Source organism: Nostoc cf. commune SO-36 (assembly GCF_023734775.1).
Taxonomy (GTDB): Bacteria; Cyanobacteriota; Cyanobacteriia; order Cyanobacteriales; family Nostocaceae; genus Nostoc; species Nostoc commune_A.
Genome location: NZ_AP025732.1, coordinates 6,536,598 through 6,594,268, shown reverse-complemented (window position 1 = coordinate 6,594,268; position 57,671 = coordinate 6,536,598). Strand labels below are relative to the sequence as shown.

At 40.9% G+C, this 57,671-nt stretch carries 47 protein-coding genes and 8 pseudogenes (2 of these 55 cut by a window edge); 28 read left to right on the top strand and 27 right to left on the bottom strand.

Annotation, left to right across the window (positions count from 1 at the left end; genetic code table 11):
* Positions 1-602, top strand: the 3' portion of a protein-coding gene (locus ANSO36C_RS29685) for a response regulator (protein ID WP_251957677.1). The gene continues 3,019 nt to the left of window position 1, outside the view; 602 of the gene's 3,621 nt are visible here — the last part of the coding sequence; its start codon lies beyond the left edge, outside the window; it ends in the stop codon at positions 600-602.
* Between the two features lie 327 nt (positions 603-929).
* On the opposite strand, the gene ANSO36C_RS29680 is transcribed toward ANSO36C_RS29685, so the two are convergent.
* The gene (locus tag ANSO36C_RS29680) at positions 930-1,946 is read right to left on the bottom strand and encodes a ribose-phosphate pyrophosphokinase (protein ID WP_251957676.1); all 1,017 of its coding nucleotides are present in this window, start codon (positions 1,944-1,946) and stop codon (positions 930-932) included.
* A 929-nt stretch (positions 1,947-2,875) separates the two neighbouring features.
* On the opposite strand from ANSO36C_RS29680, the pseudogene ANSO36C_RS29675 reads away from it, so the two are divergent.
* The 4 genes and pseudogenes from ANSO36C_RS29675 (at position 2,876) to ANSO36C_RS29660 (ending at position 9,034) form a co-directional block, all read left to right on the top strand.
* Positions 2,876-4,625, top strand: a pseudogene (locus ANSO36C_RS29675) (protein kinase domain-containing protein).
* Positions 4,625-5,314 carry a dethiobiotin synthase gene (bioD, locus tag ANSO36C_RS29670; RefSeq protein ID WP_251957675.1) on the top strand — a complete coding sequence of 230 codons (690 nt, stop codon included), beginning with the start codon at positions 4,625-4,627 and terminating at the stop codon, positions 5,312-5,314. The pseudogene ANSO36C_RS29675 and the gene bioD overlap by 1 nt, the downstream one beginning before the upstream one ends.
* Positions 5,315-6,013: 699 nt before the next feature.
* A complete protein-coding gene (locus ANSO36C_RS29665; RefSeq protein ID WP_251957674.1) occupies positions 6,014-6,586 on the top strand; it encodes a type IV pilin-like G/H family protein in 573 nt (190 codons plus the stop codon).
* 234 nt (positions 6,587-6,820) lie between these two features.
* Complete coding sequence (locus ANSO36C_RS29660; protein WP_251957673.1) at positions 6,821-9,034, top strand: O-linked N-acetylglucosamine transferase, SPINDLY family protein; 2,214 nt, start codon at positions 6,821-6,823, stop codon at positions 9,032-9,034.
* Between the two features lie 218 nt (positions 9,035-9,252).
* Here the strand turns inward: ANSO36C_RS29660 and ANSO36C_RS29655 are convergent, their stop codons facing one another.
* Both ANSO36C_RS29655 and ANSO36C_RS29650 read right to left on the bottom strand, forming a co-directional pair.
* On the bottom strand, positions 9,253-9,579 hold the full coding sequence (locus tag ANSO36C_RS29655) for a helix-turn-helix domain-containing protein (RefSeq protein WP_251957672.1): 327 nt from the start codon (positions 9,577-9,579) through the stop codon (positions 9,253-9,255).
* Positions 9,557-9,844, bottom strand: a complete 288-nt coding sequence (locus tag ANSO36C_RS29650; protein WP_251957671.1) for a hypothetical protein — start codon at positions 9,842-9,844, stop codon at positions 9,557-9,559. The genes ANSO36C_RS29655 and ANSO36C_RS29650 overlap by 23 nt, the downstream gene beginning before the upstream one ends.
* Before the next feature lie 391 nt (positions 9,845-10,235).
* Here ANSO36C_RS29650 and ANSO36C_RS29645 point away from each other — a divergent pair, with 391 nt between their 5' ends.
* A complete protein-coding gene (locus ANSO36C_RS29645) occupies positions 10,236-10,454 on the top strand; it encodes a DUF4327 family protein (RefSeq protein ID WP_251957670.1) in 219 nt (72 codons plus the stop codon).
* A gap of 72 nt (positions 10,455-10,526) precedes the next feature.
* On the opposite strand, the gene ANSO36C_RS29640 is transcribed toward ANSO36C_RS29645, so the two are convergent.
* From ANSO36C_RS29640 to ANSO36C_RS29630, 3 genes are all read right to left on the bottom strand, one after another.
* Complete coding sequence (locus ANSO36C_RS29640) at positions 10,527-11,810, bottom strand: protein kinase domain-containing protein (protein ID WP_251960476.1); 1,284 nt, start codon at positions 11,808-11,810, stop codon at positions 10,527-10,529.
* Between the two features lie 194 nt (positions 11,811-12,004).
* Positions 12,005-13,978, bottom strand: a complete 1,974-nt coding sequence (locus tag ANSO36C_RS29635) for a serine/threonine phosphatase (RefSeq protein WP_251957669.1) — start codon at positions 13,976-13,978, stop codon at positions 12,005-12,007.
* Between the two features lie 288 nt (positions 13,979-14,266).
* Positions 14,267-15,058: a basic amino acid ABC transporter substrate-binding protein gene (locus tag ANSO36C_RS29630; protein ID WP_323374535.1), complete on the bottom strand. Its 792-nt coding sequence runs from the start codon at positions 15,056-15,058 to the stop codon at positions 14,267-14,269.
* A gap of 134 nt (positions 15,059-15,192) precedes the next feature.
* On the opposite strand from ANSO36C_RS29630, the gene ANSO36C_RS29625 reads away from it, so the two are divergent.
* A complete protein-coding gene (locus ANSO36C_RS29625) occupies positions 15,193-16,392 on the top strand; it encodes an aminotransferase-like domain-containing protein (RefSeq protein ID WP_251957668.1) in 1,200 nt (399 codons plus the stop codon).
* A 147-nt stretch (positions 16,393-16,539) separates the two neighbouring features.
* Here ANSO36C_RS29625 and ANSO36C_RS29620 read toward each other — a convergent pair whose 3' ends face one another.
* The 3 genes from ANSO36C_RS29620 to ANSO36C_RS29610 form a co-directional block, all read right to left on the bottom strand.
* Positions 16,540-17,163: a J domain-containing protein gene (locus ANSO36C_RS29620; protein ID WP_251957667.1), complete on the bottom strand. Its 624-nt coding sequence runs from the start codon at positions 17,161-17,163 to the stop codon at positions 16,540-16,542.
* A gap of 263 nt (positions 17,164-17,426) precedes the next feature.
* A complete protein-coding gene (locus ANSO36C_RS29615) occupies positions 17,427-18,038 on the bottom strand; it encodes an ATP-dependent Clp protease proteolytic subunit (protein WP_251957666.1) in 612 nt (203 codons plus the stop codon).
* A gap of 106 nt (positions 18,039-18,144) precedes the next feature.
* Positions 18,145-18,807 carry an ATP-dependent Clp protease proteolytic subunit gene (locus ANSO36C_RS29610; protein WP_251957665.1) on the bottom strand — a complete coding sequence of 221 codons (663 nt, stop codon included), beginning with the start codon at positions 18,805-18,807 and terminating at the stop codon, positions 18,145-18,147.
* A 237-nt stretch (positions 18,808-19,044) separates the two neighbouring features.
* Here ANSO36C_RS29610 and ANSO36C_RS29605 point away from each other — a divergent pair, with 237 nt between their 5' ends.
* The 6 genes and pseudogenes from ANSO36C_RS29605 to ANSO36C_RS29585 form a co-directional block, all read left to right on the top strand.
* On the top strand, positions 19,045-20,301 hold the full coding sequence (locus tag ANSO36C_RS29605; RefSeq protein WP_251957664.1) for a vWA domain-containing protein: 1,257 nt from the start codon (positions 19,045-19,047) through the stop codon (positions 20,299-20,301).
* Positions 20,298-21,599: a vWA domain-containing protein gene (locus ANSO36C_RS29600; protein WP_251957663.1), complete on the top strand. Its 1,302-nt coding sequence runs from the start codon at positions 20,298-20,300 to the stop codon at positions 21,597-21,599. Before ANSO36C_RS29605 ends, ANSO36C_RS29600 begins: the two co-directional genes overlap by 4 nt.
* A gap of 169 nt (positions 21,600-21,768) precedes the next feature.
* Positions 21,769-21,993 carry a hypothetical protein gene (locus tag ANSO36C_RS29595; protein WP_251957662.1) on the top strand — a complete coding sequence of 75 codons (225 nt, stop codon included), beginning with the start codon at positions 21,769-21,771 and terminating at the stop codon, positions 21,991-21,993.
* Positions 21,990-22,289 (top strand): type II toxin-antitoxin system VapC family toxin, encoded by a 300-nt coding sequence (locus ANSO36C_RS29590; RefSeq protein WP_251957661.1) that lies wholly within the window; start codon positions 21,990-21,992, stop codon positions 22,287-22,289. Before ANSO36C_RS29595 ends, ANSO36C_RS29590 begins: the two co-directional genes overlap by 4 nt.
* On the top strand, positions 22,208-22,390 hold the full coding sequence (locus ANSO36C_RS34585) for a PIN domain-containing protein (protein WP_323374624.1): 183 nt from the start codon (positions 22,208-22,210) through the stop codon (positions 22,388-22,390). The genes ANSO36C_RS29590 and ANSO36C_RS34585 overlap by 82 nt, the downstream gene beginning before the upstream one ends.
* Positions 22,381-22,641, top strand: a pseudogene (locus tag ANSO36C_RS29585) (hypothetical protein); the annotation flags it as partial. The gene ANSO36C_RS34585 and the pseudogene ANSO36C_RS29585, both read left to right, overlap by 10 nt.
* A gap of 610 nt (positions 22,642-23,251) precedes the next feature.
* Here ANSO36C_RS29585 and ANSO36C_RS29580 read toward each other — a convergent pair.
* Positions 23,252-23,875: a chemotaxis protein CheB gene (locus tag ANSO36C_RS29580; RefSeq protein WP_251957660.1), complete on the bottom strand. Its 624-nt coding sequence runs from the start codon at positions 23,873-23,875 to the stop codon at positions 23,252-23,254.
* A gap of 433 nt (positions 23,876-24,308) precedes the next feature.
* Here ANSO36C_RS29580 and ANSO36C_RS29575 point away from each other — a divergent pair, with 433 nt between their 5' ends.
* From ANSO36C_RS29575 to ANSO36C_RS29565, 3 genes are all read left to right on the top strand, one after another.
* Positions 24,309-24,998, top strand: coding sequence for a Crp/Fnr family transcriptional regulator (locus ANSO36C_RS29575; protein WP_251957659.1), 690 nt, complete (start codon positions 24,309-24,311; stop codon positions 24,996-24,998).
* 360 nt (positions 24,999-25,358) lie between these two features.
* Positions 25,359-25,745 (top strand): SMU1112c/YaeR family gloxylase I-like metalloprotein, encoded by a 387-nt coding sequence (gene gloA2 / locus ANSO36C_RS29570; protein ID WP_251957658.1) that lies wholly within the window; start codon positions 25,359-25,361, stop codon positions 25,743-25,745.
* A gap of 8 nt (positions 25,746-25,753) precedes the next feature.
* Complete coding sequence (locus tag ANSO36C_RS29565) at positions 25,754-26,215, top strand: GNAT family N-acetyltransferase (protein ID WP_251957657.1); 462 nt, start codon at positions 25,754-25,756, stop codon at positions 26,213-26,215.
* Positions 26,216-26,661: 446 nt separating this feature from the next.
* On the opposite strand, the pseudogene ANSO36C_RS29560 reads toward ANSO36C_RS29565, so the two are convergent.
* The 3 genes and pseudogenes from ANSO36C_RS29560 to ANSO36C_RS29550 form a co-directional block, all read right to left on the bottom strand.
* A pseudogene (locus tag ANSO36C_RS29560) lies at positions 26,662-27,633 on the bottom strand (diguanylate cyclase domain-containing protein).
* Positions 27,630-31,889: a PAS domain-containing hybrid sensor histidine kinase/response regulator gene (locus ANSO36C_RS29555; RefSeq protein WP_251957656.1), complete on the bottom strand. Its 4,260-nt coding sequence runs from the start codon at positions 31,887-31,889 to the stop codon at positions 27,630-27,632. Before ANSO36C_RS29555 ends, ANSO36C_RS29560 begins: the two are co-directional and overlap by 4 nt.
* 1,193 nt (positions 31,890-33,082) lie before the next feature.
* Positions 33,083-33,321: pseudogene (locus ANSO36C_RS29550) on the bottom strand (hypothetical protein).
* A gap of 643 nt (positions 33,322-33,964) precedes the next feature.
* Here ANSO36C_RS29550 and ANSO36C_RS29545 point away from each other — a divergent pair.
* Positions 33,965-34,975 (top strand): annotated as a pseudogene (locus ANSO36C_RS29545) (cyanophycin synthetase).
* Between the two features lie 340 nt (positions 34,976-35,315).
* On the opposite strand, the gene ANSO36C_RS29540 reads toward ANSO36C_RS29545, so the two are convergent.
* The 3 genes and pseudogenes from ANSO36C_RS29540 to ANSO36C_RS29530 all read right to left on the bottom strand — a co-directional run bounded on the left by ANSO36C_RS29540 (position 35,316) and on the right by ANSO36C_RS29530 (position 37,961).
* The gene (locus ANSO36C_RS29540; RefSeq protein WP_251960475.1) at positions 35,316-35,621 is read right to left on the bottom strand and encodes a hypothetical protein; all 306 of its coding nucleotides are present in this window, start codon (positions 35,619-35,621) and stop codon (positions 35,316-35,318) included.
* A 132-nt stretch (positions 35,622-35,753) separates the two neighbouring features.
* Complete coding sequence (folE, locus tag ANSO36C_RS29535; RefSeq protein WP_251957655.1) at positions 35,754-36,404, bottom strand: GTP cyclohydrolase I FolE; 651 nt, start codon at positions 36,402-36,404, stop codon at positions 35,754-35,756.
* Between the two features lie 234 nt (positions 36,405-36,638).
* Positions 36,639-37,961, bottom strand: a pseudogene (locus ANSO36C_RS29530) (TrpB-like pyridoxal phosphate-dependent enzyme).
* Between the two features lie 118 nt (positions 37,962-38,079).
* Here ANSO36C_RS29530 and ANSO36C_RS29525 point away from each other — a divergent pair.
* A pseudogene (locus tag ANSO36C_RS29525) lies at positions 38,080-38,187 on the top strand (DUF3370 family protein); the annotation flags it as partial.
* 302 nt (positions 38,188-38,489) lie between these two features.
* On the opposite strand, the gene cobJ reads toward ANSO36C_RS29525, so the two are convergent.
* Entirely contained in the window at positions 38,490-40,217 is a 1,728-nt protein-coding gene (cobJ, locus tag ANSO36C_RS29520) for a precorrin-3B C(17)-methyltransferase (protein WP_251957654.1), read from the bottom strand.
* Positions 40,218-40,502: 285 nt separating this feature from the next.
* Between cobJ and ANSO36C_RS29515 the strand changes: the two genes are divergently transcribed.
* Together ANSO36C_RS29515 and ANSO36C_RS29510 are read left to right on the top strand one after the other, a co-directional pair.
* Complete coding sequence (locus ANSO36C_RS29515; RefSeq protein WP_251957653.1) at positions 40,503-40,754, top strand: helix-turn-helix domain-containing protein; 252 nt, start codon at positions 40,503-40,505, stop codon at positions 40,752-40,754.
* On the top strand, positions 40,733-41,422 hold the full coding sequence (locus ANSO36C_RS29510; protein WP_323374623.1) for a BglII/BstYI family type II restriction endonuclease: 690 nt from the start codon (positions 40,733-40,735) through the stop codon (positions 41,420-41,422). Before ANSO36C_RS29515 ends, ANSO36C_RS29510 begins: the two co-directional genes overlap by 22 nt.
* An 11-nt stretch (positions 41,423-41,433) precedes the next feature.
* Here ANSO36C_RS29510 and ANSO36C_RS29505 read toward each other — a convergent pair whose 3' ends face one another.
* From ANSO36C_RS29505 to ANSO36C_RS29485, 5 genes and pseudogenes are all read right to left on the bottom strand, one after another.
* Positions 41,434-42,543 (bottom strand): DNA-methyltransferase, encoded by a 1,110-nt coding sequence (locus ANSO36C_RS29505; protein WP_251957651.1) that lies wholly within the window; start codon positions 42,541-42,543, stop codon positions 41,434-41,436.
* Between the two features lie 231 nt (positions 42,544-42,774).
* Positions 42,775-43,164 carry a hypothetical protein gene (locus ANSO36C_RS29500; RefSeq protein ID WP_251957650.1) on the bottom strand — a complete coding sequence of 130 codons (390 nt, stop codon included), beginning with the start codon at positions 43,162-43,164 and terminating at the stop codon, positions 42,775-42,777.
* A gap of 143 nt (positions 43,165-43,307) precedes the next feature.
* Positions 43,308-43,745, bottom strand: coding sequence for a hypothetical protein (locus tag ANSO36C_RS29495; RefSeq protein ID WP_251957649.1), 438 nt, complete (start codon positions 43,743-43,745; stop codon positions 43,308-43,310).
* An 84-nt stretch (positions 43,746-43,829) separates the two neighbouring features.
* Positions 43,830-44,089: pseudogene (locus ANSO36C_RS29490) on the bottom strand (IS701 family transposase); the annotation flags it as partial.
* A 137-nt stretch (positions 44,090-44,226) separates the two neighbouring features.
* Positions 44,227-44,598 carry a hypothetical protein gene (locus ANSO36C_RS29485; RefSeq protein ID WP_251957648.1) on the bottom strand — a complete coding sequence of 124 codons (372 nt, stop codon included), beginning with the start codon at positions 44,596-44,598 and terminating at the stop codon, positions 44,227-44,229.
* Between the two features lie 215 nt (positions 44,599-44,813).
* On the opposite strand from ANSO36C_RS29485, the gene ANSO36C_RS29480 reads away from it, so the two are divergent.
* The 3 genes from ANSO36C_RS29480 to ANSO36C_RS29470 are packed head-to-tail and all read left to right on the top strand — an operon-like array spanning position 44,814 to position 45,496.
* Entirely contained in the window at positions 44,814-45,041 is a 228-nt protein-coding gene (locus tag ANSO36C_RS29480; RefSeq protein ID WP_251957647.1) for a hypothetical protein, read from the top strand.
* Complete coding sequence (locus tag ANSO36C_RS29475) at positions 45,016-45,354, top strand: hypothetical protein (RefSeq protein WP_251957646.1); 339 nt, start codon at positions 45,016-45,018, stop codon at positions 45,352-45,354. The genes ANSO36C_RS29480 and ANSO36C_RS29475 overlap by 26 nt, the downstream gene beginning before the upstream one ends.
* Positions 45,335-45,496: a hypothetical protein gene (locus ANSO36C_RS29470; RefSeq protein ID WP_251957645.1), complete on the top strand. Its 162-nt coding sequence runs from the start codon at positions 45,335-45,337 to the stop codon at positions 45,494-45,496. Before ANSO36C_RS29475 ends, ANSO36C_RS29470 begins: the two co-directional genes overlap by 20 nt.
* A 1,261-nt stretch (positions 45,497-46,757) precedes the next feature.
* Here the strand turns inward: ANSO36C_RS29470 and ANSO36C_RS29465 are convergent.
* Together ANSO36C_RS29465 and ANSO36C_RS29460 are read right to left on the bottom strand one after the other, a co-directional pair.
* Entirely contained in the window at positions 46,758-47,894 is a 1,137-nt protein-coding gene (locus ANSO36C_RS29465; RefSeq protein ID WP_190941908.1) for a cob(I)yrinic acid a,c-diamide adenosyltransferase, read from the bottom strand.
* Between the two features lie 201 nt (positions 47,895-48,095).
* Entirely contained in the window at positions 48,096-49,538 is a 1,443-nt protein-coding gene (locus ANSO36C_RS29460; RefSeq protein WP_251957644.1) for an RNA-guided endonuclease InsQ/TnpB family protein, read from the bottom strand.
* Between the two features lie 92 nt (positions 49,539-49,630).
* On the opposite strand from ANSO36C_RS29460, the gene tnpA reads away from it, so the two are divergent.
* The 4 genes from tnpA to ANSO36C_RS29440 all read left to right on the top strand — a co-directional run bounded on the left by tnpA (position 49,631) and on the right by ANSO36C_RS29440 (position 52,752).
* Positions 49,631-50,035, top strand: coding sequence for an IS200/IS605 family transposase (gene tnpA / locus ANSO36C_RS29455; RefSeq protein WP_251957643.1), 405 nt, complete (start codon positions 49,631-49,633; stop codon positions 50,033-50,035).
* Positions 50,036-50,283: 248 nt separating this feature from the next.
* On the top strand, positions 50,284-50,823 hold the full coding sequence (gene fraC / locus ANSO36C_RS29450; protein WP_251957642.1) for a filament integrity protein FraC: 540 nt from the start codon (positions 50,284-50,286) through the stop codon (positions 50,821-50,823).
* 64 nt (positions 50,824-50,887) lie between these two features.
* On the top strand, positions 50,888-51,919 hold the full coding sequence (gene fraD / locus ANSO36C_RS29445) for a septal junction protein FraD (RefSeq protein ID WP_251957641.1): 1,032 nt from the start codon (positions 50,888-50,890) through the stop codon (positions 51,917-51,919).
* A 53-nt stretch (positions 51,920-51,972) separates the two neighbouring features.
* A complete protein-coding gene (locus tag ANSO36C_RS29440; RefSeq protein WP_251957640.1) occupies positions 51,973-52,752 on the top strand; it encodes an ABC transporter permease in 780 nt (259 codons plus the stop codon).
* 77 nt (positions 52,753-52,829) lie between these two features.
* On the opposite strand, the gene ANSO36C_RS29435 is transcribed toward ANSO36C_RS29440, so the two are convergent.
* From ANSO36C_RS29435 to ANSO36C_RS29425, 3 genes are all read right to left on the bottom strand, one after another.
* Complete coding sequence (locus tag ANSO36C_RS29435) at positions 52,830-53,486, bottom strand: pentapeptide repeat-containing protein (RefSeq protein ID WP_251957639.1); 657 nt, start codon at positions 53,484-53,486, stop codon at positions 52,830-52,832.
* Between the two features lie 276 nt (positions 53,487-53,762).
* Entirely contained in the window at positions 53,763-55,580 is a 1,818-nt protein-coding gene (locus tag ANSO36C_RS29430; protein WP_251957638.1) for an asparagine synthetase B family protein, read from the bottom strand.
* 86 nt (positions 55,581-55,666) lie between these two features.
* Positions 55,667-56,398, bottom strand: coding sequence for a hypothetical protein (locus ANSO36C_RS29425; protein WP_251957637.1), 732 nt, complete (start codon positions 56,396-56,398; stop codon positions 55,667-55,669).
* Positions 56,399-57,226: 828 nt separating this feature from the next.
* Here ANSO36C_RS29425 and ANSO36C_RS29420 point away from each other — a divergent pair.
* Positions 57,227-57,671 carry the beginning of a beta strand repeat-containing protein gene (locus tag ANSO36C_RS29420; protein WP_251957636.1) on the top strand. The gene runs 2,225 nt beyond the window's last position, so only the first 445 of its 2,670 coding nucleotides appear in the window; its start codon is at positions 57,227-57,229; its stop codon lies off the right edge, out of view.

Sequence of the window (57,671 nt, the reverse complement as noted above, 5' to 3'; positions counted from 1 at the left end):
TTGAACCCAGACTTTTAAAATTGCCGATCATCGTTTACACCGGCAAAGAACTCAGCCGCCAAGAAGAAACCCAACTGCGGGGACTAGCAGAAACAATTATCATTAAAAATGTGCGATCGCCAGAGCGGTTATTAGACGAAACTGCCCTGTTTTTACATCGGGTACAAGCAAACTTGCCCCCACCAAAGCGCCAAATGCTTGAGCAACTACATCAAACTGATCCGGTACTAGCTAATCGGAAAATTTTGATTGTAGATGATGATCTCCGCAATATTTTTGCCATTACCAGCTTTTTAGAAAGCTATCAAATGCAAGTGCTATTTGCCGAAAATGGCAGAGATGGCATAGAGAAGTTGCAAACTCATCCTGAGATTAATATAGTTTTGATGGATATCATGATGCCGGAAATGGACGGTTACGAAACCACCCGCGCCATCCGCCAACAGCAACAGTTTCGCTCACTACCAATCATTGCTTTAACCGCCAAAGCCATGCCAGGTGACAAGGAAAAGTGCATCGAAGCTGGAGCCTCTGACTACATCACCAAACCTGTAGATACTGAACAACTGCTTTCACTACTCCGGGTTTGGCTGTATCGGTGAGGGAGGGGGAGCAGGGGAGGCAGGGGAGGCTGTGGGCAAAATCTCTCTTGTGTCATTGCGAGCTTTGCGAAGCAATCGCAAAATCTCTGGGATTGCTTCGCAAAGCTCGTAATGACTACACATATTTTGCATGATTTGTTAACTTCTAAAAAGGCACAGAGTCAACACCCTAGAGGCAGGGGGAGAAAACCAGCTTGGAAGATCGAACTGTTTGTGTTGTAATCTCAGGCAGATAAATTTTAGGGCAACTAAAAACCCACACTTTGCCCAATCAAGGGTCAGTGTGGGTAATTTAAATCTATAAGACGAATGATAGTCTTGTATTGACTAGCGGAACATACTACTTACTGAAGTATCTTCATGAATCCGCCAGATAGTTTCTCCTAACAGATTAGCTACTGACAGCACCACTAGTTGGGGAAAACGGTTGTTTTCTGGTATGGGAATGGTATTTGTAACAATGACTTCTTCAAACAAGCCACTAGACAATCGCTCCATTGCAGGTGGAGAGAACACAGCATGAGTTGCACAGGCGTATACCTGACGCGCTCCTTCTTCACGCAGTAATCGCGCTCCTTCGGCGATTGTGCCCCCGGTGTCGATCATGTCATCCACTAATACTGCCGTTTTGCCTTTAACATCGCCGATGATATTTAACACCTCTGCAACATTATGGGCGTGACGACGTTTGTCGATAATCGCCAGTGGAGCATCACCCAGTTTTTTCGCAAATGCCCTCGCTCTTGCTACACCACCAACGTCGGGGGAAACAACCACAAGATCGGGCAGTTGTTTGCTTGCTAGATAATCTAGTAATACTGGTGAACCGTAAACATGGTCAAAGGGTATATCGAAATAGCCTTGAATCTGAGCCGAGTGTAAATCCATTGCTAGAACGCGATTGGCCCCAGCTTCAGTAATCAAGTTAGCAACCAGCTTGGCGGTTATTGACTCTCGTCCTGCCGTTTTGCGATCGGCGCGGGCATAACCATAGTAAGGAATTACTGCCGTTACCTGTCGTGCAGAAGCCCGACGACAAGCGTCAACCATAATCAATAATTCCATTAAATGGTCATTGACGGGTTGACAGCATGGCTGGATTAAATAGACATCGCAACCCCGAATTGATTCTTGGATTTGAACATAAAGTTCTCCATCCGCAAATCTTTTGCGAATCATTGGCCCTAAGTCCATGCCCACATAACGAGCGACTTCTTGAGACAGTTGTATGTTGGCAGAGCCAGAAAACAGCCGCAGACGATGATTATCGGTCAGTCCCGTTGCAGATGTTTGCACTTTGAAAGTTGCAGAACTGAGCACAGCAGATCCTCTATGTGCATTCATAGCAATATTATCATTAGAGATTTGATAGATTTAACCGAGAAATCGCCTAAAAAAACATTTGTGAGTTTTATTGAAGCTTCCATACAAAATTTAAACATTTTCCTATAAAATTATCATTCGCTAACTGTCTAATTTTTTTTGATAGGCAAACTATTGATAGCTTAACGGACATTAAGCCCGTACACTAGGTCTACAGTTCAATTTTTTTGAGATGAGGTAAATAACTCCAATCGCTCAAAGATTGGTGTGATAGATTGCTTTTTCTAACTACCTCATTTATGACTGACAGTAAAGCATTGACCACTTAAGTAATATTGAAGTTTATTTTTAGACAGGAGAACACTTGTGGCTAAGTGTTAAGGGGGTATCTAATTATATTCTATGATACTAGCAGGAAATAAATAAACTGGCAGATTTAATTTTTAAACCACATCTATCTTGAAACCTGTAGTTCTTCTCTGATGAAAAGGATTTGCCCTCATCCCCCAATCCCTTCTCCCATATCTGGGAGAAGGGGAGCTAGAATTTCAAAGTCCCTCTCCCAGATATGGGAGAGGGATTTAGGGTGAGGGCGAAAATTATGGTTCTCAACTTAGATGAGGTTTAGTTTTAATTAATATAATAAATTCCTACATCAAATCACTGGTTAACAAACTCTCTATTTGTATGGGTTCTGATGCAGGGCTGATAGCAGTTACACCTGTTTTTTACCTCTTTGTTGATGTGCCGCGCCCCACGCAGCCAAGATTACTGTGGACAGTTAAGAGAGTTGCATAAGATGCTGGAAGCCTAACTTTGCGTATACTCCTAACTGGGGGTATACCCATTAGGTAAGGTAAAATATCGCTGCATATAACTGTGTTGCCTCTTGGACTTAATCTTTGTGGGTGACTTCCTCCTCAGTTGCTAATACACTCAATTAATCGATGATGCAACCACCCATTACAGTTGGCACTGTCTTGCAAAACCGTTACCGTATAATTCAAATTCTCGGAGAAGGAGGATTTGGTAGAACCTATTTGGCAGAAGACCAGAGGCGGTTTAACGAACTTTGCGCGATCAAGGAACTGATTTCAACAGCAAGTTCGCCTTTGGCTTGGGAGAAAGCACAAGAGCTTTTTCACCGAGAAGCTGCCATTTTGTATCAAATTGAACACTCACAAGTGCCTAAATTCCGGGAAAGATTTGAGCAAGACCAACGCTTATTTTTGGTGGAGGACTACGTTGCGGGTCAAACGTACCGAACTCTGTTGGCTGAACGTCAAGCTTTGGGTCAAACTTTCACAGAGGCTGAAGTATTGCGGCTAATACAGTTGTTGCTGCCTGTTTTAGAGCATATTCACAGTCGAGGGATTATTCACCGAGATATCTCACCAGAAAATATTATTTTGCGAGATAGTGATGCTAAACCTGTGTTGATTGACTTTGGGGTGGTAAAGGAACTGGCGACGCGTTTACGATCGCCAGAGAGTACAATGCCAGAAACCACTGTGGGAAAATTAGGTTATTCTCCCAGTGAACAAATGCAAGCAGGGGGAGCTTACCCTAGCAGTGATTTGTATGCGTTAGCAGTAAGTGCAATTGTTTTGCTGACTGGTAAAGAACCAAGGGATCTATTTGATGAAAACCAGCTAACTTGGAATTGGCAACGATGGGCAAAAGTGAGTCCGCGATTTGCTATGGTGTTGAATCGAATGTTGAATCATATACCGAGCGATCGCTATCAAAGTGCTGCTAGTGTGTCTCAAGCACTACAAGTTTCAGAGCAAGTCAGTCTTCCGCCCTTGAATACGTCTAACTTGCAGACAATAGCTGTTGGCCGCCGTCCTGACTCAGTACCACCAGCAGCCGCTTCGCCCAAGAAGAAACAACCCGATCCCGTGATTCCCCCAGAACCCACTAGTTCACTCTTAGATAATCCCTTAGCGATCGCAGCAATTGGTATTGCTGTCGTGATCGTCGCGGGATTCGGTTCTTGGGCACTAGTCAGTTCTATCCGCAGCCAGTCAAAAACACCAAATGAAACACTTCCGCAAAATTTCCCTTCCCCAGTAATTTCTGGTGGAACTACATTTACATCCACGCCCACACCCACCAGCGATCAACCTGTTGTATCTAGTAAAGCGCCTCGATCTGGGAGCAAATAACACAGCCACAGTTAAAGATACTCTCAAAACAAATCAAATAATCCGGTACACTTTTTTAGGGGAGGAAGGTGACAAGTTAACTGCGTTTATTGACCCAGGAAGCAGCGTTTTGCTAACAATTTTAACTCCTCCTAATCAACAACCAATTGATAATAAAAGTCAACAAGTAACATCATACCAAGATACGTTGCTGGTTACTGGTAGATATACTATTGAGTTAACCCTGGTTTCAGAAGTTGCCGAAAGCGATTACAACCTCAATGTTGCATTAGAAAAACCAGTCAAACCAACACCGACAGAGACGCCCTTACCAATTCCGACAGAAACACCTATCCCAATTCCCACAGAGACACCTATTCCAATTCCCACAGAAACACCTATCCCAATTCCAACAGAGACGCCCCTTCCAATACCGACAGAGACACCCCTACCAATTCCGACAGAGACACCTAGCCCACTTCCGACTACTGGTGAAACGCCAACTTTTCCGCCAGTTGATGAAACACAACCATTTTCTGGTCAGAGAAATTAATGTTAAATACACTACTGATTACTGGAACTGATACCGAAGCTGGTAAAACTGTTTTAACAACAGCATTAGCGGCCTATTGGCAAAAATATTACCCGCAGCGTAGCTGGGGAATCATGAAACCGATTCAATCAGGGATTGGCGATCGCGAGTGGTATCAAAACCTATTTGCGCTAGAACAATCTGCTGAAGAGATTACGCCTTTGTATTTTCAAGCACCTTTAGCGCCTCCCATCGCCGCAGCAAAAGAAAATCGCCAAGTAGATTTAGCTCTTGTGTGGCAAGCTTTATCTAAATTGCGATCGCAACGTGATTTTGTGCTTGTAGAAGCTTTGGGCGGGTTAGGTTCGCCAATAACCGAAGAATTGACGGTAGCTGATTTAGCAGGAGAATGGCGATTACCAACAGTATTGGTAGTGCCAGTGAGATTAGGAGCGATCGCTCAAGCAGTGGCAAATGTAGCATTAGCTAGACAATCGCGCGTGAATCTCAAAGGCATTGTTTTAAACTGCGTTCAACCCCGCACCGATGCAGAAATAGCCGATTGGACACCATATCAATTGATTCAATCACTTACTAACACGCCAGTTTTAGGCTGCTTACCTTATTTAGATAACCTGACTGACTTAGATAAATTTGCTCAAATAGCATCAGATTTAGATTGGGAAACCCTAATATTTCGGAACGATTAAACTAGCATTTCTTCGATGCCCTTTTTAGATCAATACGGTTCAGTTAAGGCTAAAAAATAAAACTGGTGTAGGTTGGGTTGAGGAACGAAACCCAACATTATCAAGGCTTTGTTGGGTTTTATACCAATTTATGAAAATCCTGATACATATAGATTTCTTGTAGGGGCATGGCATTGCCATGCCCTTACCAGCATATTTGTATGATTATTAAAGTGAAATGGTATAAAAGGATGTTTGAAAAGTCCTATTGTCGGTATCAAAAGTTTTAGATCCCCCTAAATCCCCCTTAAAAAGGGGGACTTTGAGAGCTTTTGCTTTTTGCCCCCCTTTTTAAGGGGGGTTGGGGGGATCAAAAGGCTCTGGCTGCAACTCTAGAAGACTTGTGTATACCCGTAGCCTTTTTAAGGAGAGCCAGCGCGGATCTAAAAGTGCGTAAAGTCACAGCAAAACACTTTTCAAACAACCTTTAAGGAAGCAATCTCAGTCTCTTGGCGAAAAACTACAGTTATCAAGGTAGACGAGATTTAGTTGTTTTCAATTATGTGGAATATAGGGATTTGGTAGGGGCGCATTACATCCAAAACAGAAACGCTATATTTTTTAGTCAAAAATTTTTTGGTGGGGTGATATCAAACCAAACGCAAGAGGGTAAGTTACATCTAGAACACACAACCACTTCCTACACCAGGGAAAACACTTATGAAAACCGAATTGAAAGCAAAGTTTCTCCAACACATTCTTAACAAAAAGAAAAACGAAGAAGGTTTCACCTTAATCGAATTGTTGGTTGTTATTATCATCATTGGTATTCTGTCAGCTATTGCTCTACCTTCTTTCTTGAACCAAGCTAATAAAGCGAAACAAGTTGAAGCAAAAACAACTATCGGTGCAATGAACAGAGCGCAACAAGCTTACTATTTAGAAAATAATAAGTTTGCTACACAAGATGATTTTGGTAAGTTAGGTCTTGGAGTCAAAACACAAACTGAAAATTATGAGTACGGTATTAGGGACGCTAGCTCGACTATAGTGACCAATTTCGCACAGCTTAAAACAGCTTTAAGTCCTCTCAAAGTTTACCTTGGTGGCGTAGGGGTGACAACTGTTGAATCTACAAGCGAAGCAACAACTGTAGCTTTATTATGTGAATCTGAACTCCCTGGAAATAATACAGCCGCAAAAACAGGGTCTGAATCATATACTGCCACTGAGATTCCAGTAGATGGTACTGCTACAAAATGTCACGATGGATATACGTCTTTAGCTAAGTAAATAGTTTATGCACTCATCAAGTAACTACTCAACGCTTCAATCAATTTCTTCAGTTGAGTTAGGTACTAGGCATAAGTGGATAGAATTATCTGTCCACTTTTATTTATTGAGATAATCGTCAAATACTCCCTGAACTCCATAATATTACCCATTTTATTACTTTGCTTATTAAATGGGTATTATTAATTGAGACAGGGAGTATTTCTATTTTATCCCCCACTTACTTAACTACTCATGATTACTAATATCACGAATTTCCAGGCTGAAGCTTATCAACATTTAATTGCAGGTGAATATGCTCAAGCAGCATATCTATATGAAAAAGCAATTACTGCTGAACCTGAAATAATCTCCAATTACTGGCATTTGGGGCTAACCCTACTGTTGCAAGGGCAAGAAACAGAAGCACAAATGACTTGGATGCTAGTAATAGCAGAAATTGAAGAAGAAAAAATTCAACTTCACACAACAGAATTAATTAAAGTTTTACAAGTAGAGGCAGAACGACGAGAATATCTCGAAGAATTTTCTATATCCTGGCTAATCCGTCAGCATATCCGAGAAATTAATCCCTCTGATATCAATAATTTGTTAGAGATTATTCAACTGTCTATCAAACTAGATAATTTTGATGGCACACAATTAAATGAGTCTGGAATTATCCTATTATTAAACTCTAGAGAAATTTTAGATTTAAATTCAGAATTATTAAACCAAGTCTTACAAAAAGTTCTTGAAACTCAACCTTTACATCCATCATATCTAGACTTAGTAGAAGCTTGTTTATTTTACTTTGCCAATCCACAGCAAGGCTTCAACATACTTCTACCTGCGGCAATTAAAATTGGTCATACATTCAAGCAGCCTAAAGTAGCAGCGCAGATTTTAGAGTTATATTTGCGCTTAGATCCAGAAGAACTAGAAACCTTACGACATTTAGCTATTTTTTATCAAGATTCTAAAAACTATGCATTGGGAATAGAAAAAGCTAAATTGTGTTATTCTCTATCAAAAAAACTAGCTGATAAAATTTTTGCTATTCATTTGGTGTTACGTGGGTTGATGACTGCTGGCGGATATTGGCAAGAAATATGCTCAACTAGCCAAGAGTTAGAATGTGTGCTGCAAGAATTTATCAAAGCACAGCCACTTGCAGTAGATGAAGTGAGAACTCTACGTCTACTTACCCCATCCTTTGCATTACCACATATTAAAGACAGTCCAGCCGAGTTTAGAAAAATTCATAATCAAATAGCGCAGATATTCCAGAATAATATTCAAGCTATAGCTCGTGAAGAAACAGCGCGTTACTCACAGCGAATTATAAATAATCAAAGATCAGGAATTTCTACCAAACCCTTAAAAATCGGATATGTATCTTATGCCTTAAGAAGACATTCTGTAGGCTGGCTAGCTCGCTGGCTAATACAGCATCATAATCGAGATAAATTTGAAATTTATAACTACTCAGTTAGCTATAAACTAGTAGATGATTTTTTACAAGAATGGTATGTAGATCAATCCTATAAGGCTCGAAAGTTAGGAATTAATGCCTTTGAAATTGCTGAACAAATATATGAAGATGAAATAGATATTTTAGTAGACCTAGATAGCATCACCTTAGATATTAGCAGTGAAGTGATGGCACTCAAGCCAGCACCAATTCAAGTAACTTGGCTGGGTTGGGATGCATCAGGTATACCTGCAATTGATTACTTCATCGCTGATCCTTATGTATTACCAGATTCAGCCCAGGATTATTATACAGAGAAAATTTGGCGATTACCCCATACTTATATAGCTGTTGATGGCTTTGAAGTAGGTGTACCTACACTACGTCGAGACGAGTTAGATATTCCTAGCGATGCTGTAATCTATCTCAGCGCTCAACGAGGATATAAACGTCATCCTGAAACCACAAAATGGCAAATGAAAATAATCAAAGAAGTCCCAAATAGCTACTTCTTGATTAAAGGTGACGCAGAAGAAGAAGCAATTAAAGAGTTTTTCTACAAAATAGCTGAAGAAGAGGGTGTAGAGTGTTCCAGACTGCGATTTTTGCCTCAAGATCCCTCTGAAACTGTCCACAGAGCAAATTTAACCATTGCTGATGTTGTATTAGATACATATCCCTACAACGGAGCTACTACAACCTTAGAAACCCTTTGGATGGGTATTCCCTTAGTAACTAGAGTTGGAGAGCAATTTGCCGCTCGTAATAGTTACACCATGATGATGAATGCAGGAATTACAGAAGGCATCGCCTGGACTGATGAAGAGTATATCCAGTGGGGTATCCGCTTGGGTAAAGATGCTGTATTAAGGCAGCAAATTGCTTGGAAACTGCGACAGTCAAGGCAAACATCACCTCTGTGGAATGGTAAGAAATTTGCCCGTGAAATGGAGAATGCCTATCAACAGATGTGGCAGAAATATAGCGGTTCTTAATCACATGGAATGTAGACCTAACCCCCAGCCCCTTCCCTACAAGGGAAGGGGAGTAAGATTCAAAGCCTCTTTCGTTTTAAAATAGAGGTTTGGAGAGAGGTTAGAGCGTATTGCATCCAAATGAGAAGCGATATGTAATTTACTACTACACAAGCAAAGTCCACCTTTGTGGACTGAGGAAAAAGCAAAATTTTTAACTTGTATAGGCAGGTTTTGCCCTATAGCGATATCACAGTTTCAGCAGATTGGCCCGACGCATGACGAGGGCGAAGATGCAAGGTGATTTCCGTATCGAGTCGCTTGAGGAAAATGAGGAGTTTGCCTTCGCTGAACCGTTGAAACTCTCCTTTCATCAAAAGAGATACTTCTGGTTGAGGAATGCCAAGAAGTTCGCTAATTTCGCGCTGTTTCAAGTTGCGTTGAGAGAGGAGGCGGAGTACCTCAATCCCTATTTTGCCCCGCGTAAAAAGTTCTGAAGCATTCGACAAACCCAGGTCAGCGAATACGTTGCCACTGCTTTCTTCAAAAACTGGTTCCTGTGTCATTATTGTTTTTCCGTTGCCACTGCGTCCTTAAACTTAAGCTACAGCACTTCCGGCAGCTATGAGGTACATCCTCAAAGCTAAAAGCTATGTTAGGAGAGAGGCAATAAGAAAAACTGTATTGCATAATAGCGGGAAGCGCTGTATCTACATGGCAGGATGGAAGAGCTTCTGCTTTGGCTTGTGCGATCGCTAGCTGTATATAAGATTCTTCACTGCCCGTAATTAGATCGCTTACCTGAAGTTCTCGCAAAAGTGCTGATCCCATCAAAGAACGGAATGAGTTTCCATTTCTTATGACGATTGGTAAACCAACTTCTAACGGGTCAATAAGATGTTATTTACTAAGCAAAATATTAAGATTATATAAAGATTTACGATGAATCTACCTAATGCCAGATGTTTGCGATATCCTAAATAACGTTTATAATGAACAACAGCAGACATTTCTACTCTGCTTAGTAAAATTGGGGTTTTGTGGTAGTAATTACCGTACAAAACCGAATTTAGTACTAACTTAGTAGAGTTTGTTATGGTATGGTTAGAAAGTTGAGACTAGCTTTACCAAATTACCCCACTCTACGACCCGTCAACAATTGCAGAATGGGAAGCAGTTTTAATCAAGTATTTACCAACAAAATCAGAATTCAATCGAGGTTATGACTCAAAAAGTGATTCACCCGATGGTGAAATTGCAGCGCAACGTGCAATCACTCATAGAATCGAACATTATCAAGCCAAGCGATAGCATCTGGAAAATCGCTTTGCTCTACGGTAATGAATGGCAGCACTGGAAACAGGAACTGCAAGACTTTGGCTTTAGTATGCAAGACCCAGTTAGTGAATTGCTAGCTGTAGAAACTTGGGATGAGGAATAGGGAATAGGGAATAGGGAGTAGGGAATAGGGAATAGGAATTTTTAATATTCACCACTCCCCACTCCCCACTCCCTAAACTTGGCAACCAGCTAACGCCGCAGCTAATTCCTTTGCAGTTTGATAGCGATCGCGTGGCAATGGTTCTGTAACGTGGTCAATCACATCTCTTAATTGGGAACTAATGGTGGGAACTTTTGCCACATCAAACCTGAAGTTTCGCCCCCGTTGGCGGTAATACTTGAAAGGGTTTTCGCCTGTGAGCAAAAAAATCAATGTTGGCCCAATTGCATATAAATCAGATTGAGTCAAAGGTTGTCCTCGTTCTTGTTCGGGGGCGCAGTAACCTTCTGCACCAATTCTAGTACCGGGCGCTGTACCAATCTCTTTAACAGCGCCAAAATCAAGTACTACTATGCGATTTAGTGAACTTCGCACCATTAAGTTGGCGGGTTTAATATCGCGGTGAATTAGTGGAGGCTCTTGGCTATGAAGATATTCTAAAATATCACAAATTTGAATCATCCAAGCGATCGCCTGGCTTGGTGTCACTGGGCCAGTGGTATAGACACGTTTCTCTAAATCTTGTCCCTGGATTAATTCCATTGCCAAGTATTTCTTGCCATCTTCTACAAAGAAATCGTAATACTTGGGAATTCCCGGATGGTTAAGGGATTTGAGAGTATGCGCCTCCCGCTCAAATAACTCTTGAGCTTTGGCAATTTTTGCCATATCGGCATTCATTTCCTTCAATACCAGCACTTTGGGCATACCCACAATCTGACCAGCTGCATCCCAAGCGAGATAGGTAGTACCCATCCCTCCTTGTCCAAGAGTTCGCAACACCTGATAATGTCGAATCTTCTGTTGCACTGAGAGAGGTTGACCGCAGTGGATGCAGAATAAATTATTTGGCGAGTTACCTTCATGCGTGCAAGTGTAAGATGAATTTGCCAGATATTTTGCTGAGTAGAATGTCTCAACAGCATTTTCTTCTGTCCCCGGCATTTGTGGCGATCGCACACTAGTTTCCAGTACTGTTACATCCTGAATTTGGAATTGCAGTATTGGGCCTCCCTGCGCCAGTTGCAACAGAGAATTATCTGGCAACGGACTCTGAATTACAAGAATACCGTTGAGAAAAGTCCCATTTGTACCCTGACTAATCAGCTGCCAAGTACCGCCATTGCTAGCAGAACCGACTTGTCGAAGTTCTAGATGATGCCGCGAAACTAAACTATCAGTTAAAACAACGTGATTATCTGCCGCTCGACCAATCCGAATTATGGAGGAGTTCTCAAAGCACCACTGCTGGAGGGGCGTTTTCTGTTGCGGTTCTAACAGGGTCAGACTAACCACAATACAACCTACAAGGTAAATGATCTGGGATTGGGCATTGGGCATTGGGCATTGGGCATTAAACTTATCCGTAAATTAGGTTTTGACCCATGATTTATAAAGCTTTGAGGTTAATTTGCGGATTTGTCAATTGGGAATTAGAGATTGTTCTTTCTTCTTATTACCCATGCTCTATGCCCCATGCCCATTTCTTTTCAACTTTCCAAATTTGGGCGTACTTTTGCCCGAATTAGTATACCAGTAATGTTGTCATGACCATTGTGTTGATTGGCTAACTCAATTAAATCTGTAACGCCCCGTTCTAAGTTAGCACCAGAACTAAGTAAGGGTTCTAAGTGAGTCTGCCAATGGGTTTCTATTAAATCATTATCTGATAGACCGTCCGATACCAACAGCAAAAGAGTATCTTCATTGATCTCGAAAAAGCCGACATCGGGATTAATCGCGTTGTCATCACGAGGCCCTAAAGCTTGGGTTAGTTGGTAGGCGTCTGGGCGGGCATAAGCGATGCTTGCTTCCACTCCTCGCATAATTTCCCGTTGCCCAACTTCGTGATCTACTGTGACTTGTTCTAGCCCCTGCTTGCGCGTCAAACGATAGAGACGGCTATCTCCTACATGAGCAAATGCTGCTTGAGTATCTTGAATTAACAGCATTACCAGAGTTGTACCCATACGCCCTACTCCAGAACGGGCATCTTGTTGGTTAAGTTTGTAAATCGCCTCATTAGCTAAATACACTGCTTCACGAATACTATCTTCTGTTGGCAGTTGGTTTGTAATCCAGTGTTCTTGAAAGTATTGCCGTAGGGTGTTAACTGCCAACTCACTGGCTATCTCGCCGCCAGCGTGTCCACCCATACCATCACAGAGAATATACAAACCATGCCCTTGCAGAACTCGACTTTTGGGAAATTCCAGTTTATTACTTTTGGTTTCAATGCCAAAGTAGTCTTCGTTATGATGACGTTGACGACCCACATCTGTGCGTCCCGCATCTTCCAAACTACTTAACTGCATCGCTAGCACAACAGTTGGCATATCATCAGCTTTGCTAATGATATCTTCTGGCTCATCTGATTGCGGGATAGTGGACACAGCAGTATTTTCCTCCTTTACTGGGGGCAAAGTTGCGGTTGCTAACGCTTCCAGTTCAATAGAGATTTCCTCTAAACGCGATCGCAAATGTGCGATCGTCTCAATCTTACCTACCTCTAAATCCCCCAACATTTGGACTACAGAGCCAAATTGAGTGCGTTGAGACTGCCGAAATAGCGCTTGCCAAACCCGCCCCAAAGCTTGGATAGTTAATGCTTCCTCTGGAATGGCAGATGTTTCGGCTTGGGCATCTTCTGGCAACTCAGTGGCAACCTGAGAATTCGATGATTCTACATACAACCTTTGTAGCGCTAGTGTTTGATCCTCATCCAATCGCAAATTCGACAAATCTAAAAGGCTTTGACGACAATTTACTGGTTCCAACACTGCCCAAAGTTGGGCCATTTCATAACACCAGTGTAAAATTTTTAACGAACTCGTTGTTTCTTCTTGCCATAGGTCGACTAAATGCTGCCAATCCGAGCGATCTTCGATGATGACTACCTGTATATCACCCTGTTGCCATGCATCGTGAATCGGCGGTATACCCCGCTCACCTTGGGATTGTAAGGCAATATAAAGTTTAGCAAGGTGAGGAATTCCCCTTGCTTCCACTGATGGGGTTAGCAAATCTGATTCCTGACTTGCTAGCACTGCCTCAATGGGTGATATTTGATATGGCTGGCAGTCTAAAACTCTCACACCCACATCAGTAATGGTGGCAGTTTCCGTTTGGGTAGGTAGCGGATCTAACAATTGATAGCGCTCTTGGGAGTCTAAATAGGAGCCTAATAGAATCTGAGTTGGGGATAGAGGAGATGAGGAAGATATTGCTTCCTTATCTCCCAAATCTTCTTGATCTCCTAAAGCTTCCCCAGTTGTTTCTTTAGTAATAATTGCCCAAAACACTGTTCCACATTCCGTGCCACAGTTATAACAACTTAGTGCATTCACAGGGACATCATCAGTACTGCATTCAGGACAGACCTTGTGAGTCAGGGATGTGCCACAGCTTTGACAGAATTTATTGCTATTGGGGTTTTCAAATTTACACTGAGGGCAAATCAGCATAGTGGAAGTTCCTCTATTCCCGTTCCAAGGTGCTTCTAGCCACTATAAGATCCAAGGTCGCCACAATTGGCTATCCCTGACTAAAGTAGACCTACATAGAAATTGTAGTTTATCAATTAATTTTGGTGGCAGTATTAATTGTGACGCATATTCGATCAATATTTAATATATTGGCAGCGAATTCTTTATAAATGGGGAATAAAGAAGGGAATAGGTTACGGGTGACAGGTGACAGATTATTTTCTCTAACCTGTCACCTGTCACCTCTCCCCCCCCAATGCCCAATTGTTAAGAGTCTGGCAATTGTGGAGGTTCAGCGTTAAACCATTTTTGATAAATTTGCTTGTAAGTGCCATTGGATAACAAAGTCGCTATACCTCTGTTAATTTCATCTAGATGGGGGGAATCCTTGGGCGTAGCAATTCCGTAGTATTCTTCAGTCAGAAGGTCGGCAACAACTCTGATGCCTTGGAGTTTGCCATTTTTAATCGCATACAAGGTAGCAAAAGCATCGCTAACCACAGCATCAACGTTGCCATTGAGCAAGTCTTGGAAAAATTCTGGCCCAGAATTAAAAGTACTAATTTTGGCGTTGGGGATGGTTTTGGCAAAATCGGCCCCAGTTGAACCAATTTGGACAGCAATTTTTTTACCTTTGAGACTATTGAAATCTTTAATATTTTGGTTGTCTTCGCGGACTGCGATCGCAAGTCCGGCTTTAAAATAAGGTCGGGAAAAAGCAATTGTTTTCCGGCGTTCGGCGGTAATAGTGATTCCGCTAATTGCTGCATCAACTCTTTTAGCTTGCAAAGTCGATATCATGCCATCAAAAGGCAGACTTTCAAACTGGACTGCAAAACCTGCTACCTTTGCAATCGCATTCATCAAATCAATATCAAAACCTTCTAACTTACCGTCAGCCTTTTGAAATTCAAAAGGGACAAAGGTGGGGTCTGTGGCCACCTTGAGAGATTTAGCATCTGGGTTAATAGTGGGATATAAACTCTGACAGCCAATAATCAATAGCAGGAAGCCTAAGCTGAGAATTAGCTGCTCCCACTTGAAGTTAATTAATTTCACTATAGTAATTTTGTTCTAGTGATTAATATTTACAATACTTGTCATGATGTTATAAGAAATAATACATACGTATGCTTTTTCACTAATTGCCTTTTTGTGTGTTCTCTATTCTGACTTCCAATTTTGAATTCCTTATGGCTTCTACCACTTCTGCTTATCGAATTACTGATTTGTTCGCCGAACGAGCTAGAAATATCGCACCACCAACTTATGGTACAGAGTTAACCAAAATCATCAGCGTCAGCTTTGCTTATGGTCTAGCTGACCCAATTCTCTTTCCCCATGCTGATTTAGCTGCTGCAAGTGCTGCTGTGCTAGCAAAAGAGGCTCCGATCGCTCTCAACTATGGCCCACCTTCAGCCCAATTGTATGAGCAAATTATCCTCCGCTTGCAGGCTAAAGGAATCACTGCTGATCGCGATCGCCTGATCATTGGCTATGGTTCTGGTCAGATTCTCGGCTTGCTACCAGATGTATTTGTTGAACCTGGTGATGTCGTAATTGTCGAAGGCCCAACCTTTTTGGGAGTAGTGAGTAGATTTGTCCAAGCTGGCGCACGCGTAATTACCATTCCTGTAGATGAGATGGGAATGGATGTAGATGCTCTAGAAGAAACTTTGAGCGATTTCAAGAAACAAGGCATTCGACCCCGGTTTATTTACACTATCCCCACTTTTCATAATCCCACAGGCGCTACTATGCCGTTATTTCGCCGCCAAAAGCTGTTAGGGTTAGCGGCTGAGTATGGCGTTTTGGTGGTGGAAGACGATGCTTATGGCGATTTGCGCTTCCAAGGTGAAACTGTGCCCTCCTTGGCAAGCCTTGACAAGGAAGGGTGGGTTTTATACGTGAGTACCTTCTCGAAAATTATTGCCCCTGGTATCCGGCTAGGCTGGGCTTGTGGCGATCCAGCGATTATTGAGCGCTTGGCAATGTTCAAAAGTGAGGGGCCTGTGGGGCCATTTGTCAGCCATGTGGTCGCCCGCTACTGTGCTACAGGCAAATTAGACTATCACATTCAGGAGCTAATCGCCTATTACAACCATAAGTGTAATTTGTTGTTAGAAGCGATCGCACACGAGTTTCCTAGTGATGTCGTTGCTTTGCGACCAGGTGGGGGCTTTTTCGTTTGGTGTAAATTGCCACCAAATATTAGCGCTCAAGCACTCCTAACTGCTGCCAATGAACATGGGGTCAGTTTTCTGCCAGGGACTCGCTGCTATGCCAATGGACAGGGAGATGATGCCATCAGGTTAGCTTTTAGCTTTCAAACAACCGAGAAGATTCTTGAGGGAATTGCTCTTTTGGGAGCAGTGTTGCGCGGATGGGGGTAATTCGTAATTCGTAATTCTATCTCGTTCCCAGTCTCTGGCTGGGAATGGCTTAGAAGGAAGGCGGGAGCCTTCCTTCTAAGCCACAGAACTGCAACGAAAAGCATTTCCTTCTTAGACCTGGAAACAAGATTTAAAATTTTGTAATCTTTAAAAAATTTGTTCTAAGCGTTGGAAATCGCGCTGGACTTCATACCAGAGACTTTTATTATGTGGGTCTGTTTTCAAAGCTTTTTTGAGATAAATTCTGGCTTTGAGTAGTTGTTTTTCGGAGATTAGCGCCCGTCCCCAAATTTGATAAGCGATCGCTAGCCATTGGCGAACTTCTGCATCTGTTGATAAACGATCTGCTAAAGCTTCCGCCAGGGCGATCGCTTGCGGAAATCGTCTTTCTTGCAAAAATCGCTGCAATTGCTCATAAGTCTTCCACTTCAGCCGTTCTTCTATTTCCAACAGATTCGGCGGCTTTGGTTTCCCTGATTCTTGGCTTGTCACCGTTGTTACTGGTGTTTTTTGCCGTTGCGTTGCCTTGGCATCATCATCTCTAGATGTTGACACATGACTTGAATGTGCAACAGTTTCCTCTGGCAGTACCACCGTCAGCAGGAGTTTGTACGCCTCTGTCAACGCAATAAACTTATCTTTGGCTTTGTTGTCATCGGGGTTGATATCGGGATGATATTGCTGCGCCAATCGTCGATAAGACGCTTTGATGTCAGCAAAAGAAGCTCCCGACCTTAAACCCAATAAACGGTAGCAATCTCCAAGATCCATCTTGAGCTATGAGCTATCGAATATCCAGCTAGAGGCTATTAGCTATCTGCTTTAAGCCTGAACTATTAATAATAAGGGCTAATTTGCTATTTTAAAGTTCAATGTTGACAGTTTGTTTATAAAAGGGCATGGGGCATTGGGCATGGGGCATTGGGCATGGGGCATTGGGCATGGGGCATTGGGAATGGGGCATTGGGAATGGGGCAATTAATTATTCTTTCCCTGCTTCCCCTGCTCCTCTGCTCCTCTGCCCCTCTGCCTTCCTATTCCCCAGTAATTACAGAGGTTCGTTCTTCAATCACACGGTCAATTAAACCGTATTCCTTAGCCTCTTGAGCAGACATGAAAAAGTCACGATCCATATCTTTTTCAATTTTTTCTATGGTCTGACCGGTTTTATCGGCATAAATGCCATTGAGCTGGTGACGAATTCGCAGAATCTCTTTAGCTTCAATTTCGATATCGGTTGCTTGTCCACGGGTTCCACCTGAAGGCTGGTGAATCATAATCCGTGAGTGAGGCAATGCTAGCCGTTTGCCTTTAGTGCCAGCCGCTAGCAAAAAAGATCCCATTGAAGCAGCTAAACCTACGCAAATAGTCACTACATCTGATTTGATATGTTGCATGGTGTCAAAAATAGCCATGCCAGATGTAACCATTCCACCGGGGGAATTGATGTATATATAAATATCTTTACCTGGATCGTCTGAATCCAGATACAGCATTACAGCGATGATTTGATTGGCGATTTCATCATCAATATCTCGCCCCAAGAAAATAATCCGTTCCCGGTAAAGGCGATCGTAGATACTAATCCAATCTGTATATTGTCCACCGGGCATCCGGTAAGGAACTTTAGGAACGCCTATAGGCATAATTTACTCCGTTTTTAATTAGTCATTAGTCATTAGTCATTGGTCATTGGTCATTGGTCATTAATAATTTTTGGTTATTAACAAAGGACAAAGGACGAATGACAAATTAAAGAACACTGGCAGGGAGTGGGGGATTTGCGAGTTCTTCTTTCTCAAAAACTCGGTCAATCAGTCCATATTCCTTAGCTTCGTAGGGTGTTAAATATAACAACCGATCCATGTCTTTAGTAATTTTTTCTGGAGGCTGTCCAGTGGTGCGATGTAAAATATCAACTAACGCCCCTTTATTTACCAAAACTTCCCTGGCGCGAATTTGAATATCCGTTGCTTGACCTTGGGCGTAGCTCTTGGGCTGATGCAGGATAATCGAGGAGTGAGGCAAACTAGCGCGGCAACCTTTTGTACCAGCACTGAGAAGCATCGCTGCCATACCCATCGCGGAACCGACGCAGATGGTGTGGATAGGAGGCTTGATATATTTCATGGTGTCAAAGATGGCGAAGGCTTCGGTTTCAAAGCCAATGGGTTCGCCACTATAACCGGAAGTGCCGGTGGAATTGATATAGATTTTAATCGGTTTTTCGGGGTCGTCGGATTGCAAAAACAGCAATTCGGCCACGATTAATTCCGTGACAGCAGGTACCAGTGGCATCCCAATATAGACGATTCGCTCCTTCAATAAGAGGGAAGGTAAATCTGGCGGTGGTGTCCGGTAAGAGCTATCGCCGTAATATGGGGCTTGAACAGCTTTGATTGGGGAAATGTCCATAGCAACTGATCGCCTGAAACTATGCCGTTAACTGTAATACATCCTAGCGCGATGCCAGCCTTCCTCAAGGTGCGGATTTCTCCCTAATGCTGAAGGTGGCTTCGCATCTGCCAATGCTTGGCTTCTAAGATATTCTGATTATATTAGTGTATTTGTTTTGGATAGGTTTTCCGTAGAGCTAAAGTGGTGCTTTGAAGTTATTTATTAATATGTAATCCTGAATAAGGACTTTGATTTATGAAGGTTAGCTTGCAGCCTGCCTTGAATGATGGTAATTTGGACGCGAATCAACTGAATAGTCAACGTCAGTTGGGAATTTCGATTTCAGCGATCGCAGAGACTCAAGACCGCCATGTACCCCTGAATTTGTGCTTAATTCTCGATCATAGTGGTTCGATGAATGGGCGATCGCTAGAAACGGTGAAAAAAGCAGCGATTCGTTTGGTAGATAGGCTCAATCCTGGCGATCGCCTCAGTGTTGTAGTTTTTGATCACCGCGCAAAAGTCTTAGTACCCAGTCAAGTGATTGAAAATCCAGAGAAAATTAAACAGCAAATTAATCGCCTAGCCGCCGATGGTGGAACTGCGATTGATGAAGGATTGCGCTTGGGGATTGAGGAGTTGGCGAAGGGGAAGAAAGATACTGTTTCCCAAGCTTTTTTATTAACCGACGGGGAAAATGAACACGGTGATAATAATCGCTGTTTGAAATTCGCCCAATTGGCTGCTAGCTATAATTTGACTTTGAATACTTTGGGATTTGGTGACAACTGGAACCAAGATGTTTTAGAAAAAATTTCCGATGCTGGCTTAGGTACTTTATCTTATATTCAAAAACCCGAACAGGCAGAGGAAGAGTTTAATCGCCTGTTCAGCCGTATTCAAACCGTGGGATTGACTAACGCTTATCTGTTATTCTCCTTGATGCCCAATGTCCGCCTAGCAGAACTCAAACCTGTGGCCCAAGTTTCCCCAGACACAATCGAGTTACCACTGCAACAAGAAGCTGATGGACGTTTCGCTGTGCGATTGGGAGATTTAATGAAAGATGCAGAACGGGTAATCTTAGCTAATATTTATTTGGGACAATTGCCAGCAGGTGAACAAGCGATCGCTAATATGCAAGTCCGCTACGATGACCCAGCCGCTAACAAGGTAGGTTTAGTTACACCAAATATCCCCGTTTACGCCCATGTAGTGAAAAACTATCAAGCAGACCCGAATCCCCAGGTGCAACACTCTATTTTGGCATTAGCTAAGTATCGCCAAACCCAGCTAGCCGAGACTAAATTACAACAGGGCGATCGCAGTGGTGCAGCAACGATGTTACAAACGGCTGCGAAAACTGCTTTGCAAATGGGAGATACTGGGGCGGCGACGGTGTTGCAAACTTCTGCTACCCAGCTACAATCTGGTGGAGATTTATCGGAAAGCGATCGCAAGAAAACCAGAATTGTCTCCAAAACAGTTTTGCAAGATACTCCTCCTCAATGAAAGTTAAATTGCTCTCGGCGTTAAATGACAATAATGTTGATGTGGCTCAAACAAGTAGCCAACGTCAACTAGCAATAACGATTTCAGCTATCGCTGGTGAGTCCGATCAAAATCTCCCCCTTAACCTCTGCTTGATTTTGGATAAAAGTGGTTCCATGCATGGACACCCGATTAAAACGGTGATTCAGGCAGTGGAAGGATTAATTGATCGTTTGAAAGTAGGCGATCGCATTTCAGTTGTGGCTTTTTCCGGTACTGCGGAAGTCATTATCCCTAACCAAGCCATCGAAGACCCCGAAAGCATCAAATCTCAAATTAAAAGCAAACTGACTGCTAGCGGCGGCACTGCGATCGCTGATGGTTTAGAACTGGGAATTACAGAATTGATGAAGGGTACAAGAGGCGCTGTTTCCCAGGCGTTTCTGCTGACGGATGGACATGGTGAAAGCGGTTTGCGGATTTGGAAGTGGGATATTGGGCGAGATGACAACAAGCGCTGTCTGAAACTGGCGCAAAAGGCTGCCAAGCTGAACCTAACTATCAACACTTTCGGATTTGGCAATAGCTGGAATCAAGATTTGCTAGAAAAAATTGCCGATGTCGGTGGTGGAACTTTAGCTCATATTGAACGCCCTGAACAAGCTGTGGAGCAATTTAGCCGACTGTTTGGCCGGATTCAGTCGATTGGGCTAACTAATGCCTACCTGCTGTTATCTTTAGTACCTAATGTCCGACTAGCAGAACTGAAACCCATTGCCCAAGTTGCCCCAGATACAATCGAGATACCAGTGGAACCCGAAGCTGATGGTAGCTTTGCTGTCCGTTTGGGAGATTTGATGCAAGATGTAGAACGGGTAGTTTTGGCGAACATTTATCTGGGACAATTGCCAGAAGGGAAGCAAGCGATCGCTCATCTGCAAATTCGTTATGATGACCCATTGGTTAACGAAGAAGGTTTGCTTTCGCCGTTGATGCCGGTGTATGCAGATGTAGTGCGGGCGTATCAACCGGCATCTAATCCCCAGGTGCAACAGTCCATTTTAGCATTAGCGAAGTATCGGCAAACCCAGTTAGCTGAGGCGAAATTGCAACAAGGCGATCGCACTGGTGCAGCAACGATGCTACAAACGGCTGCTAAAACTGCTTTACAAATAGGAGATAAAGGGGCGGCGACAGTGTTGCAAACTTCCGCCACTCGCTTGCAAGCTGGAGAAGAACTTTCGGAAGCAGACTTGAAGAAAACTAGAATTGCATCAAAAACCGTTTTAACAGGAATAGTAAAAATCCAGTGTTGCTGATTAAGGGTATAAAAGTTTCGCGCCAAGGCAAGGCAGCGCGTTGGGCGGGTTTCCCGACTTGAAGCGACTGCCGCGCAAAGCGAGAAAAAATATTTTATTCCTCAATTGAGCAACAAAGTAGTCGCATATTCCTAACTTATTGATTAACAACCACCGAAGAGTTTGACTTATGCTGATCCAGAAGATTGTCCAAGAATTGCAAGACATCCCTGAAGACAAACTAGCAGAACTTTATGACTTAATTCACTACTTTCGGCTAGGTTTAAGTCAAGAACATAAACAACCTCTTGCGGTGAGCGAAGTCGAACCGCGCACCCCTGGTTTATTGAAAGGACAACTAGGCGATGCTTTCTTTGAACCACTGCCAGAAGAAGAACTTCAGCAATGGGAATGAGCTACCTCATCGACACTCATATTCTACTGTGGTGGCTCTTTGACGATCCAAAACTCCACACTGACTGCCGAGACATCATTCGCAACCCAGATCATCGGATTATTGTCAGCAGTGCTTCTGCTTGGGAAATTGCCACCAAATACCGTATGGGTAAACTACCCGAAGCCAAACAACTTGTTGAACAATATTCACAGATATTGCATCAGGCTAATTTATCGAACTTGCCATCACCACAACACATGCGCTCAGAGCAGGAAGCCTACCGATCGCCCACCGAGATCCCTTTGATCGCATGATCATGGCTCAGGCTGAACTCGAAAGTTTACTTGTCATCACCTACGACAAAGCCTTCCAGACTGGACTGATTCAGGTAATTCCTGACCTTAAGCTCAAGTAAAGTATCGCCAAACTCAGTTAGCCGAAGCGAAATTGCAACAAGGCGATGTCTTACGACAAGCCGCTACGCGTCTACGCACTGGTGCAGCCAAGATGCTACAAACAGCTGCTAAAACCGCTTTACAAATTGGAGATAAAGGGGCGGCGACAGTGTTGCAAACTTCCGCCACTCGCTTGCAAACTGGAGAAGAACTTTCCGAAGCAGACCTCAAGAAAACTAGGATTGTATCAAAGACTGTTTTACAAGAATAATAAAAATTCAGTCTTGCTGATTAACGGTGTGAAAGTTTCGCGCAATGAAGCGATAGCTACCCCCGCCGCAGGCATCGCAAGCTAACGGCTTAACGATATACCAAAATGAATGCGGAAATTACTTAAATAAACAAGCAAACTGGGGTTTGAGAAAGCAATATCTCCTTTTGCTTGCGGAAAACACCAAAATGAGAAAGCAAACCCCAGTTTGAGAAAGCAATATCTCCTTTTGCTTGCGGAAAACACCAAAATGAGAAAGCAAACTGGAGTTTGAGAAAGCAATATCTCTTTTTGCTTGCGGAAAACACCAAAATGAGAAAGCAAACTGGGGTTTGAGAAAGTAAAATGCCATTTTGAGTAAGCAATATGCCTTTTTGCTTATTGAATATGAAGTTTTGAGAAAGTAATATGGCTTTCTGCTGATTGAATATGAATTTAAGTTAAATTTGTCTTCTGATGAACTCAGCGAAGTATCGTCAAACTCAATTAGCCGAGGCGAAATTGCAACAAGGCGATGTCTTACGACAAGCCGCTACGCGTCTACGCACTGGTGCAGCCACAATGCTGCAAACAGCAGCCAAAACTGCCTATTTAATTAATAAATTACCCCTTATGCTACTAATTCCGTCATTACTAGGCTGCACAAGCTCTTGGCAATCGCTTCTGGAGTCAGAACGAAATCTACTTTCCCGGTGTCAATAGCAGCTTTTGGCATATCGAAGTACTCCGAAGTACTTTCATCTTGAGCAATCGTCATGCCGCCATACTTTTTGATTGCCATCACTCCTAAAGCACCATCTCTGCCAAACCCACTTAGGACAACAGCGATCGCCCGCATTCTGTAATTAAGTCCTACCGACATGAATAGTTTATCCACTGAGGGACGAACAAAGTTCATCTTTGGCGACTCTAATAGAGACAGCTGACCGTTAGCACCGACTACTAAGTGCTGATTTGGAACATAAGTGTAAATTGTCCCTGGACGCACTATTTCGCCTGATTTTGCCTGTTCTACCCGCAATGCTGTGTGGCGGCTGAGGATATGTGCCAGACGACTAGGGTAGACAGGATTCATGTGCTGAACTATAATAATCGCTGCTGGGAAATCTGCGGGTATTGCCGACAAAATTTGGATGATTGGCTTTTGCCCGCCCGCAGAAGCTCCGATCGCCACTATGTTATAAGCAATATTGGGGAAGTGTGACAGAATTCGGTGCCGTTGTTGTAACGCCATTTTCTTCTTTGCGAATGTTTAGCGCTCAGTAGCGATCGTCTAATTACTGCTGTAGCAGTCTGACCGAAGAGGCAGGGGGAAAGATTTATTCTTCTTCCCCTGCCTTCATGGTTTCAGAGCCACCGGAATTTATGGATGGAGAACAAAAAAATGTATTTCGAGACACGTAGTGTCTCGAAATACTACGTCCGTTTTCTTGCCCCTCTATTCATGGATGGGGTTTCTCCCCCTGCCCCCTGCCTCTTTTTAACAAGTTATAATTAAATGTTAGCTAGTTAACATATAATTATTATAGTATGTAAGTCAGCTAACATAAACGATTTACAAAAGATAGAGCTTTTGCCAGAGGTTCTTGATTGCTATCGTTTATTTAATACAGATAAGACTGGCTTAAAGAGCCTTTTGCTATCTGTGTTTCAAGTATTATGCACTTGTGAAAAACCAACTTCTAGCTGCCCTACCATCTGAGGAATACTCTCGTCTTGTTGCTTATATGGAGGTTGTCCCCCTAGAGTTAAAGCAAGAACTTTATTTACGTAACCAACCAATTAAGTACGTCTATTTCCTCAACTATGGCGTAGCCTCTATGCTCACCGTTATGACGGATGGTTCGGCAATCGAAGTGGCTACGGTGGGCAATGAAGGAATGGTGGGTCTTCCAGTATTCCTGGGAGCCGAAAAAGTTCCAGGCGAGTGTTTTATACAAGTCTGTGGCTCTGGCTTGAGGATGAGAGTAGATGCATTTAAAACTCATGTCACCGTAACTAGTCCGTTGTACGATATACTACAAAGATACACGCAAGCGCTGTTTAATCAAATCGCCCAATCAGCTGCGTGTAACCGCCTGCACTCAATAGAACAGCGAATGTGCCGTTGGCTGCTGATGACCGCTGATCGAGTAGAGACAGACACTTTTGCAATGACTCAAGAATTTCTCAGCAAAATGCTAGGTGTGAATCGCTCCACTGTTAGCCTTACTGCTTCTATTCTTCAAAGGGCGGGGCTAATCGAATATGTTCGCGGACAAATGACTATCCTTGACCGCTCAGGTGTAGAAGATATCACCTGCGAGTGTTACCAAGTTGTCAGAGGGGAGTTTAAGCGTTTGCTTAACGGCAATTAAGGTTATATTTAACTAACTAATAAGCCAGCATCACCAGTAAGCTGTTGAAAGATTCTTGCTGAGTAAAGCTACCGATACGCCGATAGCGTAGCGGTAGCGAGTCCGCGAGGGTCATAGCCCGTCGTAGACATCGCTTGCTTTCGGCTCAACAACTATATTTCTTCATACCAAAATGTAGCAGTTCTGATCTGAATCTACAGTCATAAATATTGCTCTACGTAAATCAGCGTCTTTAAGGCTGATGGCATCAAGGTCTGCATTTTCCAGAGTAGCACTTTGCTAAAGCCCTTATTTTGCAAAAACTAGCAAAAATCTGCTAAAAGTGCTACAGGTAAATGGTTGTTAGCTTAAGATATACACATGAAAACTACTGGTATTCATCATGTAGCGATTATTTGTTCTGACTACGATCGCTCCAAAACATTTTATGTCGAAACTTTAGGCTTTTCGATTATTCAAGAAACTTTTCGCGCCGAAAGAAACTCTTATAAATTAGATTTACGAGTCGGAGAAAATGCTCAAATAGAGCTATTCTCTTTCCCAAATCCTCCAGAACGAGCTAGTAAACCAGAGGCTTGTGGTTTAAGACATCTTGCTTTTCAAGTTGATGATGTTGAGAAAACTGTTTTTTATTTAAAATCGAAAGGGGTAGAGGTAGAAAATATCAGAGTTGATGAAATTACAAATAAAAAATTTACTTTCTTTAAAGACCCTGATAATTTGCCATTAGAGATTTATGAAAATTAATGTTCAGGATGATTATTAGAGAATATAAGCTGTCTGATACTAAGCTAATCATGAAGCTATTTTATAATACAGTTCATGAAATCAATATTTGCGATTACACTCAAGAACAAGTTGATGCTTGGGCACCCGAAAATATGGATTATGAAGTTTGGCACAAAAGATTACAAGCCAAGCTTCCTTACATTGCAGAAAATAATAGTGAGATAGTTGGGTTCGCAGAATTAGAAGCTGATGGTCACATTGATTGTTTTTATTGTCATAGTAAATACCAAGGGAAAGGGATTGGTTCAAAACTCTTAATTCATATAGAAAGTACTGCGAAATTACAAGGGATTCAACGACTATATACAGAAGCAAGTATTACTGCAAAGCCATTTTTTGCAAAGAGGAGATTTAGCGTAGTCAGAGAACAGCAAGTAGAACGGCGGGGAGTTTGGTTTCAAAACTATGTAATGGAAAAATATTTGTGAATGTTGATAATATCTGCAAATTATTACTCCCGGTTCGCCCATTTTTTTATGAGTTAGAGAAATGAGGGTATCCATCAAAAAAACAGTACATTGATACCATGAATAACTAATCGTTTAGTCATATCTATGCGGGGATTTTGTATTCCTAAAAAGTAGCAGCAATCGTGATTTTTGGCTTGAGCTTGATTCAAATACAGCAGATTGCAACAGGCGTGAGGTACAGATAATCGTAGGGAACATGGCTGTACCTAGGCTGTTGACTCATACTATTTTTGTGTCAGGGCAAAATCTCTCTTGTGACTACACATATTTTGCATGATTTGTTAACTTCTAAAAAGGCACATAGTCAATGCCCTAGGCTGTGCCCCTACCCATGTACTATAATCTGGTTCTTTTTACTTACTGCAAAAATGAATAAATATAAGTCGATATGTTGAAAATAGGGTTTAAATATGGGAAGTTTTCTGTTTGGGTAGTAAAATATTTTGCACAAAGCGATCGCGTCCTGTTGCCTTTGCTTGATACAACGCCCGATCTGCTGCGGCAATCATTTCTTCCAAGTCAGAATCTGGCTGAGGAATTTCTGTCGTGAACCCGGCACTAATGGTTACATAAGGGTTAACTTCGGAATTTATATGAGGAATTGCAAGTGTGCGGACAGCATGGCAAATATTGTCGGCAACATGAGTTGCTCCGTCGGTATCTGTGTTAGGTAAAATCACAGCAAATTCTTCCCCACCATAACGGGCAACTAAGTCTCCGGGACGTTTAATAATATCTTTGATGGCTTGAGCAATTTCGTGAAGACAGCGATCGCCTATCCGATGACCATAAGTATCATTATATAATTTAAAGAAATCAACATCGCAAAGAATCAGTGAGAGAGACTGTTGATCACGTTTCATTCGCTGCCACTCTTGGTTAAAATATTCTTCAAACCGTCGGCGGTTCGCTACTTGAGTTAATCCATCGATTGTAACTAATCGCTGCAATTCCAGATTCACAGTTTCCAGTTTTTGCTGTAACTGAGATTGCTGAATCAAGCGTTTTACCCGTTGTCGCAAAACTGGTCAGTGAATTGGTTTGGTAACATAGTCTATTGCCCCCACTGCAAATGCACGGTCAACTGACTCTTGATCTTCAAGTCCTGTAATCATTAAAACTGGAGTGTGCTTGTTACAATCAAGAAGTTCTAACTGAGTGCAAAACTCGAACCCATCCATATCCGGCATTATGGCATCAAGGAGTATTATATCAGGATGCAGTTGGTTAAAAGCTTTTATTGCCTCTATGCCGTTTTGAGCCTCTGCTATTTGATAACCTTCCCGCTCCAAGAAATGCCGTAGTATCAGACGAATAAAAGGTTCATCATCAACAATTAGAACTAAAGATTGGCTTTCTTGAGCAGTGGCTTTCATGGTAATTCCTTCGCAAGTTCTTTTTCTAAGGCAGTTTTAACTTGTTCATATTCCTGATATAGTTGTGAAAGCAATTCTAGGCTGTTTTCTAATTTATTGTTGCTTCCCTGTGCTTCTAACACCCTGCAAATCTGCGCCAAGGCGATCGCTCCAATAGAAGCACTGCTGGACTTGAGTTGGTGCGCTGTCTTCCATATAGCTTGAATATCCTGAGTTGTGATAGCTGTACTAATATTTTGCATCAGTCTGTCTGTCTCAGTAAGATAACATCTAATAAATTCAGCAAATACCACACGATCTCCTTTGACGATATCCCGCAAGGATTGGAGAATTTTGGCATCAATTTTGCTGCTTTGTAATTCTTGGCAGATCAGTTTACCTTGTTTTCTGCCAGAAGTGAATTCAGAGCTTCTTTGGGGAGGGCATTTGCTGAGTGCCTGGGCTAACTCTTTAAGCTGAATAGGTTTGCTAAGATAGTCATCCATGCCAGCAGCAAGACAAACTTCGCGATCGCCCCGCATTGCATTGGCAGTTATAGCGATGATATGGGGGCGAAAACCCACTCCCCACTCTTGACAGATTCTCCGAGTTGCTTCTAATCCATCCATTTCAGGCATATTGACATCCATCAACACTACGTCGAATGGCTGTCTTTGCAAAGCCTTAAGCACTTCTAGCCCATTAGTTACAACATCTGCCCCATAACCCATTTTCTTTAGCATCAGGAGAGCAACTTTTTGATTAACAACCGTATCCTCTGCCAGAAGAATCCGCAATGGCAGTCGATGGGCTAAATTCCGATCAACCACGGGAAAATGAGCAATACTGGCTGGGATTGCCTGATTTCCCAAAATACGGCTAATAACTTCATAGAGTTGAGACTGTTTGATGGGTTTACTCAATGAGGCAGCAAACTGGACATCATTAAACTCAGACGAAGTTTCTACTTTACCGAAAGAGGTCATAATCACCAAAGGCAGATTTTGACAGCCAGATTGCTTGCGGATTTGACGAGCTAGGGTAATGCCATCCATTTCTGGCATCTGCATATCTAAAATGGCAATATCAAACTGTGTTCCCTGAGCAAGTACAGCTAAAGCTTCTTTACCAGATTTAGCAGTATAAGTTTCCATCTTCCAAGACTCTGCTTGCAAACTAAGAATTTGACGGTTGGTAAAATTGTCATCGACAATCAAAATTCGTTTGGACACAAGCTGGACTAGCGAAGTGCTTAATTCAGCTTTTTCTGACTGAGCAGCTACTTTGGTCGTAATGGTGAAGTAGAATGTTGAACCTTGGGAAGAATCAAGAGTTGAAGAATGCAGCAGGAGCTTTTCACTTGGGGATTCAACTTCAGATGATTTGGCAGCCCTAAATGAGAGTTCAGTGGGAGTCTTAAACCCTTGCTTTTTCTGGACATAGCTGGAGGCAGAGGGCATTTCTCCTACCTTCGTCGATAATAATTTTTCATTTTCCCATCTAGGGCTAGGATTACCACCGATAAACCCCTGACTTTCTACCCAAAGAGTGCCGCCCATCATCTTACTGAGCCGTTTGCAGATAACTAGTCCCAGCCCAGTGCCACCATATCGTCGAGTCATGGAGACATCAGCCTGAGTGAAGGGTTGAAATAACCGCTCTATTTTCTCTGGTGCGATGCCAATACCTGTATCTTTGATAGCAAATTGAATTTCGTAGAGAAATTGTTCTTTTCTAAGAGGGGCTAGGGATTGGGCAGAAGTTTCTTGATTCAATTGCCCATTAGCTCTTATAACTAGTTCTACAGAGAGTACCACTTCTCCGTTCTCGGTAAACTTAATGGCATTGTTGAGGAGATTCATTAAGACTTGGCGCAGACGAGTCAAATCGCCGATGATGTGAGTGGGAACTTGGGGTTGGATTTGGTAAACTAGCTCGATATCCTTTTGGGCAGCTTTAGGAGCTAAAAAGGAAATAGCCTGCTCAACACAAGCTCTCAAATCAAAAGGTTGCTCTTCTAATTCCAGTTTGCCCGACTCAATTTTGGAGAAATCAAGAATATCGTTGATGATGATGAGCAAAGCATCGCCGCTATTGCGAACTGTTTCCACAAAGTCTTGCTGTTGAGGCGTGAGGTCAGTATCTAGCAATAGACCTGTCATAGCAATAACAGCATTCATCGGAGTCCGAATTTCGTGGCTCATCATCGCCAAAAACTCACTCTTTGCCCGATTTGCGGCTTCTGCCTGACGTTTTGCCTGCTCCAAGGCAAAATTTTTCAAGGTAAGTTCTTCACGTTGGCGCGTTTCTTTTTCCAGTAAGTGAGCTTGTGCTAGAGCAATACCTAGTTGAGCCGCTACTGCTTCTAATAATTCAATTTCGTCTTGTGTCCACTGGCGAAAATAGCTACACTGGTGTAAGCCGATCGCACCATTGGGTTCTCCTTGATAAGAGGTGCGGATTGATAGCATAGACTTCAGCCCAATTTCTCGGCAGATAAGTTCAGCCTTCTGGAGTAAAGGATCAACATACACATTTGGAGAAGCGATCGCACTTTCTTTGGTCATCATCTGCTCGGCATGAGGATTATTGGTCATGGGAATTTCCAATTTCAAGCTGGAGCAATAAATAGGGAGTGTACTATACTCTGCTACTAGAGGAATTCGGGGTGTAGGGTAGTTAATGTAAGAGTGGATCAGACAGCGTTCAGCTCCAAATGCTTGTCCAATTTGGGTAGCAGCTGTCTCAAAGATTTTGCTGGTATCGAGACTTTGACGGATTTCTTGAGTAATTTGTTCAAGTAGTAAGGTTCGATGCAATTGCCGTTGTAGAGCCTCTTTAGCTCGTTTGTTTTCGGTAATGTCGTGATTGATGCCAACAGTGGCAACAGTTTCTCCCTGTTCATCTTGTAAAGCGACTATGGTTGTTTCAGAAATTCCCTCACTACCATCTTTGCGAATAAAGTTTATTTCCCCTGACCAGCGTCCTTGCTGGTTGATTGTTTTGTTAATTTTGGTGCTTAAGATTGCGGCTACTTCCGGCTGTAGCAAAATACTGGGATTTTGAGCTAAAACCTCTGCTTTGCTATAACCATACATACTTTCGGCAGCAGGATTCCAATCAATAATATTTCCAGTTAAATCTGTGATAATTACGCCATCATGCATATTTTCAAAGGTGAGGGCTTGCCGACGCAGACGAGCTTCGGCAAGCTTATGTAAGCGAAGCTCGTCGTAGACATCGCTAATATCTGCCTGAATGCCGATGAAATGACTTAACTTGCCGTTCTCGTCATGAATAGGAGAAATACTCAATTCATTCCAGAATAATGTACCGTCTTTGCGATAGTTGCGGAGAACAACTTTGCAACTAGTTCCAGCTTTAATAGATGACCGCAATTCATTGAGTACTGGTTGCTGGGTATCTGTGCGTTGCAAAAATCTACAGTTTTGGCCAATTATTTCAGTAGCACTGTAGCCTGTTATTTGCTCAAAGGCATGGTTGACGTAAATAACGGGATGGGAAGCAAGCCTGGCATCGGCAATAACGATTCCATTACCGGTAGCAGCAAGTGCCCTCTCCCGCAGTCTTAAGGTTTCTTCAACCAGTTTCAAATCAGTAATGTCAAACATAAACCCCCTGAGCATGACCGGAGTTCCTGCTTCTTGAACTACACTAACAATGTCTCGCAGCCAAACAACTCGCCCATGGGCTGCTAACATCCGGTATTCCAATTCGTGATTCTCGCACCTAGCAGTTGCTTCTTGGCAAAAACGAACAGACTTTTCTCGGTCATCTGGATGTAGATGATTAACCCAAAAATTTTCTTCGTACCACTCTGCGATCGCATAATTTAACAAGTCTACTGCTTGCGGCCCAACATAGATAAATCGCTGAGTCTTCAAGTCTAATTCCCAAGGGATGACTTTGACCGTTTCCAACAACTGTCGCCAACGATTTTCACTGGCACAAAGAGCAATTTCTACCTGTTTTTGTTCAACAATTTTGTGGGTTAAATCCTGATTTATTGCTGTTATCTGTTGGTTGCTTACTTTCATCGCTAGGGCAAAATAGATTGATAATATTAGGGCATCGATAACTAATAACCCTACAATCAATACTACTTGTGTTGATAACCCCGGATTTGGGATTAAAAGTCTCTGGCAGAATAGGACTACAGAGATTGAGAAGAGAATCCCCAACAATAGCGCTAGAAATTCTCTTTGGCGGGAAAATATTACAGTTTTTAACCAGTCATATTGGTGATGTTTAACCACTTATTAAACCTCCAGCACTTTTAGGACGTATCGTCCTAACTTTTACTTTTAAGTAATCTAAAATATTAATAACAATGGGGCAATCACGTAATTTATTTTTGAGTAAAATATTTGTATACAATATTGGCAAAAAAACTTAATAAACCGGGAGTCAGAATTGGGAGCATCCCAAATGTATAAAAACATATTTTGTCATTGCGAGCGTAATGACTAGTTCTAATTTGGTAAATTTGCAAAATTGGGATGCTCACTCAGAATTTAGAATACTCTACCCCACTTGCGGGATAGAGTTTTGATTACGAAAAATATTTATTTTAGTTTCGCCCACCAGGGGCGAAAGCGCGTAGCGGGACGAAGTACGGTTTTAACCAATATTCAGACGCGACGTTCGAGGAATCGCTTGCCGCCGGCGCTATCACCCACTCGTACAGAATTCATGGCTTTTTTCTGACTCCTGAGTTCTGAATTCTTCTCATAAATTATGATTATAATTACCGTTTTTTTGAGAGCCGCAAATTTTTAGCACTAGTACACTGTCGGCAAAATTTTGCTTGTCTGTAGGACTTACGCACGAGTTAGGGAATAACGTAGACGCTTCTCTACGAGACGCTACGCGTAGCTTGCTTCCCGAAGGGTACGGCTTGCCGCAGGCTACCACAGAGGCGCAGAGGACACGGATAAATCAGAGTTTGAGAGATATTTTGCGTAAGTCCTAGTCTGGTTAAATCAAAGGTACTACGAACAAAAAAGACATCTGATAAAAATGAATATAGAGACGTAGCAGTGCTACATCTCTAGAAGGTTTCTGGACGAGGCATATTTAATTTCACCAAATGTCTAAAAATCCCCGACTTCTTCAAGAATTTGGGAATCTGAACCTCTCGGTGGAGAGCAAATCAAATATAGCGGTTCCTGCACAGGTGAGATACAGATAAAATAATTAATCATAGAAGAACATTAATTTTCGTAGGGTAGCACAGATGTGCCACCATACCCGTGTAGGCTCATTGAAATGTTCCCTTTAATCCTTCTCTTTTCACCGCCAAAGTACAAAAGTCCCTTAAAGACGCTTATCAAGAGAGTTAGCAGAAAGCACCCATAATACAAGCATAATTGAGAATAAAAATCTCTTTCCCTGTCATCTTTAAGCTGTTGCTTATTTTCAAGATAGACCTATTGCTTATACTTGTACTTTAAATCACAGCTTCATGGCGTTGACAATCAAAAACAACCCATGTAGGAAGCATTGGGTATTTCTTGAGGGAGATGGCGCATATAGCCATCAGCATCGGATCGGCTGCGGAAACGAGCAACAATTTCCCGTTGCGTATTCGGAAGTTGACGAGCGACTCGCCCAAGAATTGAGGCGTTCTTTATAAGCAATAGCCTGATTGTCTGATTTAGAAGCTTGGTTATCCGTATTTTCTGGCATAATGATGTTATCCGTATGAAGTTTAATGAAGGGCGCTAATTAATTTCTAGGTAAGAATGCACTAACGCTTTTTTTTATCCTGCTGACACCTTGTTATTCGATTATTTATAAATTGTCAACACTTAGCACTATCTTTTAAACCAACTAAGTTGTAATTTTTAAATGTCTATGAATCTCAAAGCCTTAATTTGCAAATCTTTTCAGGATACAATAATGCTCAAGCAGAAAGTTTGACAATTATTGGGTTTGCATTATTTGTATGCATACATATAAGTAAAGACCGTATCAGTGGGTAAGTGAATATAAGTGTCTTAAAAAATACTATTAAAATCTCAAAAGAAAAAAAACAACAATAATCTGTGTAGAATTAATGGGCAGGGACAAACTCTTAATTTTTTTATAGTGCTGTGTCTATGGCAGGCTATACGCCCACGCTCAAGCTCTATTACGAACATTTGCGTTTTTATAGTTAGTTTAGAAGAGTAGAATTTTAATAATTTATTTAGATATAAAAAGAATTTTTTCTCAGGTTTGTACTATGGGTTTAGGAATAAATATGTAGTGCAGTTGTTGAGTTTTAAAGTATCTTGACTAATGGCTATAAAATAGTTAATATTTTTCCGGTGTATTGATATTTATGATAATGCAAATACCATTTGTAACATCTATAATTCAAAAATTAGCAGATGAAATAGGAGCAGTAGTTTTAGTAGATCCAGAATGCACTTTCGTGGGACTTATTACCTTTAAAAATGGTAATAAAACCTTTTTTCGTAATAGCATATTTAGTCTTAATTCTTCTGGCTCAGTAGCAATAGCTAAAGATAAAGGGGTTTCTAGCTTTTTTTTAAATAGACTTGGCTATAAAATTCCTGAAGGAAAACATTTTTTACTGAAGAATTATGTGAAGAAATAGCTAATGCCAGAAATATAGATGAAGGATTATATTATGCTAAAGAGTTGGGATTCCCTGTAATTGTTAAGCCAATTAATCTTAGTCAAGGATTATTTGTTACAAAGGTTTATAATAAGCAAGAATACTATCAAGTAGCCAAGAAAATATTGCAAAAAACATCAGGATTTATTGTTGAGCGATTCTATAGTGGCAATGACTATAGAATTGTAGTACTTGATGATGAAGTAATTGCGGCATATCAAAGAATTCCTTTATTTATAATAGGAGATGGTAAATCTAGTATTTTGGATTTAATGAAACAGAAACAGGAATATTTTATCCAAAATGGTAGAAAAGAAATTATAGATTTTGAAGATTACAGAATCAAAAAAAACTTGAGAAGACGGAAGCTAAATTTTAATACTGTTATACCTAAGAATAATATAATCTATCTTTTAGACAATGCCAATTTATCAACAGGAGGCGAGGCAGTAGACTTCACTGAGAAAATCCATCCTGATTTTGAAAAATTAGCAATAAGTATTACAAAAGATATGGAATTGAGATTAGCAGGTGTAGATATTCTAACTAGTGATTCTAACGTCACCAATGGAAGATTATACGATAATTGAAGTAAATAGCGCTCCTAGCTTAACTCACTATGCTTCATTTGGTGAAGTTCAAACTAAAAGAGTAGAAAAGTTGTATTTAAAAGTTCTCAAAGCACTTGAAAATAAGAATAATACAAAAGAGCATTGATTTTGAGCAAAGTAAGGGTTGCTCCGTTACTGGAGACTGGGAAAGAGTCTATTTCCCAATTTAGTTGGGGTTTGCATCTAGGCTGTTGACTTTGATGAAATTTGGGCGTTTTTGACTCATACTATTTTTGTGTCATGGCAAAATCTCTCTTGTGTCATTGAGAGCTTTGCGAAGCAATGACACAAGAAAGATTTTGCGATTGCTTCGCAAAGCTCGCAATGACTACACATATTTTGCATGATTTGTTAACTTCTAAAAAGGCACAGAATCAACAGCCTAGTTTGCATCCCCATAAAAATTGTCCCAGTCTCCAATTCCTAGTTCAACTCTACCTATCTCTTTACCACTTCTTATCTAGTAAAGATTCAAATTCAGCTTGTAAGGCGGTTATGTCTGCCAATCTTGTAACTAGTAAATTATCCTTACCAGCATTACTTAAACATACTTTCCAATAACGAATACTGTCGGAGTTATTCAACCAAAATTTAATAACGGTATCTACGACTTGATCCAGATTCCAACCACACTTTTCTGGAACTGATTCCACCGATTCCAGAAACGTATCTAGTGTACACGTATGCATTCCCAAGTATTCGACGCCTTGGTGAGATGGTTTTTGTTCATTTTGCTGTTGGTGATTAAATATAAGATGTCATTGCGAGTGAAGCGAAGCAATCCCAGAGACTTTGCGATTACTTCGCTTCTTTACGAGACGCTCCGCGAAGTCTCGCAATGGCATTGTGTCTGGCTACTTTCGATAAAGCTTATTCGAGACTATTTAATGAAAATTAGAGTTGTGTTGGATCAAATTCATAAATTCCTCACGAGTTCGCACATCTTTTGCAAAAATACCGCGCATTGCACTGGTAACAGTCCAAGAACCGGGTTTCTGCACACCGCGCATTACCATACACATGTGGGTTGCTTCTATTACCACTGCAACTCCTTGGGGTTTGAGTAATCCTTGTAATGCGTCAGCTATTTGCACAGTCAAACGTTCTTGAACTTGCAAACGTCGTGCATACATTTCGCAAACACGGGCAATCTTAGATAATCCGATTACTTTGCCATTGGGAATGTAAGCAACATGAGCGCGACCAATAATTGGTAAAATATGATGTTCGCAGGAACTGAAAATGTCGATGTCCCGAACCAAAACCATTTCATTGGCTTCTTCTGTAAATACTGCTCCGTTTAGCAATTCATCCAACGATTCATGATATCCTTTTGTGAGAAACTGTAAAGCTTTCATCACCCTTTTTGGAGTATCTTTTAATCCTTCGCGGTTTGGATCTTCTCCTAGTCCAATCAGTAAAGTACGCACAGCTTGCATCATTTCAGCTTCTGTTACAGTTTGCTGTTGCTCAGTCGCTAAAGATGACAGTACCTGATCGGCAGAAGTTAGATCGGGACGAATCGATAGAGTCATTTTGTGAGTTCTGTGGGAATGTTTGATAAGTTAGCCTGTTGTTCAGATGTCAGTTACGATTGACTTCTGACTCGTAAATGAGTGTAACATAACTTTACACTTCTTAATCATACTAAACATTTTCTCAGCTTAAGAACGACACAGCGACTAAAGAACAAATCTTGGTTAATTTATGGTGGGTGTGATGGACAAAAATGCGATCGCAATGATCGCATTTGCATAGCGAATCAGTCACTACTGAAGTACAGGTAATCCTGCCAATGCCATTGCCACTTCATTTGCACTATATTCAGTATCAACAAGCCGTCCAGCTTGATAATCGATATAAGCTTGCATATCAAAATGTCCATGACCGCAAAGGTTAAACAGGATAGTTTTGCTTATACCTTCTTCCTTGCAAAGCTTTGCCTCATCGATTGTTGCTTTGACTGCATGGTTGGCTTCTGGTGCTGGTAGAATTCCTTCTGCTTGGGCAAAAGTTAATCCAGCAGCAAAGCAACCAAGTTGGTATTCAGCACGCGATTCAACTAATCCCAAATTGGCAATATGACTAACAAGCGGGGCCATACCGTGATAACGTAAACCTCCAGCATGAATTCCTTCTGGCACAAATCCACTGCCCAAAGTATGCATTTTGGTGAGTGGAGTCAAGTGAGCAGTATCACCAAAATCGTAAGCATATTTTCCACGAGTCAATGATGGACAAGCAGCAGGTTCCACAGCTATTACTTGTACATCTCGTTCTCCTCGCAGTTTAGCACCGATAAATGGAAAGGCGATTCCGGCAAGGTTACTACCGCCACCCGTGCAACCAATGACAATATCGGGGTAATCTCCTGCCATCTCTAACTGAGTCAGTGCTTCCAACCCAATCACGGTTTGATGTAGCAGTACGTGATTGAGAACACTACCTAAAGCATACTTAGTTTGTTCATCAGCAGCAGCTAATTCCACAGCTTCACTAATCGCAATCCCTAAACTGCCAGTGCTATTGGGATATTGTGCAAGAATTTTACGTCCGGCTTGGGTTTCAGTACTTGGGCTAGCAACTACCCTTGCACCGTAAGAATTCCATTAAAGCTCGGCGGTAAGGCTTTTGCTGGTAGCTGACCTTTACCATGTAAACTAACACTTCTAACCGAATAGCGCACCAGCAAAAGCTAGAGATGATCCCCACTGTCCGGCTCCCGTTTCAGTAGTTAGCTTTTTGACTCCAGCTTGTTTGTTGTAGTATGCTTGAGCGACCGCAGTATTGGGTTTGTGGCTTCCAGAAGGGCTAACACCTTCATACTTGTAGTAAATTTTGGCAGGCGTATCTAAAGCTTGTTCTAAACGACGGGCACGATAAAGAGGAGTTGGTCGCCACTGACAATAAATAGAACGGACTGCATCTGGTATTTCAATCCATCTTTGTTGACTAACTTCTTGCTCAATTAGTGCCAATGGGAACAGAGGTAATAATTCATCTGGTGTAATTGGCTTACCAGTACCAGGATTTAAAACTGGTGGTAAAGCTTCTGGCAAGTCAGCCTGGATGTTGTACCAAGCTTTTGGCATCTGGTTTTCAGTCAGAACGTATTTAACCGTGTCCATATAATTAGGTAATGCACAATTGAAAGCTATTTTACAGACTAAATAGCGATCGCTCAAACCTCACCGAAGCCAGTGCCCCAAGAAATTGTGCATTCCACCTTCGACTAAGCGAATAGTACAAGTAGATGTGATTTATCCGCCAGATTCAACACCGCCGCAAGTGCTGAGTGTAAGAACTTTAGAAAAGTAAACTGTTTGATAAATCAGATCAAATCTATTTGTGTCGGAATTATTGCTCTTTTCTCTCACTCCGCGTCCTCAGCGTCTCTGCGGTTTTTTAATTACAGGGCTTACGCAAAATAATGAAAAAACGAACCGCAATCGCGCAGCGTCTCGTTAGAGAAGGGCGCAAAGGACGCAAAGAAATAAGAGTTTCAGAGAGTTATTGCGTAAGTTCTGAATTATTCAGATGCTACCGGATTTGATATTAAACAGTTAGCTTTAATCAACTGGTTAAAATACAGATGTGTTTGACTGAACGAAGACACATCTTTAAGGGTTCTCATAACGACGCGGCGTATAAACCCAGATACTACCATCGCTGCGTTTAATAGTTCGGGTTTTTGTGGAACCAATGAGAATAATCGTCCGCATGTCGGCGCTTGCTGGTGACAACTCGTCAAGTGCGATCGCTTTGACTGTCTGTCCTGGTCTACCGAGATTCCGTGCCAAAACTACTGGTGTATCTGGTATTCGATGTTGCAACAAAATATTTTTCGCTTCTGCCAGTTGCCAAGTACGCTCTTTGGAAACAGGATTGTAGAAAGCAATTACAAAATCAGCTTCAGCAGCAGCAGCAATTCGCTGTGCGATCGCAGACCAAGGCTTCAAAATGTCAGAAAGGGAAATAGCACAGAAGTCATGTCCAAGGGGCGCACCAATAGCTGCTGCTGCTGCTTGCATAGCAGAAATGCCTGGGGCCACATGAATGTCGATACTTTCCCATTCAGGTTTAGCATAGCGATCGCAGACCTCAAAAACGGCTGTTGCCATTGCATAGATACCGGGGTCGCCAGATGAAACTACAGCTACATATCGTCCAGATGCTGCCAAATCAAGGGCCATTTTTGCCCGTGCTTCTTCTTCGCGGTTGTCGGATTCATGCCGTTGCTTGCCATCAGCCAGAGAACCGATTAAATCTAAATAAGTTTTATAACCCACGAGGTCAGTTGCCGACTTGAGAATCTCTTTCACTTCGGGAGACATCCACAGCGAACCACCAGGGCCTGTACCAATAACCGCTAACCGTCCGCGTGGCTGACCAATGGTGTTGGGGTCAATTGGTTGAGGGGCAATAGCGATCGCAATGTTAGGCGAAGGAGAAGATAAGGGGGATGTGCCTGTGGCGGCGATCGCTGCGGCTTGGGCGGGGCTATAACCTTGTGAAAGTAGACTTTCTAGCTGATTTGGGGTAAAAAAGCGGGTAGGTACTTTAAAGGCGCTAGCTACGGTGTGGATTGCTGGATCGGTAGCGGCAGTAATGGGGGCAAATATCCCGGCGACTGATGCTTTTTCTAGTGCAGTATCAGCTAGTAGCTGCTGAATTAAAGCTACTGCGTCATCAATCATGCCACTAATTGCGATCGCGATCGTTGCTGGGTGGTAGACAAGACAGTTAGCTCTAGGAGTCACCAAACGTTCTGTAACTTGGATGGTCAAATCTCCCTTTGAATCTATAGGCAGTTTACTATCGCTCAACCAAGGTGCTATTCCTTCCAGCTTGACTTGCGCCCCAGCCAGCAAATCTGAGATAAATTTCTTAGCATCGTCTGGATTCGCTAAATGGTATCCAGGGGGAGGAGACAACAACGTTGTCCCTAAACGTAAATCACCTGTAGTGGTAATTGCTGGTTTGACATCCAGCGCTTCAGCAATACGGCGTGCCAAATCGTTTACTCCACCAAGTCCGCCTAAAAGGGGGACAACAGCACTACCATCTTCAGCCACAGCTAACACTGGTGGTTCCTGCCGTTTATCCGAGAGTAGGGGAACTAGCGTCCTAATTAAAATGCCGGCGGCACAAATGCCAATTAACGGCGTTCCCTGAGCAAATAAATCGCGCACCGTCTCGCCAAAGTTTGTGAAGCTGATATCAACCCCAGATGTGCGACCCTCTAAACCGTATAAGGTCGCCCCTGGTAGGACGCTGGTTATTTTGCGTGCTACTGCCACGCTATTTTGACCTAGTATTATAATGGCGGGTGCAACGTTCATTATCATAAGTAGATATCTTGCAAAATTCTGATATCCTTCAAATGAAACCACAGATTTAGACACGTAGCGACTTCCCTTTTGAGAGCTTGGAGAATTCAAAGTGGGATGTATACGAAGAGTAACTCTTGGAGAAGCTACGCCAACGCCTAAGTGTATGATGTCTTCGTATTAGGGTTATAAACCTATTTTGGGTTTATCCCATATTAGGTTTTAGAATCTAACTGAGTTCAGTAACTATGTACTAACTCTCATTGAGATCGAATAACCATCGCCAGAAAAAGGCAATCTAAAGTGCCTAAATCAGTTTTCAGTGAAGAGTACAATCGGTTTCGCCAGCTACTTATCAAGGCTCGCCAAGCTGCCAAGCTGACTCAAGCAGAATTGTCGGCAAAGCTAGAGCTTCCGCAATCCTATGTATCAAAATATGAACGTGGAGAGCGTCGTCTTGATGTGATTGAATTTTTACAAGTTGCCCAAATCCTTGAAATAGATCCGCTTGCTTTTATCGAAGAACTGCTGAAATACCAAAAGGAGACACAATAATCATTATCCAATATGTTGATTTTAACGCAGCAGATACAATTATTAATACCCAATACCAAGACGAATGGCATGAGATTAGTACTATTCTCACAAGAATGACTTTGCACATCAAAGCTTCAGATCAAGCTGGAATTCAGGGTAATGCAATATTCGATCCAGTAGGTACGAACGAATACATTAAAGCTGCCTTTATTCATGCTGATTGGAAATCAAATATACCTATTCCAGCACCTTACAGATTTTTGGGTACAGAGGTTGATTTTGCCAAAGCTGGCATTATTATTGAAATTCAGTTTTCTAATTATCCCTTCCTACTCAATAATACTTTGCGCTCAGAATTGTTCTTCAAAGCTAAAACTGAATTTGTTGGATACCCGACTAGTCTGGTAATTCTGGTGACAAAGGCTCTGATGTTTCCTGCTTCCAACAGCACTCTTTATTACGAGCAAGCTGTTAATCAGTTAACAGCTTTGACTAAATATCAAGTTTTTGATGTACCAATCAGGTTGGTTGGATTATTTGAACAACAAAACACAATAGTGCCTATCATCTGGACTGAGTATTCATCTAAAAGATATTCTAGAATTGTGAATACTAGAGTTAGTCGCCAATGCCAAATCATTGCTGGACGTTCAGCCCGTAGTCTTTGTCTACTTAACTTATTATAAAAATTAATTTATTAACTCCATAATTTCAATTCAATTTGTTCTATTTCTTCTGCTTTTTTTACTATTTTATTTTGCAAAGAGGTTTTTTTCCCGTTACCATTAAGCTTTGGATCTAATGGAATATCTTCACCTCTTAGATTAGCTGCAAAAGCAGATTCTTCATAGATTAATCTATCTTCCATTTCTTGCAAGTGATACTCTTCTGGATAAATTTTTGCTTTGCTGCGTTCTGAAGCTTGATTTCCTACTTGCAAATCAAACTTAAATTTATCAATAGATTGCCCAGTCGTTTCAATATAATCACGCAATGTTTTTAAATTTGGAAAACAACCATTTTTATCTGGATTGCCACTGAGGCGTCGCAACGCAACTTGATGATATTTTGGTTCAATTTCTGAACCGATAAAATGGCGTTCATGATCTCTTGCAACCACTGCCGTAGTACCAGATCCCATAAATGGATCTAAAACAATATCATTTTTGTTAGTTGTAGCTAATATAATTCTAGCTACCAAGTCTTCTGGAAATTGGCAGGGATGTATAGTTTGTTCTTCATGATTATGTTTAACATTCCGAAATAGCCAAATATCACCAGGATTTTTCCCTTCAGGATTGCATGATAGTTCCCCTTTTTGGTTTCCCCGATAATGTTTTTTATTTTGATACTTTTGGGGAACTCTAATAGAATCTAAATTAAATTTATAGTTATCTGATTTAGTAAACCAAAGAATAGTTTCATGTCTACAAGAAAACTTTTTTTGGGCATGAAGACCATGTTGCCTAGCCCATATAATTCGGTTACGAGGAATTAATCTGCACGACTCTAAAATCGGAAAAAAGCGAATATCTAAAGGAATCAACATTCCTCGGTCAGAAAAAGCACCAACTTGCCAAAACAGCGAACCTGTATTTTTGAGAATCCGGCTACATTCCAGTAGCACGGCTGTTTGTTCTGCCAAATAAATCTCAAGAGCTTGCCTTGATTCGTATTCTTTACCTAGATTATAGGGTGGAGATGATACAACTAAGTCAACACATTCATCTGGTAAATTACTTAGCAGTTGTAAGCTATCCTCTAACAGAATCTGGTCTAAGGGTAGATTATCTCTATTAGTCTTCATTACGATACCTACCTCGCAAGTAATACTAGACCTTCGTCATTATAAACCTATTTTAGGTTATTAGGCAATTATTGAGAAAAATATCAATAGTAAGTAGAGTAGAATACCCCACTTACTTTGATGATCTACCATGTTAGTGTAGGCATACCCAAAGGCGATCGCTTCTTAAATTAAAGATTGGGATTCCAACCAAATCTCGAAATAATTTCTTCCCCAATCCCCAATCCCAATTTAATTCGCTTTGCGCTCTTTCAACACTTGATCTAGCAAATTTCTGGCAGGTTGTGCTTTGGCCAATGCTACTTGATGGTCATTATAAGCACGAACAAGACGAGAAAGACTGCTAACGCCTGCCTTGAGTTGCTCAAGTTCTTCACCAGCTACCAGTTCCCCATCAAGCATACGTCCAATCAACGGTTTGATGTCGCCCACTTCCTGCCGGACTTTTTGGAGCTTTTCTAGAGTACTCAGTAAAGTTTTTAGTGAGTTCAATATGTCGTCAATATCCTGCGCCTCCTCCACCAGATCAGGCGAATCTTCAATTGTTAGCGTATCTTTGTCCGAAACTGTAGACAATTCCTCTACTGACGTTTCACTTGTAACCCCGTTTGACCTAGCCATCAACGCTTCCTCAAGGAATTTTCTTCAGTGTATCGCTAATTTTAAGTTGCCAAAGATAGTATTGTTATAATTCGTTAAGTAATTATCTTTACCAAAAGCTTTAATGCGACGGTGGGCTAAAGTCATTTTCTAAAATCTGTAGATTATTTACAGTGTTGCTGGAGAAGAGATATAGCCAGATCAAAACTGTTCGGTTGAGTTTGGACTGCATAAGCTTCTCTTTCTAAATCTTGCCTGTGAATATCGGTATAGCGCATAAAAAATGGTCGGGCATAATTAATAGGCTGAATATTTAAGCCTAAAGTTTTTATTTTTCCTTTTCCCGCGCATACTTGTGCGGCATGAACCGCTTCGTGAATTATGGTCTGAGTACCAATATTTAGCTCAAAAACGACTGGATTAATCCAAATCTTTTTGGTAGATTCTTGTAATAAACCATAAGCACCTCGTTTTGGTGGTAGTTGAATTATTACCTGAAATCCAAATTTTTCTAATTGAGTTTTTAAATCTATAAATTGTTTATCAGGAGTTAGTGCTTGAGAAACTAATAATAAAGAATTTAGCAGGATAATTTCTATCATTATAATTTATAAAAATGTTGGTAGGACTTACGCAACTGGCACAAATAGCGGGCAGGACGCAGCCCTGACACGCGACAATTTAAATCAAACCAAGCACATAAGAATACTTGGGCGTTTCAGTTGCTGAATTAAATAATTAGAAAGCAAACTATGCTTGATTTGATCAATAGTTTGGCCAGTTCTATCGGCTAAATTCTTTAACCTAATCCAAACCAACATTGCACAAGCAATATGATTTCTTTGGAGTCTAGCTTTACGACACTTGCCTTAATTCAATGCCAGTTAGTTGTTTAATCTCCCTGTGAACAGGACTCTGTTTTCCAACGAATTTTACACATCTCTTGTACAACAGGAGAAATGCCAGCGTATGATCTGCGATCGCAGTTTCTGTGTTAGCAACTAAAATTCACCTTAGATGTAACTCAATGGATGGGCTTCGTACCTCAGCCCATCCTACTGCGCTTGAGTGCAAAGGACATTTTTATCTCAGTTTGCAGCTTGCGGTAAGTTCTACATTGTAGAAAGTCCCTGGTTTGGGATTAATTGAACGCAACTCCTGGATAAAAGCATTAAATCTTGTATTGCTTATGCCGAAGCCAGCTTCAGCACAAGCAGATAAACCCCCTTCAATGGGAATAGGAGATCCGGTTCTAGGACTATATACAATAAATTTATCAACGGTGCTAGTGCCGACTGCAAACCCGATAACCTGGCGAATTGTTCGCAAAGCGGCATTATCTAAGGGGCCACCAATACTGCCAACACTGATATTAACCGCACGATTTTCAGCAAATGCCGGCGCACTAATCGACAATACTGCTCCGACAATCATCAAACAGGTGAACTTCTTCATTTTCCTTTCCTCCAAAAAATTGAAAAACTAATAATTAGGTTTCGACATAAGCTTTTCAGGCATCGTATTGTACCTCACTCGACTGAAAAACTATGTAGGTAAAAAACGTGGGATAACTATTTATTATACTGTTATGCGTAAGTTCTAGTATTATTTTGGGTGAAACACTATTTTATTTACACTCTGTGTTTTAACCTAAAAAGCAAAGGACTATTATGCTCTCTCAAAAAGTCAGATGGTTCATTCCCGTAGCCTTAAGTTTACTTAGTTTGGGAGCGAATGTACAAGAAGCAAGCGCACAGAGTACGGAAAATACTTATAAATTCAGTATTGCTTACGACGCACTAGCTATCTTTGGCCCAGTCTTTAATGAGGAAAAAAACATTCTAGATGTAGCCGTAATAGGTGAAAGTATTGGTGATGGCCCCTTTCGGATTGACTAACTTTGATAGCAGAACTTACGGGCGGTTTGACGAGCGCGGAACCCAAATATTCAGTAGATTTGATGCAGATCCATCTGTATTTGGCATAGAAGGCAACCTTCGTGGCGATCGCTATTTTGGTGGTTCTAACGAGTTATTTGGAAGAGCAAGCGATAGCGCTGTCATCGATCTGGTTCAACAGACTATTGTCGGTGGTGGCATCATAAATGTCACTGGTGGAACTGGTATATTCGATAACGCTACAGGCTTAATAACTTTCACTCAAGAAGATAGGCTGACTCCAGGTTCACCTGATGGGCCCATTAACTTCTAGGGGTGTCGCTGTATTAGATTTCTCTATACGGACTCCTCAAAGAGTTTCAGAACCAGGAGCGACAACAACGTTACTTGGCTTGGGTTTTACTGGAGCAGCTTTGTTGCTACATCAATATCGTCGTCGGCTTAATAATTTTTAAAGTGAGTTCGACGGATTGAAAAAATGCTTTTATACAGTAACCATTAGCGACTTTTCGGTAATGGTTTTTCCTTTTCCCTTTCCCTTTTCCTCAAAACCTGAGAAGTATGGGGACTACTCCCAACGTTAGTTTCGTCCCTTTTAATATCAACCCCAGCCCATGATATCCATTAACACTGCTCTTAATCCCAATTAACGAAATATGGTTATGGAAATATCACTACAGGCAGATGGGTATGAAGTTATTTTTGAGGATTATCAACTGAGTAAATCTAAGCAACCAAATCGTCTGGAGCAAGAGCATTATATTCCAGAGTAAAGGGATCTAAATTACTCTTGATAATTATAATTTTTTGGACAAAAGTCTTGTGTAGTATAGAAACTTTTATTCTCTGGTGAAAGTTATTAAAGAGTATTAAGACTGAGTAATTCATCAAGATTCGTTGCAGTAAGGAGGCTTAGTCTATCGCTAAATTACGAGTTGCTCTATCTTAAAAGTAGTGAGGAAACTAAACTAAATACAAAGTTTTTTGAGAGGAATTTTATGAATTTCAACTTGAAAAAAAGTGCTGCACTCACTGTCTGTTTAAGTACATTGTGTTGGACTAGTGCTGCCCGTGCAGATGGTTGGCCAACCAGCGTAGCAGGAACTTGGTCTGTGTCAGCAAATCAGTCTGAGGGTACCCTGGTAATCAATCAGCCGAGCAGCACTCTAAATTGCCGACCCATCAGCGGTACTATCTTTACAACAGATTCAATTCAAGGGTTCTATTGCCCTTTTAGTGGCAACATTGGATTTTCACGTATCAGGAACGGCTCGACAATTCAATACTATGAAGGAAATCTTTCACAGACTGGAGCTGTCTTAAAAATAGGTGGGTCATTTTCATCCATTTTCGGCAGTTTTGGAAATTACAATTTCTCAGCTGTCAAATAATAGACATCTCTAGAAATTAGGTCTTAACCTAAGATGCACAAGGGTTATAAATTAATTTTCATCAGATGTCTAATAGGTTTGCCTATTAAACATCTCGGAAAAAAAATGTAGAGACGTAGCACTGCTACGTCTCTACAAGTGTTAGGGATAACGCATATTTAATTTCACCAGATATCTATTTAAAAAACTAGAAGAGGAATTAAGGTAGTGTATAGCTTATGCAGTTTAACTTAGACAGGATTCTTGTAAACTTGCAGGGTAGCTTCCGCTGCAACAACTTTAGGAACTTGCTACCTTGCCTATTGATACTCTTAATTAGTAACGTCTAAAAATCTACCCCTCTTTTGAGTTCTACACCTTGATTTGCATAGTGTTTGTGGCAATAAACCTCTGAGTGGACGCTAGCCAAGTCGAAGTATGCGGGTGGATTTTGGCAGCGACCAGTAATAATGATTTCGGTGTCGCGGGGTTTGCGGAGTAAAGCTTGGACAATAGGTTCAACGGGGAGTAGTTCTAAATCAACGGTGGGATTTAGTTCATCAAGAATAATAGTTTTATATAAGCCAGAGGCGATCGCAACTTTGGCAATTTCCCAACCCCGTTCGGCTTCTACATAATCTAATTCTTGCCGGGAATTTCGCCAGACGATGGCATCTCCACCACAGCGTTGATGATCCACTACTTCTGGATATGACTGCTGCAAAGCAGCGATCGCCGCGTCTTCTGTGTAGCCACTACCACCTTTGAGCCACTGCATAATCAGCACACGCGTAGATCCTGGATGATTGATTCCCCTACCAATTGCTTGTAAGGCTTTGCCCAAAGCACTAGTAGACTTACCTTTACCAGCACCAGTATAAATTTCAATCCCTTCTAAGAAAAGAGCTTTAGCTGTTGGGTGGTGATGAGGTTTCATTTCTGAGTGCAAATCTGCAATATCCAGCAATTTTTGTGGTGCGGCGCGTCCGGTGGCGATGATTTCCAACTCTTGAGGTTTGGATTTTAATGTCTTTACCACTTCATCTACTGGTAGCAAACCCAAATCCAGAACCGGGTTAATTTCATCTAAGACGACAACTGAATATAGTCCGCTAGCGATCGCACCTTTGGCTACATCCCAACCCCGCATCGCCTCATCTCGGTCAAAGGTGGTAATTTCTTCTGGGCCAAAAAATTCGGCTCTTCCAGTGCGAACCTGGTCTATTAAATGAGGAAACCCGCGCTGCAAAGCTGCGATCGCTCCATCTTCATCATAATCACGTTCCGGCCCTTTTAAAAACCGCAGCAGTAAAACGCGGTTAGAATTGCTAGGCGCATTTATCCCCAAGCCAATCGAGCGCAAAACTACTCCCAAAGCCGCTTGAGATTTACCTTTACCCAGACCATCATAGACGTGAATTTGACCAATGAGCCGTTCTTGACGCACTTGCGCCGTGCGAATACCGATACCGTTCCTTATCATCTCTCGAAAAGCTATAACGTGGCAGTCTTTAATCTTACCTAACGTCTTGTACTCTCAAATAGAAAAACTGCTCCTCTAATGCAACCGTACAATGTTCAGTTTAATGTATTAATAATGTCAATATAGGAATACTGTTACACCAGCATAGTAAAGGACAAGAACAATGGCTTGACACTCTCCTGCCTAAAGGCGAAGAGATTCTTAAGACTTCACAGACTTAATATCCTGTTTGCACAGGTTCCCAAACTCACCACGTTTGCTCATAGAGCGTGGTGATACCTTTTGGGCGTTTTGGTGATTAACACCTAGTTTCGCGGAGTCCCCACGTACTATTTTAAAACCTCTATCTCTAATAGTTTTTGCAGCACCGATGTCAGCGTGTTCGTGATATCCGCATTCTGTACAAATGAACTTCTCACCATCACGATTTGACTTATCAATATGCCCACAATTTCTGCATTCTTGGGATGAGTGTATAGGGTTAATTTTAATTACGACTTTTCCTTGCTTTGCAGCGAGATACTCAATTTTTAAAATCAACTCACTCCAGCTTGCATCAGAGATAGCGCGATTTAAACCTTTCTTTCTTGATTGTCCGTTCTTTAAAAATCTCCCGGTCGTTTCATCAGTTTTTACTTTACAGCGTTTCAACATACCGGAGATGTTTAAATCTTCTAGCGCAATAGCATCAACACTTTTAGATACTATTTTGTTAGCAATATCCCACTGATAAGCAACTCGTTTATCTGTAATCTTCTTATGAAAATGTCCTAACTTGTTTGCTGCTTTTTTACGATTTTTACTACCTTTAAGTTTTTTGCTAACTCGTCTCTGCCTAATTTTCAGAGTACGTTTAGCTTTCTTGTTGGTTGAGAATTTAGGATTATCAATTTGATGCCTATCAGACAAATGGACAAGTTTAGTAATCCCCATGTCGCAACCAAGAATAGAATTAACTTCATCTAGTGGCTTTGATATGTAGTCTGGTATGGTTTTATCTTCAATCCTAATCGATACGTACCAACCATCTTGACGCTTGCGGATTGTTGCAGCTTTGATGGTAAAACATACTGGTATTACGCGGGAATTGAAAAAACGCATCCATCCCAACTTAGGAAGATAGATTTTACTACCTTGAACTTTTACGCCCATTTGATAAGTAAAGGATGTAAAGTTACTTCGGTTTTTAAATTTGGGAAACCCTCTACCTTCTCCTGACGGAGACGCTACTTGGCGTTCAAAAAAGTTTTTATATGCAGTATCAAGGCGTTTTACATTTTGCTGTAGCACTGTAGAGTCAATTTCACTAAACCAGGGTCTAGCTTTCTTTAATTCTGGTAGTCCAGTTATTTGGATGTCTCCAGCACTACGCCGTGGGTTTTTAAGCTTGCCATCCTTATCAACTTTCGTATCTTTCCAGGGTTCACCACTCGCACCGTTCTTGCTCACAAAACAAGTCAATGGACAGGCTTCTCCCCTGGTTCTGATATCGCAATAGTCTCCCTGGAAGAACTGTTGATTATATTGGGTTATTCTGTCTGCTAAACTCCAGTTGTAAGTAGACCGCAGCATATCTACCCATCCACTCATTTTGTTCGACTGAGTGATATTAGGACGCAGCTTGTAGGCATAATTTATTAGCAAATACTATCACCTCCTGTTGTCTACTGGCTTACTTGAATATACACTATATATATACAAAATATATACAAAACACAACCAGCAATTATAGGAAGATGGGAAGTTTTTCTCCAGATGAATATAGACATGAAGGCAATGCAATATCACTTCTTAACTATCACTTCATTTTTATACCCAAACGCCGAAAGAAAGTGCTAGTAGACGCAATAGCCGAGAGATTGCAGGAAATCATCTGTGAGGTTTGCAATGAAAATAGATGGAGAATTGTTGCAATGGAAATTATGCCTGACCATGTTCACTTATTTTTGAATGTGAAACCAACAGACAACCCGTCCCAAATCATGAACAGAATCAAAGGACGGGCTTCTCATCACTTAAGAAAAGAGTTTCCAGAATTACTTAAACTTCCAACTTTATGGACACCTAGCTATTTTGTTTCCACTGCTGGTAATATTTCTACGAAAAATGTAATAGAGTATATAGCACACCAAAAAGATTAAATCGCAACACCGTAAACGGTGCTGCTAGCTTTCATCCCCTGCCTGAAGTACGAAAGACGCAACTGCGTTGCTGTTTCTCAGGGGTTTTCAGCATCTCACTTATAAATTTTTTGGTTGAGGCAGGCAAGGGGAGAGAAGAATCACTAAACAATACCTCTCTTTCTTACCCTGCTTATGCGAACTGTATTGCCATCACCCTCACTATCCCAGTTATACTCACTACAGTTAACCCTTACCCTTGACGATTTATGCCTGAAGATTGGATGATTCCTACGATTTTTCCCATTGGTGGGATTCTGTTTGACTTTCTATTTGTACTAATAGCCATCCCTATCGAAGCTTATGTTTTACAGTCTCGACTAAAATTTGATAAAAAAACTAGTATTTTTTATGCCATTTCTATCAATCTGTTTTCTAGTGTAATTGGTTGGTTAATATTTTTTATCTCAGAACCAATATTGCCTACACAAGTGAAATCAGAATTAGTTAACTATATATTTTTTAATAGTTTTAAACTGGGAAATACACAATTTTTAATTATTTTAACTGCCTGTATAATTTTCTTTGCAACTTTTTTAATGAAATATTTCATTTTAAAAACTTTACTATTATCGTTACAGGAGCCAGTTGCTAAAAAAACAGATGAACCTCAAATATCGCAGAGGCAGCGAAGGCGTCGTTTTAGCAGAATTACTTTCCAAAATACTAATTTAGTTACTACTATATTAATAGCAAATTCTCTCAGCTATACTGCAATAACTATTATTTTATTATTCCGCTCAAAATAGTAATTAGTTACTTGTTGAAATTAGATAAAAATTAGTGATTGATTAATCAAGTTTAAGGAGGAACATGAATACGCTACTTAAAGATGTATTTGGAGTTTTTAAATTTGCTGAAGGGCTTTATGCGGGAATTAGAAAAGTATTAGTTCCACCCAAAGCTTATTCTTGGCAGACATTTATATATATGAGTGTTTTTTCTTGGGTACTCTCATATTTTGCTACAGGTTATATTAAAGATATAATTGCCTTTTGTGGTTGGTTATTTTTAATTGCTGGCACAGCTTGGTATACAACTGAAGATCCTTTAAGAGTTCCTGGTACTTTTATGCCAGTTGGGGCAGTGATCACTGGTTTCTTAGTCAGTGTTTTTGCATTTGGAGATCAACGGGATGTAATTACACCAAGGACAATCGTTTTTTGGCCAACCATTTCAGCACTAATTACGGCAATACCAGAGTTTATTGAAGGAAATGATACTGATGCTAAAGCTCGCATTCCTAAGCCAGAAGACCGCCAAAGAATTATAATTTTAGTTGCTAGTAGTATGCTACTAAGTTGCTGGATTCAATTCTACTTTGTGGTGGATAATTGGTCACGACAATATCCCAGTTTGCATGCAGATACTTTTGAACGTAGCACCATTGTTGTCAGAGTAGAAAAAGCAGCCAAAATCCCAGAAAATGGTGCTTTAATTCTAGAGAAACTTCAGCCAATAATAGTACAAGAAATAGCTGGAAGACCTTGGTCGGAAGTAGAGAAATGGCTGTTACCGGAAAATGTGCAACAGCGCGTAGGAATTTTGGGTAGGCAAGTAATTCAAAAGAACTTAGGTAAATACGAAGAAAAAGCAATGTGGCGTGTTGAACCGCGTGTAGCTAATACTAAATCTGGTATTTCGTCTGAATATATATTAGATTTATTAAGTATTTGGATAGGCCCAAGTTCTAATCCACGGGGATATTATTTTAAGAAATCTTGTGAGATTAAAGAATTAGTTACAGCACCCAATAATCCAGAGAATAAGGCTACAGTTGCCGAAATTGAATGCGATCCTGCCAATAAATTTATTGCTGGCTCACCGCCTTTGCAACAACAGTAAAGCTGGTGAGTCATGCCCAATTCCTAATGTCCAATGCTTAACGCCCAAAAAAAATGACTATTAACAGAATTTTTGTATTAGCAAAAAATGTGTTTCAGGAAGTGGTACGCGATCGCGTATTATATATTATTGGTTTTTATGCGTTAATACTTGCCGCAGCCTTCCGCATCCTTCCTGAATTTGCAGCTACGACTGAAGACAAAATGTTTTTAGACTTTGGGATGGCTGCAATGAATGCCATCGGGTTAATCATTACGATATTTGTTGGTACGGGGCTGATTAATAAAGAAATTGAAAAACGCACCATCTTGGTGTTAATTGCTAAACCTGTCAGCCGCAGCGAAATTATCGTTGGCAAATACTTAGGTTTATCGGCAGTATTAGCTGTACTTGTCGCCACGATGACAGCCATTTTTCTGATATTTCTGCAATTTGGTAACATTCCTCATCCAACGGCGAGTATTTTAATTGCTGCAATTTTCTTATTATTGCAGTTGTCACTAATCACCGCTATGGCTATTACCTTCGGTGTTTTTACTGCTTCTTTGCTAGCGACTGTTTTAACTTTTGCGGTATATTTAATCGGAAATATTACACAAGATTTAGTACAACTTGGGCGTCTTAGCCGCAACCCTGGTATGGAACGTCTAACTCAAGGTTTGTTTCTCATCTTGCCAGATTTATCTCGATTAGATTTGAAAAATGATGCTGTTTATGGTTTGCAAGCACTACCTGACACAACTGCACTGATTACAAATGCTGGTTATGGCTTACTTTATAGTGCCATGTTGTTAGCGATCGCAATTTTTATCTTCTCACAACGCGAATTTTAGGCATTAGGTATTGGAGCAAACAGAAACTTCTTGTACAGACGCGATTAATCGCGTCTCTCCTAACTCCCGACAAATGGCTAATAAAGCATTATCTGAGGTTGCTCAATTGTGCCATCAGGCATAATAGTATCCCGCAACTTTGCATAAATAAAATTTGTCTTCCAAAGGTTTGCCTTACTCAAATTTGCCTTGGTTAAATTTGCCCATGTCAAGTCTGCACTAGTTAAGTTGGCCTCAGTCAAATTAGCTTCTAGTAATTTTGCTCCTGAGAGATTTGCTCCTGAGAGATTTGCAAAACTTAAGTTAGCTTCAATCAACGATGCTTCAATTAATTTAGCTTCACTTAAGTCTGCTTCTCTCAAATCCGCATCACACAAAGAAGCACCCCAAAGATTACTGCTTGTAAAGTTCACCCGCCATAAGAAAGTTCCACACAAATTTGCTCGTGTTAAATCAGCATTAGCTAAATTGGCTTCACATAAAGAGGCTTCATACAAATTAGCTTCACGTAAGCTAGCTTGCATCAAATTTGCCCCACTTAAATTAGCACGATTCAGAACACAGCCAGACAAATTTGCACCACGCAAATCTGCTCCGATGAAGTTAATACCGCTTAAATCAATTCCTTTCAGGTCGATTCCATTCAAGTCACATCCACTGAAATCTCGGCGCTGAAAATATTTATTTGTGATTTGACTTAAAATAAATTCCTGTTGATCAGCATAATTTTTCATGGTATTCACCTCTGGGTGTAATTTATCTCAAAGATCGAGTGTGATAGTTACCGTATTATTGAGATTACACCGCAAACGGAGACTAGCTCAGTAAATAATCAAAAATAAATTAGCAGAAAATCCCCAATCACTTGAAAATGCGTTTTTTTAATGGTTTTTAAAACAAAAAATGCTGACATAAGTCAGGATATATTCATATAACAAGAGTTATGTTGCTTACTACAAATTCAAAATTACTATAAGTAATATTAATAGCGTATCCTTTTGTTGCTTTTACTACTGCGCTTTTTGATTTACTTGTAACCAAATTTCTAAACTAGCAAGCAACCACAGCTTTACTCCATAACGACTCCAAGTATCTCCTTCATAATTTAACCAATTACGAATTGGCAATTGGTTCAAGTAAGGAGTGATATATGCATTCCGATTAAGCAATAAATCTTTGGCTTCTTGTTGCCAATATTTGCGAAATCCTAACTGCACTGGTACCATCATGCCACTTTTGGGACGATGAATAATTGCGTCTGGTAAAATATTTGCGGTCGTCGTACCCATACGGGGAAGCAAGCTACCCGCAGCGTCTTGTAAAGAAGACTTACCGGAGGTAATCGCTTGCTTTAAAACGGCTTTTTCTTCAACTCCAGAAAGCTTATACTCTGGAGGTATCTGCATACTTAAGTCTACTACTCGTTGGTCAAACAAAGGAGAACGACCTTGTAAAAGGGCTGCTTGAGTTAAATTACTAACTTTGGTCAAAATTTGGTCAGCACCTTTAAATTTGATGTTCATCGCCATCAAACGATTCAGATAGTTAGCTTGGGAATATAAATCTTCTTCAAAAACCCAAGGTGCTGTTTGTACTGCTGCCCAAACTTCTGGTTTTAAAAGTTGCGGTAAGTCAGCAGCACACTTTTGGAAGGAAATTAAATAAGCTTGCAATGCATCTTGATTGGTGACAGATCCATATAAACTATTAATTAGCATTGGCTGATTTTTTGGCCCACCAAAACAAGGGTCGCCACCTTCACCATTTAAAATTACTTCTACGCTTTCTCTCGCCAGTCGTCCCAGCAAAAGGTTGGGAACAGTCAATGGGTCGCCAATGGGGTCATCTAAATAAGCCATTGTTTCCGGCAGGCGTTCCCACATATCTTTAAAAGTAATTTCTAAAATGTGGTGCTGCGTCTGGCAATGGGATGCAACGAGACTAGAAAATTCTAATTCATTGGGAGATTCAGAACCAAAATGAATCGAGAAGGTATGAACTGGTGCTTTGTGGAATTTTGCGACTAAAGCAGTGATACAGCTAGAGTCCAAACCACCAGAAAGAAAAACCCCAACGGGTTCATTTGCTGGTGGTAAATATTCTTGAACAACTTGGTCTAGGAGTTCTCGCAAGCGATCGCCATGCCATTCTAAGGGTTGATCTATTGCTATAATCTTTTCTTGAAGCTGCCAATAAGCTGTAACTTTTTGGTCAGGAAATTCTAAAACGGTTCCAGGTCGCAGTTCCCGCACTTGTTCCCAAAGCGTTCTTTCTCCGGGAACAAAGGCACAACAAAGATAATCTCGCAGCGCCACCAAATCTAAATCGGCTGAACGATGGGGTGATAAAGTTCTCAGTTGAGGCGCAATCCAACAAACCGAACCAGTGGTAGTGTAATAGAGAGTACGAACACCGATGCGATCGCGAACTAACTTCAACACCTGTTTTTCTCTATCCCAAACTACTAGCCCAAACATCCCCACAAGATGCTTGAGACATTCAAAGCCCCATCGTTCCCAAAGATTAGCAACCAGTTCTAGAGAACTTCCTTGAAAGCTATCCGGTTCAATTCCTAACTTTTGCAGCAACTGCACTTGGTTAGTTAACCAAATATCACCAACAACAACAAATCTTCCTCCAGAACTGATTGCTAATTTTTCCGTCAGAAGTTCAGAATTTCCACCTGGTAAAATTACAGAAAATTTTTCATCTCGCCAAGCTATATTTTCATAATTTGCATCAATTCCCCAAGCTACACGCCAGGTTGCCTCAGTCTTGATGAATTCGATTTTACGAGATTTACGATTTTTAAACGCATCAAATAGCATGGGAAATTTTCAACGCATAATTATTGATTTTAAGGCATTGCTAAACGCTGATACATATAGATTTTTTGTAGGAAACATTGCTTATACTACTTTTCAGATATATGTATTTCCAGTTGAAGGCTTTCTCTCAAGCTGCTAAGGTAAGCTAGCAGCGCATAAATAAAAATGATAATTCCGGTCATTTCCAAAAATTCTTCAACAACTATGCCAGTTAAGGTTATTGCGTTGCGTCGCCCAAAATCTTCTCTCAAAAGTCCACCCACCATTTCCATAACTAAGGTTCCACTTACGTAAACAACTGCGGCAATCAGAAATAAATACCGAGTTTTATAAGGGAGATGGAGCCAAAATTTTAGATATTTAAATGCAAAAATTCCTACTAAAATAGTACCAGGGATAACCCAGGTTTGGAAAAATAGAGGATAAAGATGAAGCGATTCTCGCACTGACGGAATGATCAAAATTTCGTGAAAACTAAATGCTTCATCCAAACTCAAATATACAAATATAAGGTATAGGGTCTTCCAGTAAGAAAAATGGCGGTCTTCCGTCTTAATAAGACTAATTACTTTAAGTAATCCCGAACAAAACAATAAAGAGAATGCAGAATACCAGGCAGGAATATTTAACTCTCCATCTAAACTAAATAGTTCGTAAAACCATTTTGTAGCTGGAAAGGGAAACTCTGAGAGCCAGAAATAGGCACTTAGAGCGCCTGCTAAAGTAAGGCACATAACAGTAAAAATTAAACGTCGAGCAATTGTTTTAGCACAGAGATTAATTGCTAAACCTATATTATAACTTGATACTTGCTTCATACGCAGATTGAGCTAATTTGTTTTATAGGACTCATATTTGATTTTTGAAAAAACTCCGTACACTCAAAAAGTATTTTTTCCTACTCTTAGCCTACGCAAATAATTTCAGTAATCAAACCAGATTCCTATATATATAACAATTATTAAGAAATTATCTCATTTAAATAGATACTACAAGCTAGAGAAACATTACCACAAGCCCCGTTTGTAGATTTTCTCGGATTGGCGATCGCTATTGTCTATGCCATTTTAGCTATTCACTTTCGCATTAACGCTGCATGGCTAGTCTTTGGTAGCGCTTTAATTGGATGTGGGGTGCTTCACTCTTGGGCTACACTCAATAAAATTGTAAGTATTCTAGATTTGTGCCAGATATTAACTTGATTTTAAACACTTACTAATTTAAGTGTTTTTTCTATCTTAGGTCTTGTATTATTTATGTAACTCTAATTTTTGCTGAATTCTTTCGGCAATGTTTGTACAGGGTGATTTTTTAAGTCGCTACTACTACCAACACTTCCTAAAATCCGATGAGTCGCGGGTGTGAATCCCCGACTCAAAAATTGCTGGATTTTGAATTTTGCCTTCTTATTCAATGCTTTTCAATGTTGATCTCATAAAGATCCTAGATTTTCGATAATCTTAAAGAAACTTAAACAGTTTCATATCAAGAAGGAATAATACTATTTTTCTTTCGCCAGATATATAAAATAGAGTTAATCATGTTTAAGTATATTTCATGATAAATTTATAATTAATATCAATGTAATATGTGAGTATTACAAGTATCAAAGAGATTTGATCCACAAAACTATAAAGGTATATATTATGTCCATTATTGTTGGTACTCCTAACAATGACTTTTTGTTGGGTACTAGTGATGACGATCAGATTTCTGGTCGTGGCGGCAATGACAATATCTCCGCCGGTCTTGGAAATGATGTCATTGATGGTGGGGATGGCAACGATACGTTAGCTGGCGATGGCGGCAATGATACCTTCAAAGGTAGTCAGGGCAACGACAGCATTGATGGTGGAGTTGGCACGGATACAGCAGACTACAGCAAACTAAGTCAAACCATTACCCTATCAGGTGTAGGGATAATTGATAAAGGTAAATTAGGCACAGATACAGTCTTTAAAGTAGAAACAGTTATTGCTGATGCTACTGTTACCAACAACACTATAGATACATCCCAATCTTTGTCTGGAGTGCTTACAGTTGCTGATCTAGAAGCCGAAACTATTTCTGCCCTCAATGTTCCTGATTTGG

Coding starts and splice junctions, on each gene's coding strand:
- ANSO36C_RS29680 (WP_251957676.1), bottom strand. CDS start 1,946: ATGAATGCACATAGAGGATCTGCTGTGCTCAGTTCTGCAACTTTCAAA.
- bioD (WP_251957675.1), top strand. CDS start 4,625: ATGTTAAATACACTACTGATTACTGGAACTGATACCGAAGCTGGTAAA.
- ANSO36C_RS29665 (WP_251957674.1), top strand. CDS start 6,014: ATGAAAACCGAATTGAAAGCAAAGTTTCTCCAACACATTCTTAACAAA.
- ANSO36C_RS29660 (WP_251957673.1), top strand. CDS start 6,821: ATGATTACTAATATCACGAATTTCCAGGCTGAAGCTTATCAACATTTA.
- ANSO36C_RS29655 (WP_251957672.1), bottom strand. CDS start 9,579: ATGACACAGGAACCAGTTTTTGAAGAAAGCAGTGGCAACGTATTCGCT.
- ANSO36C_RS29650 (WP_251957671.1), bottom strand. CDS start 9,844: ATGGGATCAGCACTTTTGCGAGAACTTCAGGTAAGCGATCTAATTACG.
- ANSO36C_RS29645 (WP_251957670.1), top strand. CDS start 10,236: ATGACTCAAAAAGTGATTCACCCGATGGTGAAATTGCAGCGCAACGTG.
- ANSO36C_RS29635 (WP_251957669.1), bottom strand. CDS start 13,978: ATGCTGATTTGCCCTCAGTGTAAATTTGAAAACCCCAATAGCAATAAA.
- ANSO36C_RS29625 (WP_251957668.1), top strand. CDS start 15,193: ATGGCTTCTACCACTTCTGCTTATCGAATTACTGATTTGTTCGCCGAA.
- ANSO36C_RS29620 (WP_251957667.1), bottom strand. CDS start 17,163: ATGGATCTTGGAGATTGCTACCGTTTATTGGGTTTAAGGTCGGGAGCT.
- ANSO36C_RS29615 (WP_251957666.1), bottom strand. CDS start 18,038: ATGCCTATAGGCGTTCCTAAAGTTCCTTACCGGATGCCCGGTGGACAA.
- ANSO36C_RS29610 (WP_251957665.1), bottom strand. CDS start 18,807: ATGGACATTTCCCCAATCAAAGCTGTTCAAGCCCCATATTACGGCGAT.
- ANSO36C_RS29605 (WP_251957664.1), top strand. CDS start 19,045: ATGAAGGTTAGCTTGCAGCCTGCCTTGAATGATGGTAATTTGGACGCG.
- ANSO36C_RS29600 (WP_251957663.1), top strand. CDS start 20,298: ATGAAAGTTAAATTGCTCTCGGCGTTAAATGACAATAATGTTGATGTG.
- ANSO36C_RS29595 (WP_251957662.1), top strand. CDS start 21,769: ATGCTGATCCAGAAGATTGTCCAAGAATTGCAAGACATCCCTGAAGAC.
- ANSO36C_RS29590 (WP_251957661.1), top strand. CDS start 21,990: ATGAGCTACCTCATCGACACTCATATTCTACTGTGGTGGCTCTTTGAC.
- ANSO36C_RS29580 (WP_251957660.1), bottom strand. CDS start 23,875: ATGGCGTTACAACAACGGCACCGAATTCTGTCACACTTCCCCAATATT.
- gloA2 (WP_251957658.1), top strand. CDS start 25,359: ATGAAAACTACTGGTATTCATCATGTAGCGATTATTTGTTCTGACTAC.
- ANSO36C_RS29565 (WP_251957657.1), top strand. CDS start 25,754: ATGATTATTAGAGAATATAAGCTGTCTGATACTAAGCTAATCATGAAG.
- folE (WP_251957655.1), bottom strand. CDS start 36,404: ATGACTCTATCGATTCGTCCCGATCTAACTTCTGCCGATCAGGTACTG.
- cobJ (WP_251957654.1), bottom strand. CDS start 40,217: ATGATAATGAACGTTGCACCCGCCATTATAATACTAGGTCAAAATAGC.
- ANSO36C_RS29505 (WP_251957651.1), bottom strand. CDS start 42,543: ATGAAGACTAATAGAGATAATCTACCCTTAGACCAGATTCTGTTAGAG.
- ANSO36C_RS29500 (WP_251957650.1), bottom strand. CDS start 43,164: ATGGCTAGGTCAAACGGGGTTACAAGTGAAACGTCAGTAGAGGAATTG.
- ANSO36C_RS29495 (WP_251957649.1), bottom strand. CDS start 43,745: ATGATAGAAATTATCCTGCTAAATTCTTTATTATTAGTTTCTCAAGCA.
- ANSO36C_RS29485 (WP_251957648.1), bottom strand. CDS start 44,598: ATGAAGAAGTTCACCTGTTTGATGATTGTCGGAGCAGTATTGTCGATT.
- ANSO36C_RS29480 (WP_251957647.1), top strand. CDS start 44,814: ATGCTCTCTCAAAAAGTCAGATGGTTCATTCCCGTAGCCTTAAGTTTA.
- ANSO36C_RS29470 (WP_251957645.1), top strand. CDS start 45,335: ATGGGCCCATTAACTTCTAGGGGTGTCGCTGTATTAGATTTCTCTATA.
- ANSO36C_RS29465 (WP_190941908.1), bottom strand. CDS start 47,894: ATGATAAGGAACGGTATCGGTATTCGCACGGCGCAAGTGCGTCAAGAA.
- tnpA (WP_251957643.1), top strand. CDS start 49,631: ATGGGAAGTTTTTCTCCAGATGAATATAGACATGAAGGCAATGCAATA.
- fraC (WP_251957642.1), top strand. CDS start 50,284: ATGCCTGAAGATTGGATGATTCCTACGATTTTTCCCATTGGTGGGATT.
- fraD (WP_251957641.1), top strand. CDS start 50,888: ATGAATACGCTACTTAAAGATGTATTTGGAGTTTTTAAATTTGCTGAA.
- ANSO36C_RS29440 (WP_251957640.1), top strand. CDS start 51,973: ATGACTATTAACAGAATTTTTGTATTAGCAAAAAATGTGTTTCAGGAA.
- ANSO36C_RS29435 (WP_251957639.1), bottom strand. CDS start 53,486: ATGAAAAATTATGCTGATCAACAGGAATTTATTTTAAGTCAAATCACA.
- ANSO36C_RS29430 (WP_251957638.1), bottom strand. CDS start 55,580: ATGCTATTTGATGCGTTTAAAAATCGTAAATCTCGTAAAATCGAATTC.
- ANSO36C_RS29425 (WP_251957637.1), bottom strand. CDS start 56,398: ATGAAGCAAGTATCAAGTTATAATATAGGTTTAGCAATTAATCTCTGT.